Source organism: Microcoleus sp. AT8-B5, assembly GCF_036705565.1.
In the GTDB taxonomy this organism is placed as follows: domain Bacteria; phylum Cyanobacteriota; class Cyanobacteriia; order Cyanobacteriales; family Microcoleaceae; genus Microcoleus.
Window position 1 is genome coordinate 1 of the sequence record NZ_JAUBUY010000019.1, and the last position, 57,671, is coordinate 57,671.

39 protein-coding genes (1 of these 39 running past the window's edge) are annotated in these 57,671 nt (G+C 46.4%); 24 read left to right on the top strand and 15 right to left on the bottom strand.

Going from position 1 to position 57,671, the window contains the following annotated elements:
• Positions 1-545: 545 nt before the first annotated feature.
• A complete protein-coding gene (locus tag QUB39_RS14825; protein ID WP_333209394.1) occupies positions 546-671 on the bottom strand; it encodes a hypothetical protein in 126 nt (41 codons plus the stop codon).
• A 233-nt stretch (positions 672-904) separates the two neighbouring features.
• Between QUB39_RS14825 and QUB39_RS14830 the strand changes: the two genes are divergently transcribed.
• The 5 genes from QUB39_RS14830 to QUB39_RS14850 all read left to right on the top strand — a co-directional run bounded on the left by QUB39_RS14830 (position 905) and on the right by QUB39_RS14850 (position 6,543).
• Positions 905-2,092: a HEAT repeat domain-containing protein gene (locus QUB39_RS14830; protein ID WP_333058402.1), complete on the top strand. Its 1,188-nt coding sequence runs from the start codon at positions 905-907 to the stop codon at positions 2,090-2,092.
• 403 nt (positions 2,093-2,495) lie between these two features.
• Complete coding sequence (locus QUB39_RS14835) at positions 2,496-3,572, top strand: glycosyltransferase family 4 protein (protein WP_333209396.1); 1,077 nt, start codon at positions 2,496-2,498, stop codon at positions 3,570-3,572.
• Positions 3,573-3,615: 43 nt separating this feature from the next.
• Positions 3,616-4,377, top strand: coding sequence for a type I methionyl aminopeptidase (map, locus tag QUB39_RS14840; RefSeq protein ID WP_190659689.1), 762 nt, complete (start codon positions 3,616-3,618; stop codon positions 4,375-4,377).
• 288 nt (positions 4,378-4,665) lie between these two features.
• Positions 4,666-5,595 (top strand): LD-carboxypeptidase, encoded by a 930-nt coding sequence (locus tag QUB39_RS14845; RefSeq protein ID WP_333058410.1) that lies wholly within the window; start codon positions 4,666-4,668, stop codon positions 5,593-5,595.
• Positions 5,596-5,760: 165 nt separating this feature from the next.
• On the top strand, positions 5,761-6,543 hold the full coding sequence (locus QUB39_RS14850) for a hypothetical protein (protein WP_333209398.1): 783 nt from the start codon (positions 5,761-5,763) through the stop codon (positions 6,541-6,543).
• A gap of 111 nt (positions 6,544-6,654) precedes the next feature.
• Here QUB39_RS14850 and QUB39_RS14855 read toward each other — a convergent pair whose 3' ends face one another.
• Positions 6,655-7,158 (bottom strand): YetF domain-containing protein, encoded by a 504-nt coding sequence (locus QUB39_RS14855; RefSeq protein WP_333209400.1) that lies wholly within the window; start codon positions 7,156-7,158, stop codon positions 6,655-6,657.
• Between the two features lie 315 nt (positions 7,159-7,473).
• Here QUB39_RS14855 and hemE point away from each other — a divergent pair, with 315 nt between their 5' ends.
• From hemE to QUB39_RS14870, 3 genes are all read left to right on the top strand, one after another.
• A complete protein-coding gene (hemE, locus tag QUB39_RS14860) occupies positions 7,474-8,538 on the top strand; it encodes a uroporphyrinogen decarboxylase (RefSeq protein ID WP_333058417.1) in 1,065 nt (354 codons plus the stop codon).
• A gap of 607 nt (positions 8,539-9,145) precedes the next feature.
• Entirely contained in the window at positions 9,146-10,111 is a 966-nt protein-coding gene (locus tag QUB39_RS14865) for an NAD(P)-dependent oxidoreductase (RefSeq protein WP_333058418.1), read from the top strand.
• An 820-nt stretch (positions 10,112-10,931) separates the two neighbouring features.
• On the top strand, positions 10,932-12,524 hold the full coding sequence (locus tag QUB39_RS14870) for a B12-binding domain-containing radical SAM protein (protein WP_333053968.1): 1,593 nt from the start codon (positions 10,932-10,934) through the stop codon (positions 12,522-12,524).
• Between the two features lie 110 nt (positions 12,525-12,634).
• On the opposite strand, the gene QUB39_RS14875 is transcribed toward QUB39_RS14870, so the two are convergent.
• Together QUB39_RS14875 and vapB are read right to left on the bottom strand one after the other, a co-directional pair.
• Positions 12,635-13,015 (bottom strand): type II toxin-antitoxin system VapC family toxin, encoded by a 381-nt coding sequence (locus QUB39_RS14875; RefSeq protein ID WP_333053969.1) that lies wholly within the window; start codon positions 13,013-13,015, stop codon positions 12,635-12,637.
• 1 nt (position 13,016) lies between these two features.
• The gene (vapB, locus tag QUB39_RS14880) at positions 13,017-13,238 is read right to left on the bottom strand and encodes a type II toxin-antitoxin system VapB family antitoxin (protein WP_333144142.1); all 222 of its coding nucleotides are present in this window, start codon (positions 13,236-13,238) and stop codon (positions 13,017-13,019) included.
• A 314-nt stretch (positions 13,239-13,552) separates the two neighbouring features.
• Between vapB and QUB39_RS14885 the strand changes: the two genes are divergently transcribed.
• Positions 13,553-14,449, top strand: a complete 897-nt coding sequence (locus QUB39_RS14885) for a M48 family metalloprotease (protein ID WP_333209402.1) — start codon at positions 13,553-13,555, stop codon at positions 14,447-14,449.
• 163 nt (positions 14,450-14,612) lie between these two features.
• Here the strand turns inward: QUB39_RS14885 and QUB39_RS14890 are convergent, their stop codons facing one another.
• Both QUB39_RS14890 and QUB39_RS14895 read right to left on the bottom strand, forming a co-directional pair.
• Positions 14,613-16,043 (bottom strand): DUF7017 domain-containing protein, encoded by a 1,431-nt coding sequence (locus QUB39_RS14890; RefSeq protein WP_333271175.1) that lies wholly within the window; start codon positions 16,041-16,043, stop codon positions 14,613-14,615.
• Positions 16,044-16,045: 2 nt separating this feature from the next.
• Positions 16,046-18,712: an NERD domain-containing protein gene (locus QUB39_RS14895; protein ID WP_333271172.1), complete on the bottom strand. Its 2,667-nt coding sequence runs from the start codon at positions 18,710-18,712 to the stop codon at positions 16,046-16,048.
• Between the two features lie 139 nt (positions 18,713-18,851).
• Between QUB39_RS14895 and QUB39_RS14900 the strand changes: the two genes are divergently transcribed.
• A complete protein-coding gene (locus QUB39_RS14900) occupies positions 18,852-19,013 on the top strand; it encodes a hypothetical protein (protein ID WP_333271169.1) in 162 nt (53 codons plus the stop codon).
• A gap of 198 nt (positions 19,014-19,211) precedes the next feature.
• On the opposite strand, the gene ftsH4 is transcribed toward QUB39_RS14900, so the two are convergent.
• The 4 genes from ftsH4 to QUB39_RS14920 all read right to left on the bottom strand — a co-directional run bounded on the left by ftsH4 (position 19,212) and on the right by QUB39_RS14920 (position 24,012).
• Entirely contained in the window at positions 19,212-21,080 is a 1,869-nt protein-coding gene (gene ftsH4 / locus QUB39_RS14905; RefSeq protein ID WP_333392436.1) for an ATP-dependent zinc metalloprotease FtsH4, read from the bottom strand.
• Between the two features lie 226 nt (positions 21,081-21,306).
• The gene (locus tag QUB39_RS14910; protein ID WP_333209409.1) at positions 21,307-21,780 is read right to left on the bottom strand and encodes a tryptophan-rich sensory protein; all 474 of its coding nucleotides are present in this window, start codon (positions 21,778-21,780) and stop codon (positions 21,307-21,309) included.
• Between the two features lie 32 nt (positions 21,781-21,812).
• Positions 21,813-23,036, bottom strand: coding sequence for a transposase (locus QUB39_RS14915; RefSeq protein WP_333053985.1), 1,224 nt, complete (start codon positions 23,034-23,036; stop codon positions 21,813-21,815).
• Positions 23,037-23,166: 130 nt separating this feature from the next.
• The gene (locus QUB39_RS14920; protein ID WP_333053986.1) at positions 23,167-24,012 is read right to left on the bottom strand and encodes a M48 family metallopeptidase; all 846 of its coding nucleotides are present in this window, start codon (positions 24,010-24,012) and stop codon (positions 23,167-23,169) included.
• Between the two features lie 371 nt (positions 24,013-24,383).
• Between QUB39_RS14920 and QUB39_RS14925 the strand changes: the two genes are divergently transcribed.
• Positions 24,384-25,748 carry an ATP-binding protein gene (locus tag QUB39_RS14925; RefSeq protein ID WP_333054089.1) on the top strand — a complete coding sequence of 455 codons (1,365 nt, stop codon included), beginning with the start codon at positions 24,384-24,386 and terminating at the stop codon, positions 25,746-25,748.
• Between the two features lie 172 nt (positions 25,749-25,920).
• Complete coding sequence (locus QUB39_RS14930; protein ID WP_333053987.1) at positions 25,921-26,487, top strand: hypothetical protein; 567 nt, start codon at positions 25,921-25,923, stop codon at positions 26,485-26,487.
• Positions 26,488-26,820: 333 nt separating this feature from the next.
• On the opposite strand, the gene QUB39_RS14935 is transcribed toward QUB39_RS14930, so the two are convergent.
• Positions 26,821-28,017 carry a GNAT family N-acetyltransferase gene (locus tag QUB39_RS14935; protein WP_333209412.1) on the bottom strand — a complete coding sequence of 399 codons (1,197 nt, stop codon included), beginning with the start codon at positions 28,015-28,017 and terminating at the stop codon, positions 26,821-26,823.
• A 162-nt stretch (positions 28,018-28,179) separates the two neighbouring features.
• Complete coding sequence (locus QUB39_RS14940; protein WP_333209414.1) at positions 28,180-29,094, bottom strand: dihydrofolate reductase family protein; 915 nt, start codon at positions 29,092-29,094, stop codon at positions 28,180-28,182.
• A gap of 218 nt (positions 29,095-29,312) precedes the next feature.
• On the opposite strand from QUB39_RS14940, the gene QUB39_RS14945 reads away from it, so the two are divergent.
• The 8 genes from QUB39_RS14945 (at position 29,313) to QUB39_RS14980 (ending at position 47,046) form a co-directional block, all read left to right on the top strand.
• Complete coding sequence (locus QUB39_RS14945; RefSeq protein WP_333053990.1) at positions 29,313-31,337, top strand: hypothetical protein; 2,025 nt, start codon at positions 29,313-29,315, stop codon at positions 31,335-31,337.
• Positions 31,330-32,328 carry a hypothetical protein gene (locus QUB39_RS14950; protein WP_333053991.1) on the top strand — a complete coding sequence of 333 codons (999 nt, stop codon included), beginning with the start codon at positions 31,330-31,332 and terminating at the stop codon, positions 32,326-32,328. The genes QUB39_RS14945 and QUB39_RS14950 overlap by 8 nt, the downstream gene beginning before the upstream one ends.
• A gap of 11 nt (positions 32,329-32,339) precedes the next feature.
• On the top strand, positions 32,340-38,039 hold the full coding sequence (locus QUB39_RS14955) for a DEAD/DEAH box helicase (RefSeq protein ID WP_333053992.1): 5,700 nt from the start codon (positions 32,340-32,342) through the stop codon (positions 38,037-38,039).
• Between the two features lie 427 nt (positions 38,040-38,466).
• On the top strand, positions 38,467-38,847 hold the full coding sequence (locus QUB39_RS14960) for a photosystem I reaction center subunit IV (RefSeq protein WP_333053993.1): 381 nt from the start codon (positions 38,467-38,469) through the stop codon (positions 38,845-38,847).
• A gap of 2 nt (positions 38,848-38,849) precedes the next feature.
• Positions 38,850-39,743 carry a DNA-formamidopyrimidine glycosylase gene (locus QUB39_RS14965; RefSeq protein ID WP_333209417.1) on the top strand — a complete coding sequence of 298 codons (894 nt, stop codon included), beginning with the start codon at positions 38,850-38,852 and terminating at the stop codon, positions 39,741-39,743.
• Positions 39,744-39,930: 187 nt separating this feature from the next.
• The gene (locus QUB39_RS14970; RefSeq protein WP_333053996.1) at positions 39,931-40,146 is read left to right on the top strand and encodes an NAD(P)H-quinone oxidoreductase subunit O; all 216 of its coding nucleotides are present in this window, start codon (positions 39,931-39,933) and stop codon (positions 40,144-40,146) included.
• 115 nt (positions 40,147-40,261) lie between these two features.
• Positions 40,262-41,215: a malate dehydrogenase gene (gene mdh / locus QUB39_RS14975; protein WP_333053997.1), complete on the top strand. Its 954-nt coding sequence runs from the start codon at positions 40,262-40,264 to the stop codon at positions 41,213-41,215.
• Between the two features lie 1,271 nt (positions 41,216-42,486).
• The gene (locus QUB39_RS14980; RefSeq protein ID WP_333209418.1) at positions 42,487-47,046 is read left to right on the top strand and encodes a PAS domain S-box protein; all 4,560 of its coding nucleotides are present in this window, start codon (positions 42,487-42,489) and stop codon (positions 47,044-47,046) included.
• Positions 47,047-47,780: 734 nt separating this feature from the next.
• Here QUB39_RS14980 and QUB39_RS14985 read toward each other — a convergent pair.
• The gene (locus QUB39_RS14985; RefSeq protein WP_333209419.1) at positions 47,781-51,911 is read right to left on the bottom strand and encodes an EAL domain-containing protein; all 4,131 of its coding nucleotides are present in this window, start codon (positions 51,909-51,911) and stop codon (positions 47,781-47,783) included.
• Positions 51,912-52,374: 463 nt separating this feature from the next.
• Between QUB39_RS14985 and acnB the strand changes: the two genes are divergently transcribed.
• The 4 genes from acnB (at position 52,375) to QUB39_RS15005 (ending at position 56,481) form a co-directional block, all read left to right on the top strand.
• Complete coding sequence (gene acnB, locus QUB39_RS14990) at positions 52,375-54,990, top strand: bifunctional aconitate hydratase 2/2-methylisocitrate dehydratase (protein WP_333054001.1); 2,616 nt, start codon at positions 52,375-52,377, stop codon at positions 54,988-54,990.
• A 159-nt stretch (positions 54,991-55,149) separates the two neighbouring features.
• The gene (locus QUB39_RS14995) at positions 55,150-55,563 is read left to right on the top strand and encodes a hypothetical protein (protein ID WP_333054002.1); all 414 of its coding nucleotides are present in this window, start codon (positions 55,150-55,152) and stop codon (positions 55,561-55,563) included.
• Positions 55,560-56,015: a nucleic acid-binding protein gene (locus QUB39_RS15000; RefSeq protein ID WP_333209422.1), complete on the top strand. Its 456-nt coding sequence runs from the start codon at positions 55,560-55,562 to the stop codon at positions 56,013-56,015. The genes QUB39_RS14995 and QUB39_RS15000 overlap by 4 nt, the downstream gene beginning before the upstream one ends.
• Positions 56,016-56,100: 85 nt before the next feature.
• Complete coding sequence (locus QUB39_RS15005; RefSeq protein ID WP_445242800.1) at positions 56,101-56,481, top strand: cupin domain-containing protein; 381 nt, start codon at positions 56,101-56,103, stop codon at positions 56,479-56,481.
• Between the two features lie 196 nt (positions 56,482-56,677).
• Here the strand turns inward: QUB39_RS15005 and QUB39_RS15010 are convergent, their stop codons facing one another.
• Positions 56,678-57,337: a pentapeptide repeat-containing protein gene (locus QUB39_RS15010; RefSeq protein WP_333054004.1), complete on the bottom strand. Its 660-nt coding sequence runs from the start codon at positions 57,335-57,337 to the stop codon at positions 56,678-56,680.
• A 161-nt stretch (positions 57,338-57,498) separates the two neighbouring features.
• On the bottom strand, positions 57,499-57,671 hold the 3' portion of the coding sequence (locus tag QUB39_RS15015) for an ABC transporter substrate-binding protein (protein WP_333054005.1). 1,477 nt of this gene lie beyond the right edge of the window; only the last 173 of its 1,650 coding nucleotides appear in the window; the start codon falls outside the window, past its right edge; it ends in the stop codon at positions 57,499-57,501.

Genomic DNA, 57,671 nt, shown 5'->3' on the forward strand with positions numbered 1-57,671 from the left:
CCCGTCCAAAAAGGACGGGCGGGACGCCCATCCCACAATAACAATTAAAATTGTAAGTTATTTAATTCGCGCTCCTAATTGGGTACAAATAAACAGAACGTTGACAGAGGACGCCTGCGTGAAAGGGTCTACTCGCTCTCACTATAAATCCTAACTAAATCCGACCCTACTTTTACAAGATAGTATGATTTTTGGCGATTGCTAGCTAAATACAATATTTCCTAACGGTTATCTTAGTCGATCGCCCAAACACTTCTATCCGCCATAATTGCCCGCTGCAAATTAACATCTGTCAAATCAGCGCTCTCTTTGTTACAGCATTTTTCGTAAAAAAACCCGGTTTCTTCGATCGAGAGTGCGTCCTGGAATGTACGGAAAATATGCGGTTTAGCAGCGAAGAATTAACGAAAAAACCCTGTTTCACGTTTGCAGTGCCAATGCCCCTGTCCCACTTCCGCCCAAATTCACACAAAAACGATCGACCTGCAGGCTCGGAAGCTTGTTAAACTTTTGGTCATGCCACGCTATTGGTGAGAAATCGACGGCTAGCCACAATCGTCTGCTAACGCCCCCGCAGTGCTGGGCTGCGCGGCCTGCACTGCACACTGCACGTAGGTGAGATTAGCTGCAATCAACTTTCGGGATGCCGCTGCTAAAGTCGCGGCCGCCAATGTAGTTGTTCGTTTTAAACTAATTAAACTAATTATTTAAAGGAGTTGCACGTCAATGACACAATTGTGCTTATAAGAAATATCTGGCTCGGTGCCCTCTCAAACCAGGGTTTTTCGCTAGTCTGGTGCTATTTGTGAGTTAGTTAAGCCCATAGCAGCTAGGATCGAGCTAACTCACGGTTAAACTAAAGCTCGTCATGCGGCGTTGCCTCTCAAAACCCGGATTGAGTCTTATGGCGCATTACCGCTCCTCTGTATGTTTGTTCACCTGCATTGCCTGTCTGGGCGTTGCGTTCAGTCCAAGTGCCGACGGAGGGCAACAGGTACTCAATGCCTCTGCGCGTGCTGTTTCCCAAGAAATTGCTCAGGCGAACTCTCCCCCGGACGATCGCCAGAATTCCAAGCCTCTAAAACCGTCTCCAGCGCCCGATAAAAGCAAATCTCAGCCGTCCAAAACGTCCAAATCTAATTCTAAGATCCCGAAATCGGTATCCAATTTGCTCGTCATTTTGTCTCGTCAGCGGGGGTTCTTAATGTTGGGTTTGGCAGCAGTTGTCGTCACGGCAGCGGCAGTATTTATCATGCTCAAATTAGTTAGCAGTGACGAGTCAAATTATCCTAAGCGAAGACGGGGAAGATTTGAGCGCCACAACCCAAAAAACTCTCCATTCACTAATCCCGATTCTCCTACAAACTCGCACCAAATTAGGCCACAAGAGACTTCTTCTGGGGGACAATCGCTGTCAGCCTTGCCCTACCCTTTTGGTTTGCCAAAAAGCCACAGTATTGAGAGCAGCGCTCAACCTTTTATCATGGAATCCCGGCAACCAGAACCCGATGATGCAGCCGTCGAGGGCGATCGAATTAATTCCGACACCTCGCCCTTGGAAACTCACAGCAACGGATACAGCAACACAGGTTTCAACATTCCCGAAACAACTAATCAAACCGATTCCCTAGCGAAGAAGAAAAATATTACCCTTCCCGAAACGGATCGTAGACATCAAGTTGATATTATTGAAGCACTGATTGAAGATTTGCAGCAGCTAAATCCGGCAAAGAGATGCAAAGCAATTTGGGAACTAGGTCAGCGGGGAGATTCCAGAGCAGTTGAGCCGTTGCTCGATTTGCTAGCAAATTCCGACTCCAAGCAGTACAGTTTAATTTTGGCAAGTCTCTCGGAAATTGGCATTCGCACGCTCAAACCCATGAATAATGCGTGGTCAATCTCGCTGCAAAATGAAAATCCCGAAGTGCGTAAAAATGCAATTCGCGACTTGACGCGGATTTACGAATTGGTGAATCAAATCAGTTACTTGTTGCACCGTGCGACGGACGATCCAGATCCAGAAGTTCAGGAAACTGCTCGCTGGGCAATCAATCAGTTAAACCGCCTCCGTCCGCGTTCTGGGATGGATTAATAAATGTAGCAATTTTTAAATAATTTGAAAATAGAGATTTGAGATGGGAGAATTTATAATTTAGATTATGTTAGAATTAGTGACGGCTGACTAAGCTGTGGAGCATTTAAACCAGTAACGAGGCTAGTAAGGTGCGTCATTCGCGAACCCTTACGCTGAAACGGAAAACCTTAGATGCTGACGCACCTTACGCAAGCCCTTTAAATGCCGAACAGCTTAATGACTACTGATATCATGTCCGATCGATCGCCCACAATACATAGGTCGGGGCGGGTTTGTGAGATTGTCCGTTTTTGGCAAATATTATTGGTGAACCCGCCCCTACTGGAATCAGGATAATCGACCGGACATGATATGACTAATGACTAATAACTAATGACTAATAACTAATGACTAATAACTAATGACTAATAACACTTTAAAACTATTGTTTCTGTCAACTTCTGTCGGTCAACTCGGTTCGGGGTTGGGCGGCGGAGTCGAACTTACACTCCTTAACCTAGCTAAAGAATTGCAGAGTCGGGGTCATAAAATAGGAGTTGTAGCGCCGATAGGTTCAGTCTTAGAATCAATTTCTGTAATCGAAATAACGGGTGAGTTGCAAGTAACCGCCCAAACACAAGATTACCATGCTCCTATTGTGATGCCCGCGGACTCGGTGCTGGCGAATATGTGGGAATATGCTCGCCAAGTTCAGGATGAATGGGATGTCATTGTTAATTTTGCCTACGATTGGCTGCCGTTTTATTTGACACCATTTTTTAGGACTCCGATCGCACATTTGATCAGCATGGGATCCCTTTCTGCAGCCCTCGATCGCATTGCCGAACAAACCGCCGCCCAGTTTCCTGGTACGATCGGAGTTCACACCGCTTCTCAAGCCAAAACATTCACCTTTGCCGAGGAATGTCAGTTGTTGGGAAGCGGCATTGATTTATCGCTGTACCAATTTTGCAACAAATCCCAGTCTAAATTAGCTTGGCTAGGCCGCATCGCCCCGGAAAAAGGCTTAGAAGATGCAGTAGCAGCAGCGAAAATTACAGGCATTCCCCTGAAAATTATGGGCAAAATGCAAGATGAGGATTATTGGCAAAAAATTTGTGCAGATTACCCGGATGCTCCGGTAGAATATTTAGGGTTTTTGACAACAACCCAAATGCAAGAGCAAACCCGTCAGTGCCAAGCATTGTTGATGACACCACGTTGGGTGGAAGCTTTCGGAAATGTCGCGATCGAGGCTTTAGCGTGCGGTGTACCCGTGATTGCTTACGAGCGCGGGGGGCCGGCGGAAATTGTTAGAGACGGACTGACGGGCTTTTTAGTGCAGCCTGATAGCGTAAATGGCTTGGTAGGTGCGATCGCCCGTTTAGACAAAATTGACCGCAGCGCTTGCCGGCGACAAGCAGAGGTAGAATATTCTTTAGCAGCTTTGGGCGATCGTTGCGAACACTGGTTCAAATCTATTCTCAAATTGAGTTAAATAAACTCTTAATTGACCACAAAAAAGAAAACAGAAAAAAACTATGGCAACCGAACGTTTAGTGCTTTTATCCAGTAGAGAAATCGAAAAAATGCGCCAAGCCGGCCGTTTAGCGGCCGAACTTCTGCTGCATCTCGAACCGATGGTAAAACCGGGTGTCAGCACTTTAGAAATTAACGACGAAGCCGAACGCTGGACTTTGGCACACGGAGCAAAAAGCGCTCCCCTAGGCTATAAAGGATTTCCCAAATCTCTGTGTGCAAGCGTCAATGAAGTAGTCTGTCACGGCATCCCCAATGCGAAACAAATTCTTAAAGAAGGTGACATTATTAATATTGATGTAACCCCTTTAGTTGATGGTTATCATGGCGATACTTCCAAAACTTTTTTTGTCGGTAAACCTTCACCGGTAGCGAAAAAATTAGTTGAAGTAACCGAGGAATGTTTAAGAAGAGGAATTGCCGAAGTCAAACCGGGTGCTCGTACCGGCGACATCGGTGCAGCGATTCAAGAATATGCTGAAGCACAGGGTTTTTCGGTAGTGCGAAATTTTGCGGGGCACGGGATTCACCGAGTCTTTCACACGGAACCGGAAATTCTGCACTATGGCAAGCGAGGCACGGGAAAAAAGCTCAGACAAGGCATGGTTTTTACGATCGAGCCGATGATTAATGAGGGTACTTGGGAAGTGGAAATTCTCGCCGATGGTTGGACATCTATCACCAAGGATGGAAAGCTTTCGGCTCAATTCGAGCACACTCTGGCTGTGACTGATTCTGGGGTGGAAATTCTAACTTTACCTTAGTAATGATTAACAAATAATCTGAAAAACTCACTCCTAAATCAATAATCAACCCTATCCCGTAGGGGCGGGTTCACAGAAAATTTCCGCATGAAACAGACAATCTCGAAAACCCGCCCCACCCAACGAAATATGTAAATGTGGGTAAGGTTGATGTCGATAGTCCCTGGGTTTGGGGCGGGTTTTGGAGATGGTTTGTTTTAATAGTTGATGGTTGGTAAAACCCGCCCCTACAGAATTACCGTTAATTCACAAAACACGATATAACAAATAACTAATAACTAATAACAAATGACTGACATAAAATTTCTGCAACCAGGAGATTTGCTCAAAGTAATTGCCCCTAGTGGCACTTTGCGAGAATCAACCAACTTTGAAAAGGGTGTAGAAATTTGGAAATCTCGCGGCTATCGAATTGAATTAACACCGGGTTTTGACGATCGCTGGGGCTATTTGGCAGGTTCCGACGAAAACCGCGTCCGACAGCTAGCAGATGCCCTCAATGACCCGGATTGTCGCGGTATTCTCTGTGTTCGAGGCGGTTTCGGCAGCACTCGACTTTTGGAAAAAGGAAATGTGGGAAAGGCGGAAAATTCCCAATTTCCAACTCCCGATTCCCATTCGCCGAAATGGTTAATCGGCTTTTCAGATATTACTGCTTTGCTGTGGAATCACGACAAATTGGGGATTTGGGGCGTTCACGGCCCGATGCTGACAACTTTGGCGGATGAACCGGATTGGTCTGTCGATCGACTTTTTGACTGCATCGAAGGTCGTCCCTTACAATCTTTGCAAGGTAAAGGATGGGGCAGCGGACAAGCCACGGGGCCGCTGTTTCCGGCGAATCTGACGGTGGCTTCTCACTTGCTCGGAACCCCGTATCAACCGGATTTGACGGGGGTTATTCTCGCATTTGAGGATGTTTCCGAGGCTCCTTACAGGGTCGATCGAATGTTGACTTTGTGGCGGATGGCGGGGGCTTTCACTGGGGTGCGGGGCATTGCTTTGGGACGCTTCAGCCGCTGCGAGATTGAGCCGAGTATTCCCAGTTTTAGCATTGAAGAGGTTTTGCGAGATCGGCTGGGGGACTTGAATATTCCGATTGTCTCGGATTTGCCTTTCGGGCACGAGGGAGTTAACGCTGCTTTACCGATGGGAATTATGGCGAGTCTCGACGCTGAATCGGGATTGCTGATTTGTGGCGATCGATCGCAACTTTAGATTAGGGCTCAACGTCTATAACTTTAACATGAGATTTTGCACCCGCTAAATATTCCCGTTAGGTGAGGTTGACACGGTTGGCAGAAATTACATTTAAAATGGATTGTGTATGCAAATGTCTGCGCCAAGAAAGCAAAAAAAATTTTAAATTTTCCAGAGGTTGATATGAAAGCACACAACTTGTTAAACAGTATTGCTGCCGCATTCCTAGTTACAGGATTGGCACTTACGAGCATTTCGTCTAGTGCTGTTGGCGAACAGATACGGAATAACGATCGCGTTGCCGGAGTAATTCGCCGCACTTCCCCGATTTACCGTTTTCGGAATATGTGGGTTCCGGGTTCTCCAACGGAAGAATTGCGCGGCCAAGAATACACATTCAGCGCCAGGGAAGGCGACAACATTGAAGTGTTTTTAGATACAGATAGAAGCCGCGGTTTTACTCCCGTCATGGTGCTATTTTACGGGAACAACAAACAAGTCGCTTTTACGCAAGACCGTTCTTTTAATTATCAAATTCCCCGTAGTGGCGATTACAAACTGTTAGTGTTAGCAAAAGATGCTGCCAGGGGCGGTAACTACACGCTGGAAGTTGCGGGAATTGATGGGGGCGACAGACGATCTCGCAATTCGCGGGACGATTGGTACACGAGGCGAGATGACGATCGATATGACGGTCAATATGACAGATCACAGCTTCTGCAAGATGATTTTGGCTTGCGGTCTGTTGATTGTCGCGAGAGACGTTCTATGGTGAGAGTAAGGTTTGACGAGGGTAATCAAGATTCAACTTACTGCGCTGTCCCGAATAGAAGGTTTCCGGCGGGAGATTATTACTACAATTCGCGGACTAGAAATTTAGATTCGGCGAGGCGGAATGATAGTAGATTCGATGCGAGCCCAGATCAATGTCGGGTAGTTGTGGGCGGAGTGTGCGTGACGAGATAGTTTCGATTTAATTAACCGTAGGGTGCGTCGCCCAGTAAAATCTACTATTAAGCTTGAAAATGGAGCAGCGACGCACCATATAAGATGAGTCTCTACAGATTTAACGATCGACTAAGCTACATCTTTGAGAGCCGATCGCGAATTGTTCGGAGATTTTTTGATAACGCTCATGCTGCCGTCGGTTTCCAGCACGACTGCTTCGATTTCTTCGATCGACGCGCAGCCCGTCCCCCGAATCGCCGCCCGAATTTCCGATTCACCCACGCGCTGCTGCCGCATCGCCACAGGCAGAAATTGGCCTTGGCTGAGCAGCATAGTAGGTTCGGCTTTGATGAGATTTTTTACCCACTTTACCCGCACCGCAAGCCACGTGACGATGAATTGCAGCCCGATGAGTAAGCCGAGGGCGAAAACGCCCTCGACGAAGGAAACGTCTTTTGACATGATGACAGTCGCCAGCGTCGAACCGAGGGCGATGGTAACGATGAAATCGAAGGCATTCCACTTCGACAGAGTTCGCTTGCCGGAAACTAGCAGCAAAAAAATCAGCGCGGCGTAAGCGGAAACGCCGAGCGTCAAAATCCGAATTATTTCAAACCAATTGTCAAAAAACATATTTTTATTTCGCGGTTGTGATTTTCTGCGCTTTGCCGCTGCACCAGTGCTAGAGGCTTCGTCTGCTTGAGGTCGCGGTCGCGGATTCTGTTAGTTTGCATGGTCATTGTAGCAAAAGGGTGGATGTGAAAATTCCCTATTAGCAAGAGTTTCACCTATTAAGAATTCCTTGACCGTGCCAGAAGGTTGCTATCGAACTCAGCCACTTTCCTCATCTCCCTCCCCGCTGACAGATGAATTTTTTGTCAAAAAGGACGATCGCACAGTGGTAAGCTACCAAAGGCATTGAAATATCTAAGGTAGAGAAAAGTTAAAATGTCGGCATTAAATGAAGTTCCCTTGTTGTTGCGGGCAGCCCGCGGCGAAACTCTAGACCGCCCGCCCGTGTGGATGATGCGTCAAGCCGGGCGCTACATGAAGGCTTATCGAGATTTGCGAGAAAAGTATCCCTCGTTTCGCGAACGTTCCGAAATTCCCGAAGTGGCGATCGAAGTTTCCCTTCAGCCGTGGCGCGCGTTTCAACCCGACGGCGTAATTCTGTTTTCCGATATTGTCACCCCCATGCCCGGTTTGGGCATCGACATGGACATCGCCGAAGGTAAAGGCCCGATTATCCACTCACCCATCCGCACTCAGCAGCAAATCGACGCGCTGCAACCGCTGAACCCGGAAGAAAGCTTGCCGTTTATCAAAACTATCCTGAAATCCCTGCGCGAAGAAGTCGGCAACAAATCCACCGTGCTCGGTTTTGTGGGCGCGCCGTGGACGCTGGCGGCCTATGCGGTTGAGGGCAAAGGTTCTAAGGATTATGCCGTCATCAAAAACATGGCATTTTCCGATCCAACTTTACTGCATCAGTTGCTGTCGAAATTTGCAGATGCGATCGCCGTTTACGTGCGCTATCAAATCGACTGCGGCGCGCAAGTCGTGCAAATGTTCGACTCCTGGGCCGGCCAACTCTCCCCGCAGGACTACGACACCTTCGCTCTACCTTACCAGAAACAAGTATTCGAGCAAGTCAAAAAAACCCATCCTGACACCCCGCTAATTCTGTTAGTCACCGGTAGCGCCGGCCTCCTCGAACGCATGACAACATCCGGCGCGGATATCATCAGCGTCGATTGGACGGTTGACATGGCCGACGCGCGCCGACGTTTGGGCCCGAATATGAACGTTCAGGGAAATCTCGATCCGGGCGTGTTGTTTGGTTCTCAAGCGTTTATTCGCGATCGAATTCTTGATACAATTCGCAAAGCCGGCCCGCGCGGACACATCCTCAACTTGGGACACGGTGTATTACCGGGTACTCCCGAAGACAACGTGCGTTTCTTCTTTGAAACGGCAAAACAAGCCGACAAATTGCTTGCAGTTGCTGCTTGAGTCCGACAATCCGACAGGGGTTGAAACCCCTGTCTCATAGCTAAAGTCCTCGCTATGAGGACTAAAGATTAATATTTCAGTCGGTTTTAACTGAGATATTGCAGCAATATCAATAAGAGGATTTTTCGTGGGGTCGGGCGGGTTTATAGAACCTATTTGCAAGCTTTAAAACTGTTGGCGAACCCGCCCCTACGGCTAATTGAGAATGGTGCAAGATATCGGTTTTAACTCACCGAAGAGCACCCTTGCCAATAAAACATCCCGTAGGGGCGGGTTCACCAATAGCTTTAAAGAGTGCAGACAGGTTAAATAAACCCGCCCCCAGCCACAAAAAAGCCCTTTATTAACAATGGTACTCTTCAGTCGGTTTCAACTCACATCTTGCACCCTTCTCAAGAACAGGCTTTTCGGCCTGTTCCACAAGAAAATTCACTCTTTGTGGAACAGGCCGAAAAGCCTGTTCCTAAACAAGTAATTGAGAATGGCGCAACATCTCAGTTTCAACCGACTTTTGCCCGACGCCAGGGGTTTCAACCCCTGGCGGATTGCAGGAGAATGAAACAGCCCTATTCTCCCCCTTGCCGTCCCCCCCTTCCCCTTCTGCAAAATGAACGCCAAAAAAATTTTCATAACGGGTGCAAGTGGCTGTATCGGTCACTACATGGCCGAAACTTTGATTCAAGAAACAAACCACGAACTTTACCTCTTAGTTCGCAACCCCGAAAAATTAAAATTTGACTGGAAAGCCCGCCCCGGCATCAATATCATACAAGGCGATATGCGAGATATCGAGCAACACGCCGAACTTTTGCAAACAATTAATGTAGCAATTTTAGCTGCCACTGCTTGGGGAGGAACTCAAGAAGTGTTTGACGTTAACGTAACGAAAACTCTCCAGCTAATTCAACTACTTTCGCCACAGACTTGCCAACAAGTAATTTATTTTTCAACGGCCAGCATTCTCGGTAGAGACAACAATTTGCTTAAAGAAGCCGGGGAACTGGGGACAGATTATATTAGCTCAAAATACAACTGCATGGTGCATTTGTCAGCCTTGACAAATGTGCCTCCGATTACGGCACTTTACCCGACATTAGTATTGGGAGGAGACGCCGAAAAACCAGTCTCTCACTTGTCATCTGGCCTGCCACTTGTCGCAAAATGGATTGGTTTGATTCGCTGGTTTAAGGCAGATGGCAGTTTTCACTTCATCCACGGCGCAGATATTGCTAAAGTAGTTAATTATTTAGTTGAACATCCGCCGGCTTCCGATGAACCGCGACATTTTGTGCTAGGAAATCCGGCGATTACAGCTAACGAAGTGGTAGAACAAGCTTGCGAGTATTTGAATAAAAAGATATTTTTTCGGATAACTCTGTCACCTTGGCTGGCCGATTTCTTTATTTGGCTGTTCCGAATTCAAGTGGCTGCTTGGGATAGATTTTGCATCAGCTACCGCCATTTTACCTATCAAAATCTTGTGAATCCCGAAACCATAGGAATGCCGAGTTACTGCGGCACAGTTGCTGATATGTTAAAAACTAGCGGGATTCCCGATAAAAATAAAAAGTAGTCCGTACACTCCGCACCAATAATCGGACGGGCTAGAAGCCCATCCCACAAGAAAGATTGTGGGATGGGCTTCTAGCCCGTCCCTAATTATTTTGGCGCTTCTCAAATCCCATCCCACAAAAAACAATTTGTGGGATGGGCTTCTAGCCCATCCCTAATTCTTTATGCTATTGAAGTCTACTGTTTCAATTTCTTTTTTGCCTTAGTCCCATGCTTTTTAAATGCGATTATCGTCAATTAAGGGTCAAATACGATAAGATATCAGCATTTGCACACTTTAACAGGGAACTGCAAGCTAAAAATTGCGCTCAATTTGTTTGTCTTAGGGGGTGTCACCCCTCGCCAGATATTCGATCGAGTGCAAGATCGTAATTTTAGCCTTAACATTAAGTCTTGAGAGTCGATCGAACTCTCAAACACGCCAGCCCGATCGCAAGTTGTTTACTGATGTCAGAAACCTCAGCCTAAAGGCGTGAGGCTTGAAAGAGAAATCTAACAGGCCATTCTGACCAGACTAAGCTTTAAATAGCTACGTTATTTAGGTCACGACACCCGCTTGATGCGAAGCTAGTCCCTTGCTCTGTCGCTAGTGGTTAAACAGTCTTAAGGTCACGCTCGACAGTGCTGCTAGCCGGCGCAAGCCTTTATAACTTTGTCGAAGCTAACTTTCAGAAATGGGAGTTTGGGGCAACCATTCCCCAAAAATCGGAGAGGTTGCATAAAATTCCCTCTCCGACCCCGAAAGGGGATTTAATTCAATGTAAAGCCGTCCTATAAGGACGGGGCTTCAGACCCAGTTTTTTGGTGAGGTTTAACATATAATGCGAGTTCTTTTAGTTTACCCGCTGTTTCCGAAAACATTTTGGTCTTACGAGAAAATCCTAGAATTAGTCGATCGTAAAGTGCTGCTGCCACCGCTGGGTTTGGTAACAGTAGCAGCTATTTTACCCCAAGAATGGGAATTTAAGTTAGTCGATCGCAATATCAGACAAATCACCGAAGCAGAATGGGAATGGGCAGAGCTCGTTATTCTCTCCGCAATGATTGTCCAAAAAGAAGATTTGCTAGACATCATTCGCGAAGCAAAACGGCGCGGTAAATCCGTAGCTTGCGGCGGCCCTTACCCCACCTCTGTACCCGAAGAACCTCAAGCAGCGGGCATAGATTACCTGATTCTCGACGAAGGCGAAATCACCTTGCCGATGTTCGTCGAAGCAATCGGGCGGGGCGAAAAAAGCGGAATTTATCGATCGGACGGCGTAAAACCCGATGTTACCACAACCCCAGTCCCCCGCTTCGACTTGCTGGAATTAGACGCCTACGATTCCATGTCGATTCAATTTTCCAGAGGCTGCCCTTTCCAGTGCGAATTCTGCGATATCATCGTCCTCTACGGCCGCAAACCTCGCACGAAAAACCCCCAACAATTGATAGCAGAATTAGACTATCTCTACAACTTGGGCTGGCGGCGCGGCGTGTTCATGGTAGACGACAACTTTATCGGCAACAAACGCAGCGTCAAACTGTTGCTAAAAGACTTAAAAGTCTGGCAAGAAGAACACAAATTTCCCTTTACTTTCAACACAGAAGCATCCATCGATTTAGCCCAAGATCAAGAATTGATGGACATGATGGTTGCTTGCAATTTCAATGCAGTGTTTTTAGGGATTGAAACTCCCGACGAAGAAAGCCTGCAAATGACGAAAAAATTCCAAAATACCCGCAATTCCCTGATCGAATCCGTAGAGTTAATTGCCAAATCCGGTTTGCGAGTAATGGCCGGATTTATCATCGGATTTGACGGCGAAAAACCCGGTGCCGGTCAGCGGATTGTCAAGTTTGCCGAAGCAGCAGCCATTCCTAGCACAACCTTTGGAATGCTGCAAGCTTTGCCGCACACTGCATTGTCCCACAGACTAGCAAAAGAAGGGCGGTTGCGCGACAAATCTGGCAACCTCAACCAGACTACCTTGATGAACTTCATTCCCACGCGGCCTCTCGAAGATATTGCCCGCGAATATGTCGAGGCATTCTGCGAAGTGTACGATGCTGAGAAATATTTAGACCGGACTTATCGCCATTTCTTAATGTTAGGTGCACCCACAGCAAAGATACCTGCAAGAGTTCCCAGTTGGATCGATTTGCGAGCACTGTTAACTGTGGTTTGGCGGCAGGGAGTCAAGCGCAAAACTCGGTGGAAGTTCTGGCATCATTTGTTCAGCATTCTCAAGCGCAATCCTGCTGTTTGGGATCACTATTTAACCGTATGTGCTCACAACGAGCATTTCCTCGAATACCGCCAGATTGTGCGGGATGAAATTGAAGCTCAATTGGCTGAGTTTTTGGCGTCGGAGTCTCAAACTGTATATCAAGAACCTGTTGCTGTTGAGGAAAAGCAAGTGCAAGCGGTTTAGGGTTCGAGAATTCTACCTAATAGCCAGATACCCGACTTCTTAAACAAGTCGGGTATCTGGCTATTCTCTTTTGTTATCTGGGCTTACTGATAAAATTTTTGCCTTCTTCATCACCACACCCGCTGAATTGGATAAGCATCAAAAGCCTCATCACGACTAATCAAAACCAGCGAATGATTCATCGTCTGTCCTACCAGAATGCGATCGAAGGGATCTCGATGATGCAGAGGAAGACCTGCGTAAATCTCAGTGTCTTCAAATGTAATTGGTAGAATTTGAGCGTTAATGTATTGCAATTCCTTCGGCAGGTCTTCAAATGGCCGATTCAGTTGAAGCTTACCGACATTGATTTTAATAGAGATTTCCCAAAGGCTGGCAATACTAAAATACAAACCTGTTTTAGTATCGATCGCTTCTTTTGCCTTACTACCTAGATTGGACTCGCCAAGCAAATACCACAGAAAGGCATGAGTATCTAAAAGGGAGTTCATGTTACATATATTCCTTTAAATCTTCCAGCGGTTCATCGAAATCATCAGACATAACGATCTGACCGGCCCAACTACCATAACCATGAGGTTGTTCAAGTTGTTCTTGAGATGATTCAGTTTTTGCGTGTTTTTCAAGTAAATATTTTGCATAATGCAATATCTCTTGTTTGAGAGATTCTGGCATCTTGACGAGAGTTTGAAAAATCTCTATATCGATAGTCATGATTTATGTGGAATTTTTACTATGTCATATTCACTAATTATACCGTAATTGCAGTCAAAGGGTATTTAGAATGGTTATCTCGTTTAATCTTGTTTCCAAGCAGAGCCTGGAAATGTCATATCCTGCGGCTGTGTCGCCTCTTGAGAGCAGCCTGAGAGAGCATCCCGAGGTATTCCCAGTCTCTCACTGAACAGGTAAAATACTACTATTGGCGGTAGCAGTTATTTCGGCAGATAGAGGCGCGATCGCCCGCAAATATGAAAATCTAATTACAAGCTCAAAAATATCAAAATAGCGATCGCCCTCAACCCGCCATGTTAGGAACAAATCAACTCAGAACAGCCGCTCTCTTAGGACTCCTAAGCGGCCTTCTCGTTTTAGGAAGTTATTATTTAATCGGCAACGAGCAAGGACTTTACATCGGTTTAGCGCTAGCCGCCTTCTCAAGTTTTAGCTCTTGGTACTATTCCGACACGGCCGCGTTAATGGCTTACCGCGCTCGCCCCATCGCCCGCAGCGAAGCACCAGAAATCTACGATATGGTAGCATCGCTGAGTAAAAAAGCCCAAATTCCAGTACCGAAAATCTTTGTAGTTCCCACTCAATCTCCCAACGCATTCGCCACAGGAAGAGACCCGGAACACGCCACAATAGCAGTTACTGAAGGCATCATGAATTTGCTTTCCCGCGACGAATTGGAAGGCGTTATAGCGCACGAATTGACGCACATCCGCAACCGCGACACTTTGACTCAAGCAGTTGCAGGAACAATTGCGGGTGCAATTACATTTGTCGGGCGAATTCTGACTTTTGGAGCGCTTTACGGCCCGGTAACGCGGGATAGCAGACAAGGCCCGAATCCGTTTGGTTTGCTGTTTTTAATCATTTTAGCACCGCTATCAGCAACCCTAATTCAAATGGCGATTTCTCGGACGAGGGAATTTGCAGCCGACAGCGGTGCGGTGGAAATTACCAATAACCCGATCGGCTTAGCAAACGCCCTGCAAAAATTGGAGAAAATGGGTCATGAAATTCCGATGCACGGCAATCCTGCGATGTCGCCGCTGCTGATTGTGAATCCTTTTTCGACTAAAGGTTTGCAGTCACTTTTCCGAACTCACCCGCCGACAGAGGAGCGCATTCAGCGCCTTTTGGAAATCGCGCAGCAGCAGCAAGGTACTCCAGTTATGGCTTACATAAACGGAGTTTGATCGATCGAAAATGCAGCAAGAATATGGAGAAACCCGGTGTTTTGAAGCAGCCGGGTTTTTGTATGTTTGTAACTAATTAAGGATCGCGAATTAAATAACTTACAATTTTAATTGTTATTGTGGGATGGGCGTCCCGCCCGTCCCACAAACTTGTGGAAGTTATTTAATTCTCATTCCTAAGTATGGCGCTGGCTGTCAAACCCCATGTGTTTTTCTTTTTATCAAACCTTTTGACAACAGCAACATTAACTGTTTGCTCGTTTTGCAACTGACCAGCTAATTCATGAGGAACATACACATTTTCTACAAACCCAAAACCACTTTGATGCAAGCGAAAACGACCAGTTTTACAAGACATACTATCAAAGAGTTTGCCCGATTCGCGTTTCTCCACCGCAAGCACCGTTAGCCGCTCGCCGTTTTTATCAACAGTCAGCGTCACTGGCGCGCCCATTGGCAGATTTAAATTCTTCAGCATTCCCTGATCGGGAGTAACAACTTCTTCAGATCCACTATGAGAATGCAATCCAAATTTGAGCATAATCTTGCCAGTTTTTGCTGCAAAGGTGCCGAGGTAATTAGCATGGAATCGCGGGCAACTTTGCCAAATCACCTTTTCGGCACTAGCAGCTATATTTTCTAACACTTCCTCCGGGTTAGAGAGATTTCCTGCACGATCGTACCAACTAGCCGTCAAGAGATTGCGAAGCGATTGGGGGATTTTCCATCCGTTATTGTTACGAACAGCAAAAGCTCGATAGGCAGCCCATTTAGCCACTTCCCCTTGGCCTCTATTTGCTGCGAGTCGGCTGAGATCCTCAAAAACGCTAACACCAAAATTTTCATCCCTGCAAGTTAAACACGCTTTTGCACAAAGTGCTAACGCTAGTTGAGAATCGGAAGTTTCCACGACTTTAGCTAATGCGTGCCACGCCCAGTAATCGCTACGCTTCTGCTTGACAAAGGAAACCAAAAGTTTTTGAGCTTCTGGCGCTCGCCCCAAACGATTTAGCAATAAAGCCTTGCGATAATTCAGCCATTCCGGTTTTTGAACTTTGGCGCGATCGAGTGCAACATCGATCAATTTAACGGCAAAATTTTGTAATTCTTGTACATCCGGGTAATCTTGAACAGTCAATTCACAAGCAATCTTCCCCACTTCCCTTGCTGTTTTCTCAACCAATGACTCGTAAACTTTACCGTCATTAGCAGTAGAAACCTGAAAATCTTCCGATCCAAAACTGTCAATACCCGCCCATTTTACGAACTTGGGTAAAAACTTGATTTCCTTTTTTAATCGAACAATTTGGGATAGCAAACGACTAAACAGCAAATCTGGTCGAGTCAGCTTGAGTTTGTAATATTCTGCCAATATTTCCCTGAGTTGGCTGACAGATGTCTCTGAATCTATGGATTGAGATTGATTAGCCGTATCTATTAGTTTTTTTACTTTGTCATAGAGAACCCAACCTAAACTGCTAGCCAGGAATTTGTCATTTGGATGTTGTTTTAGCAGTTCGTGCCCTCTCGAATAAGCTTCATCTATGCGTCCAGCTTTTCTCAAATTTTTGATTTCTTCCGTTAAATTTGACATTTTTATAATTCCAGTGCGAGGCGAACTAATTCTGAGATTTGTAAATTTGTGTAGCCGAGCGGCACAACTTGCGTCACAAAAGCATCTCCATCGTAGACAACTTTCAGTTTGAGAGTGTCATGTTCTGATTTGAGATAGTAAAATTGATGGTAGTAGTGGTGTTCAATTCCCCAGATGGCTATTTTGTGTGAGTCTAGTTTTGCTTTTATGATAGCTTGAACTGTTTGCTGAAATTCATTTCCTAATCGCACTTTTGATGTAATAACATCGCGCACTAAAGCGGCAAATTCAATCGGCTCAGATTTTACAGTTTCAATTCGCGTGACCTCAAATTGCCCATTGTAATGCAAGCGAAGACAGCAGGAACATCGACCCTCTTCCGAGGCAAACTCGTAAACTTCCTGATAACTATTATGCTTGTATGAAATTACCTGGATTTGATGGAATCTCAGAATTGCCGCGATATGTAAGTAAAGATTTTTCAAAGGTTTTTCGTGGATAGGGAAAGCCGAAATATTTGCATTCCCTGCTGCTGAATCCGGATCAAATGCAATTAAATCCTTAAATACCACTGAATCGAGCTTGCTTTGACTGTTCTTCCAAGTTGTTTTAAAAAATGGTGTAATTGAGGGAAAATTTAAGAGAAAAAGTTGATTTTGGGAGACAGAAAACAAGGTATAAACCCATCGAAAATAAGCGGCATTTGTTTGTCCCTGGCCGGTATCCATATTTGCGATCGCAGTCTTAAACCGCTGTCCCTGGGCGCGATGTAGAGTCAGCGCGTAGCCAAACCTCAGATGGGCTGCGTTTAAATACGGATCGCTGCGTAGAAACTTTGCTAATTCGCTAGAGTTATCCGATTCGTCTGATTCTATTACCTGTTTCTGCTGTTGTCTAAATCTGCTTTCTGCTGAAACCCGCAGAGCTACAAGTGTGTCCTTGTCAAATTCTGGCTTTTCTGCATACAAATAATCACTAAAGCAGTAAAATTGAACCTCTTTACTGCTCTCAAGTAGCCGTACTCGAAGACGCAGAAAATTTATCTTAAGTGGCTGTTCGCGCCCTTTCAAAGGTTGGATTAAAGGTGAAATATTGGGATAAACTTCTATGACTTCAGCAAAAGAGTTATTTGATATATAAGTTGGATCGGGCTGTTGTCTATCTACTGCGACAGGGCTGTTGTGGATATGTACAATATCACCTGCAACAATCTGTTTACCTAGACCCAAAAACTCTTGTCTAACCTGATTGTTGATGCGGTTAACCGATTCGTTGCTGAAAACTATAAACTTGGTGGATCGGTAATCTTCCTGGAATACGGTTCTCGATACCTCTTCTTCATTTGAGCGATCGACTATTTGGATGCAATTCGAGTCATCGGCGATCGCTGCGAGCTGATTAAATCTGCCACAATGTATACTTTGAGCGATTTGTTGACAATTTTTGACAAACAAATTTTGCTCTTGTCCTGGAAGTATAAAATCAAGATTGATGCGATCGATCTCACCGCCTATCGCAGCCTCCAAGCGCTCGTAACACAGGGCCGATTCCTCCACTTTACCTCTTGTTAGCTGAAACGGATCGCCCAGAAAAATCACCTGTCTTTGAGTTTTATCAATTTCGGTATATTCCAAGAAATCTGTAAGCAGTTGTCCGCTACCGTAACGAAAAACATCATTTTCAAACTGTGAATCCGATATCAAGTGGGCATCACCGACAATGTAAACTTCTTGCTCTGTATCCTGATTTTTGTCCAATCCATAGACAAGCTGATCCTTCTCTACTTTGTAATTTTTTGTGAAGAGATGCGAGTAAATACTCTTTGATTCAACTGGATAAACAGATGCAATCTTACTGTTAGGCGCAAGCACCGAGCAATTTCGCTTTAAGGCTCTAGATGTATCTGAAATCGCTTTTTGCAGAAGATGCAAACCTGTTCCCATCATCCCAGTCACGATTAAAACCTTCTTTGAGGAAGCTAAAAATTGCTCAACGCGATTAACTACAAATTCAAGAGACTTAGGTAACTCAACTTTAGCAGTATCAACTGCTGATAAAGAGTCAGGAATTGCTTTAGTACCCAATCCTGGAGGAATATAATCAGCAATAGAAAAATGTTGAACAATGTCTGCTAAATCTTGCTTAGAAAAATTGATTTCTCGGCTAGTGATTTGAGATAACCGCTGTATTGTACCGGCGAAGTCAACAACATGAAACCACCTTTCAATATTAGGCGATAGCTGTCTTTCGTCAAAGGTAATGGGTTTGTGAAAAAGCACTAACCCAGATATATATCCTAAATTTGGTTTTCTATCTGACGGGAATCTAATTCTTTTTAAACTGTTGAGTAGCGCAAATTTGTTATCTCTGACTTGAATAAATGGATTTGGCTTGCTTCCCCCTTTTACCTCCACGTCACCAGCCAGCCACGGCCCATTTTCTGAAAAAGTAATATTTCCCCCGTAGTCTTTGAAGTCGATGACAGTAATACTGTTTCTTTTCAGAATTGCTGCATCAATTTCGCTTCCTTCACAGTAGAAGTTTCCTAACAGAATTATCAAATCATCCGAATCACCCCACGCCCGTTCCAATTCGTTTAGCAAGCCATCGAATATACGGTTCTCATGGGTTGTCTCGTAAGCGTGCGTTCTATATACCCGAACAGTCATAGCTCGATCGCGTTTAATTTTATTAGCCGAATCTTCTCACAGGTTGAGCACCGTGAGCAATAGTTTTCAGGGAGAAACAGTTTTTCTCAGTGATCCAGTAGCAGAATCAGTTTGTGTGTAGCCTATACGACAAAGTAGCATGGATTGTTGGCTGCTGTCAAAACAGCCTGAATCCCGGCGCGTGCGGGAGGCGCAAACCTATGGTGCGAAGCCAATTTGGCATTCTGATTGTCATGACGGCCGCAAGTCGATCGGCATAAAAGTTATCTCACCGGGTGTAGTGTCCGTTGATACTGGCTAACGGCTGAACTCACCCGGACACTAAAAAACGCAGATGATTTGGACTCATCTGCGTTTGTCCGGTTTAATTAAACAGTCCTGGACGCACTCCGAATAAAGAAACCGGGTTTTTTCCGAATTTGTCGCCTACAGCGCGTCTTCTCAATAAAAACCCGGTTTCTGGACTCTCATGGGTAAGTCCGATTAAACCCTATTAAACTCAAGCCGCCACCTTATCTAAAGGCCGCACTTGACGGAGGAATTCGCGAAGTGCGTCACCTTCCACCACCTCAGTTTCCAACAGTTTCTGCGTAATTGTTTCCAACAATTCCCGATTTGCTTTCAGAATATCCAAAGCTTGCTGATGTGCAGTTTCGACAATTTCCTTCACTTCTTGGTCGATCGCCTCAGCAGTTTGAGCACTCACCGCACGGCGGGCATTTCCCATACCGTCATTGAGGAACATTGATTGTTGACCTCGATCGTAAGCTAGAGGCCCCAAAACCTTACTCATCCCGTAAGTTGTCACCATCCGTTCAGCTAAATCAGTCGCCCTTTGCAAGTCATTTGAAGCGCCAGTAGTAATGCTACCAAACACGACTTCCTCAGCCGATCGCCCGCCCAACAAAGTCGCAATTTGACCCCGCAATTCCGACTCATCTAACAAGAAACGGTCTTCAGTCGGTAACTGCAAAGTATAACCCAAAGCAGCCATACCGCGAGGGACGATCGAGATTTTGGCAACTTCGCCATTACCAGTCATCGCAGCACCCACCATCGCGTGCCCGACTTCGTGGTAAGCCACAATCTTTTTCTCTTTTTCATTGAGCACCCGGCTTTTCTTTTCCAAGCCGGCCACAACGCGCTCAAACGCCTCAAAAAAGTCTTCCTGCGCTACAGTTAGTCGTTTGTTGCGGGCCGCCAACAAAGCAGCTTCATTGACCAAATTTGCCAAATCTGCGCCCGAAAAACCGGGGGTGCGAGCGGCCACGGCCTTCAAGTCAATATCCGGGCCCAACTTCACTTTTTGAGAGTGAATGTTCAAAATTTCTTCGCGACCAGATAAATCGGGGCGATCGACTAAAACTTGGCGATCGAAACGGCCAGGGCGCAACAAAGCAGCATCCAAACTTTCCGGGCGGTTAGTTGCAGCCAGCACAATTACCGTAGTATTGCCCGCCGCAAAACCATCCATTTCAGTTAACAATTGATTGAGAGTTTGTTCGCGTTCATCATTCCCCCCAAAGCTAGCGTTACTGCTACGAGATTTGCCGATCGCGTCCAATTCATCAATGAAAATAATACAAGGAGCCTGTTTCTTAGCCTGCTCAAATAAATCTCTAACTCTGGCAGAACCAACACCTACAAACAGTTCCACAAACTCCGAACCGGAGATGCTAAAAAACGGTACGCCAGCTTCACCAGCCACTGCTTTTGCTAACAGCGTTTTGCCAGTTCCCGGAGGCCCGACTAACAGCACGCCTTTCGGAATTCTCGCACCGATTGCCGTAAATCTGTCGGGAGTTTTCAGGAATTCAACAACTTCGACTAATTCAGTTTTAGCCTCTTCTACTCCAGCCACATCAGCAAAAGTAATTTTCGCCGATTCGCCTTCTACATAGACCTTAGCTTTGCTTTTGCCCAGCGACAGCGCACCCTGTGGCCCACCGCCCTGTCTGTTCATGAAAAATTGAAAAATCGCCACAAAAATCAGCGGCGGAACTACCCAGCTTAAAACACTGCCGATCCAGCCATTTTTGGAAGGGGGAGTTGCCGCAAATTCAACGCCTTTTTCTTGTAAAAGTTTAGGCAATTCCAGGTCAAAAATCGGCGTAGTTGACAGCACTTGACCGGGTTTATCACCTTCGCCTTTGAGTTGGTAGCGAATTTCATTTTGACCTACCGAAGCTCTGACTACATCTTGTTCTTGAACCTGATGGACGAACAAGCTGTAAGGCACTTGTGGAATTTGGGGGCCGAACAAATTGGGTAAAAAGATGTTTGCCAGCAAAAACAAACTTGAGAGCAATAACAAAATATTGCTAATTTGGCGAAAACGAGGTGCTTGGGGCTGGTCTTTAATAGCCATTGATAACTGTCATCCTTTGATTTAAAGCAGTTTTATTCATCTATTTTCTCATCAAATACCCACACACTGTTAAGCGGATTTCCTCACTTTATCGGGTGGGTTAACCCGCTAGCACGGATTTGCTATTATTAACAATGCTTTTTTTAACGAACCGCGAAGACCCTAATGACACGAAGCAAGAGCCGAGGGTTATAGTATGTAGGGTGCGCCGAATAACACCGAAGATTTATGCAGCTTCTGGGTTTAAATTAATCATTTCCCAAGTGGTATAAGTGCCGATCGCACCCCAAATCACGTAAGGCAAAAGTAACAAAGCCGCGGTTTGAGAAATCGGCAAAACAGCCAACGTCAATACAGCCCCTAAAATCTCGCCAGCCCCTCCCAAAATTGTCCCTACTTTCAGACTTTTGGCTCTGAGAGTAGCAGGAATATAAGCAACTGTGACAATTTCTAAAAGCAAGTACAAAGCCATCAGCAGCAAAGTTTTAAGGCTCCCTGGCTCCTGTTCCCACACGAAAGTAGCGCTGCCGGCCCCGCAAGCAAAAATCACCGTCCAAATTAACGGAATAGCAGGCTCAAAAAACATCCAATCCGGTCTTTCAAGTTTGACGGCCCAATTAATATCGCGGAGTTTAAAAAACAGAGTTCCGAAGGCGACTGAGAAAGTCACGCCCCCGATAATCATCCAAGATTCAATCATGGTTTTCAACTTTCCAATTGCTCGATCGCTCATTAAGTCGATCGTGCCAACTTAAAGCCGAACTTAGATCCGCCTTTAGTAATAACTTTTTTGACATACTCCCCGGCCATCAGGCACGGGGATTCTAAGGTCAAACAGCAATTGCAGGCTCTCGCCCGTCTGACATCGCCTAACTTAGCGGTTGATGCCCCAACCGCACAAATATTTTTGGCGGCATTTTCATCCCGCCCATTTAGTAATTGGCAGGACGGACAACGCCATTCTCTCACTGATAAATCTAGTTTTTCCAGAACATGACTGCAATGAAAGCAAGTCTTGCTCGATGGATACCAACGGTCGATAAAAATGATTTGTTTACCTTTCTTCGTCGCCACCCATCCCAGAATTTGCAGGAATTCCCCAAATGCTAAATCTAAAATTTTCCGTCCCCAGAGGCGTTGCATTCCCTTCAGGTTCAACGTCTCAAAGCACAGCACGTCAAACTGATCTGTTAGTTTATGTGCCAGCTTCCAGAACCAGTCAGAGCGCCGATTCACCACATCCTCATGCTGGCGAACAAGATGCTTTCTAGCGCGTTCCCGATTGGCTGAACCTTTCTGTTTATGAGAGTGCTGGCGACTCGCTTTCTGGATGGCATTAAGCGACTGTTTGAGGAATTGAGGCGATTCGATTTTGGCAGCATCCGAGACGGTGAGGAACGTTTTTAAACCAAAGTCAAATCCAGCGATTCTACTCGTCTCGAATTTGCTTTCTGACTCCGAAACGCTATCAACAACCACAACCATAAACAACTCACCTAATGTCGTGCGTTTAATGGTTAAAGTTTTGACTGTTCCCTCAATTTCTCTCGATTTCCAATATTGATACACTTTCTGCCCAATCTTGAGCCGATTGCCACCTAAAAACTTGTATCCAGCCTGTTTTAAGGTGAAAGACTTATATTTCTTTACTTTCTTGAATCCCGGCGCCCTCACTCCTTTTTGATGATGTTTGAAAAACAACTGGTAGGCTTTCTCAATGCGCTGGCAGATATCCTGCACAGCTTGAGCTCCAACCAACTGCCAGAACGGATTGCGCTTCCGCAGTTTGGCAATATGAGCCTGAAGTTTGGCGCAGTTCAAATGCTTAGCCCACATCCGGTAGTACCGTTTATGGAGTGCTATACAATGGTTATAAATTACCCCGGCAGCATTGATGGTTCGCTTGAGGTATTTATTTCGCTTATGATTGTATAGTTTGAACTTCAGAGTCTTCATACTATTATTGTATAGTCAAAATGTTCTCATGGGGGACTCAGAGAAAATAAAATACAATAAAATAAAAAGCCGTCCTAGAAGGACGGGGCTTTAGACCCATTAATTTCGGTAAAGCCCGATGCAATTATTGCTAACCGCCCGACACATTTTTAGCAAACTCATCGCGTCCAGACTCCAAATTAGCTGGAACGCCGTTAGGGTAATTTTGCGCGATTAAAGCTTGCAATTTTTGCACTCGGTTTTCAGGGTTGGGGTGAGAACTCAAAAACTCCGGCGGCGCTTCGCCCTTCCTAGCGGCACCGAGGATTTGCATCACCTCAACAATACCTCTAGGATCGTAACCAGCTTCAGTCATAAACCGAAAACCGAGCCGATCGCTCTCAAGTTCATCCGATCTACCGTACCGCAAACCGACAACTTGATTGACAGCTTGAGCAATTAATGCTGCCTGCTGCCCGCCCCCGCGATCGTCGCTAGTAGCCACCCCAACCGCCGTTACCAAAGCCCTGCCCAACTGCTGTTTTGCCAAGTGTTCCGCACCGTGGCGGGCGACAACGTGACCGGCTTCGTGCCCGAGTATAGCGGCCAACTGAGCCTCCGAATTCAGCCGCCCCAGCAGCCCCGCAGTAATGAAAACTTGTCCCCCCGGTAAAGCAAAAGCATTCACAGTTTGGGCGTCTCGCAGCAGGTGGAATTCAAACGGATAACCCGCTTGTTTCGCCACAGAACCGTTGATAACTCGTGCTCCTACTCGATCGAGATACTGCTGAATACTTTGGCTGGGATAAAGCCCCCCGTGCTTGGCGGCCATTTGATCTCGCGCCTGCAATCCCAAAACTATCTCTTGGCGGGGAGAAAGCTGCACCCGCTGTCTCTCTCCTGTTACCGGATTTTCTACGTCGTTTGTAAAATAGGTGATTGCCCCAAAAAATGCCATTAACAGCCCGATCGCGGCTCGAAATAAAAATTTATTCACAAGCTTTTACCTAAAAAGTTTCGCGATTAGAATACTATGGTGACAGCTTTCTCGACATCTGTCTGAAGTATCAAGAATGGAAAGTTGTTAGAGTTTTTTGAGATAATTTGCGAACAAGGCTTTTTTTTAACGAACCGCGAAGGCGCGAAGGACACGAAGGAAGGGAAGAAGGTTATAGTTATTAAATTGGTTAAACTGAGATGTTGCACCATTGTCAGCAACAGGCTTTCCGGCCTGTTCCACAAAGAATAGATTTTCTTGTGGAACAGGCCGGAAAGCCTGTTCCGAAAAGGCTAATTGAGAATGGTGCAACATATGAGTTAAATCTCTTGAATCCACTACAAAATCAGTTGCCGAACTTCCTTCGCAATATGTTCCAAGCTACCCGCCGCCGCCTCGCTATTTGGTACACTGCCGTTACTGCCGTATTATTACTTGTATTCGCCACAGGTTTCTATTTCTACGTCCGCACTACTTTGATCGATCGCATTGATGACACCCTCAATCATGTTGTCGAAGTAATAGAGCGAACTCTCGTTATCGAACCGCTCAAAATCCCTAATACCACAGATAAAAATAAATTGCAAGTTAATATTCAAGCCAGTTTTCGAGATAGCACCGATGCAGTAGAAGACGACCACATAGATTTAGAATGGTTCAGTCCTACGGGCGAATTGCTGTGGTCTACATTATCGGAACCGCTGAATATTCCCATTCACGCTAACCGCACCGGCGAAACAGTTTGGATAATTAATAATGAGTTGCAGTCAGCTCAAAACTATTCTCTCAGACAAGTAACCCAGCGAGTACAAATCGGCAGGCAAGTTCTGGGATATTTGCGAGTCAGTCATCCTTGGTTTGAAGTGACAAAACCCATCCGCCAATTAATTCTTGATTTGATTTTGGGCGCGAGTTTAACTCTAATTTGCGTGGCGGCGATTGGCTGGCTGCTGTCGGGATTGGCAATGGCACCGGTGCGAGAGTCTTACGGGCGTCTCAAACAGTTTACCGCCGACGCTTCTCACGAACTCAGAAATCCGATCGCCACTATTCAAACTAACGTCCAAGTAGCTTTGGCGGAACCGGATATCGAACCGCAGCAACACCAACAGCTACAAGTTATCGAACGCCTCACCCGCCGTTTGGGGCGCTTGGTTGACGATTTGCTGTTTTTAGCCAGACAAGACAGCGGTATCGTGCAACAGCAGTGGATTGAAGTTCCCCTCGATGCTTTGCTGATGGAGGTAATTGAAGAACAACAGGCGATCGCCACAACCCAAAACCTCTCTCTTTCTTTGGAAATTGTCGATCAGCCCAACGCTGAGGACAACTTTACACTGTTGGGCGACTGGGATCAACTAGCCCGACTCTTTACCAATATAGTCAGCAACGCCGTGCAGTACACACCCTCTGGCGGAGAAATAGAAGTAGAATTGCAACTTGCAGCCAAAAACAAAAGAAATTCGCCGATCTTAAATCCAGCCCTGCAAATAAAAGTAACAGACACCGGCATCGGAATTTCCCCAGAAGCCCTGCCACATTTATTCGATCGATTCTACCGCGCAGATCCCGCCCGCACCCATCGCAGCGCCGCCGGTTCCGGCTTAGGATTAGCAATCGCCAAAGCAATTGTCGAAAATCACCGGGGCCAAATCCGCATAGACAGCCAAGTCGATCGAGGTACAGCCGTTACCGTCACCCTCCCCGCCCACAAATCAGAAGCATCCCACCTCTAAAACTTCCCCTCCTCCTCTGCGCCCTCTGCGCCCTCTGCGGTAAAAAAAAATCTCCCCCTCAAGCCTGATTCTTCTTACCTCTGGCCCAAACCAAGCTATTAAAATTCAATTCCCGCATAGATTAACATGAACTTTGTTAGACAACCTCGATCGAACTTGTGAGGAGTTATTTATGTTTCGCCACAATCTACCGTTTAAAAAAATCAGCTTGCTAGCAGCCACCGGCGTCGGTTTACTCGTTAGTCTCGCAACAATTTCCCACGCCGGCGGCCCCCCGCCCCAACAAGGAAAACCCGTTTCCCAACCCGCAGAGACTCCCGCAGCCACTGAAGAACCCGTCAGCGAACCAACTCCGGCTGCGAGTCCGGGCCCCAGCGGGATGCCCTCTACACCAACAGACGCGCCTGCCCGCTTCCCCATGCCCAGTGCGCGAGTTACGCCTGCCGAAGGCATGATAGTAATTAAACTGGTGAATACCACCAATGCCGTCATCAATTATCAAATCGTAGGCGTCACCCAGCCGCGCACTCTGGGCGAACAATCGGAAATTTTGCTTCAAGCCATCCAAGTGCCCATCACCATCACTTATCAGCGCCCAGACGGCGGATTGCTGCTGGTTCGCCCCCAAGCAACCGCGATGCCGGGAATGTTGCAAGTCAGTTTCGGCGCGACAACTGAGTTGGAGGCTGATACAAAATCGCTGCAAATTCAGGAAGATGGCAAGGTAATTTTGAATTAGTTTAACTGTTGACTGTTGACTGTTGACTGTTGACTGTTGACTGTTACCATTCGTGTCAACTTAAGACTCAAATCCATAATCAATATCGTTTATAGTTGAGTTTAGAGCCCCCTAACCTCCCTTAATAAGGGGGGAAAAGAGTATTCTTACCTCCCCTCTAACTCCCATTAATAAAGGGGAAAGAGCATTCAAAGTCAACCCCTACTCCCCACCGATCGGGGGGATTTAGGGGGATCGAAACTTCGATACAAACGAGATATACACAGGGTTTTAGTATTAGGTTGACACCGATGGGCTGTTACTAATTTACAATTCCCAATTCCCAGTCAACCGTCACTCGCCGAGTAACAACGGAGGTAACTTAGTAAAAGGTAAATCCTCGTTGATTGCATCAATTTCTTCCTGTTCTCTTTCGTTGATTTGACCGATATAAGACTTGAGAATTTGGGCAAGACGGTTGTTATAAAATCGGTGCAAACTATAATTGGGCGTAGCTGGAAAGCCACGCCGTTTTTTGTGCCGCCCGCCGGCACCGGGATCGAAGCTTTGGATGCCCCGATCGATCGCCCATTCGATCGGCGTATAGTAACAAGCATCGAAGTGCAAGCAGTCGATTTCCTGCAAACTTCCCCAATAACGGCCGTACAGTCGATCGCCCTTATACAAACAAAAAGACATACCCATCGGCTGTCTCTCATCTTCCTTGTCGTAGGCGGCTACAAATAAAACTCGATCGCGGTAATTGTGGTGCAACTGTTCAAAAAATCGCTTAGTCAGATACTTGCTTCCCCACCAACCAAATTTGTCGCAAGTATTCTCATAAAAAGCATACATTTGAGCAAACATGGCTTGGGGAATTTCATCGCCAGTCAGCGTTTTTACCAACAAACCAGCTTGATCGACTGCTTTGCGTTCGCGCTTGATATTGCGGCGCTGGTTGGCATTAAATGCGCCTAAATAATTGTCAAAATTTTGATAGCCTTGATTTTGCCAAATATAGCTGTGGTGCAACCAAGCGCTGAAACCGTGGCGTTCCATGCGCTGCCGCCATTCTGGATCGACATAAAGGAAATTGCAGCCGGAGATATTGTGCCGATCGCAAAAATGGTCGATCGCGCTTACCATTACTCCGGTTAACTCGTCTTCATCTTCCCCCTCGGCAATCAAAAACCGATAGCCTTCAGCCGGAGTAAACGGCGTCATTCCCATCAATTTGGGATAATATTGAATACCCAAACGTTGAGCTAAATCCGCCCACTGATTATCGAATACAAATTCGCCGTAGCTGTGGCTTTTGACATAAAGTGGCGCGCAAGCAATCAACTGTTTGTCTCGCCACACAGTCAAGTGATGCGGTAGCCAACCGGTTTTACCTGTCGCAGAGCCCGATACTTCGAGATTGTTCAGCCAATCCCATTCGAGAAATGGAGTTTTTAGTGGCATCGCCAGGGCATCCCACGACGCTTGCGGGATTTCGCCTATTTTGCTAATCCAGGCTACAGAATATTGAGGTTTTGGCTGTTTCAGCATAGGGAGACTTGTGCGTAGAGCGAACTTCATCGAGACTTACGCAGAGATCCCCCTAAATCCCCCTTAAAAAGGGGGACTTTGAGAATACTCTTGTCCCCCCCTTCTTAAGGGGGGTTAGGGGGGATCGAGCTTTGAGACTCTCAATGCGTAAGTCTTGTTCATTTAACTTAATACAACTCCCCTATTTATGGGTATTTTGACTCTGCGATCGATCCGATAATGCAAAAATACCTCTTGTCCCACCTGTTTAACCGCCAAAAGCTCCAATTTCGGAGCTAAATCCGCCAAAAAACCCTTTCCCTCCACAGGTGTCGGTGCATCCGCCCCGCCCAAAATTAACGGACACACCGTCAGCCAAAGTTCGTCTACCAAGCCTGCAGCCAGCACAGACGCTACCAGTTTTCCCCCACCCAGAATCGCCAAGCGTTTGATACCGAAGTTTGCTAACTGTTGAAACGCATCAATCCAATCAATCTCTCCACCTGCGGTTTTCGCATAGATAATTCGATCGAATTGAGATGTTGCACCATTCTCAATAAGCTTTTTATGAATAGGCAAGATGCCTGTTCCACAAGAAAATTCCTCTGTTGTGGAACGGGCATCTTCCCCGTTGTTGAGAATGGTGCCAGATGTGCGATCGAACTTACTGTCTTTTGTCGGGTACGGAGACGGCAATGCCGTTTCCCCATCTTTCGTCGGGTACGGAGACGGCAATGCCGTTTCCCTACTGTCTTGCCCCGTCAGCAGCCACCGAGGCACCGGTTGCTGGAAAAATCGCAAGTTTGGGTCAAATTGCGACGATCGCGAACAGACAATTTGCACCGGTTGTGGGGGCTTCCCTTGCAGTTCCCTCTGTTTGACCAATTCCGGCGAAATCACTCTCATCGTCGTCCCATAGGCCTGTAAAGTGCCGTTGCCGAACAAAACGGCGTCGCTTGCTGCTACTTGCTGTTCGAGGTGGGCTTTGTCGTTGGCAGAACCGAATCTCGCGGGCGATCGTACTGCATCGGCAATTTTACCGTCGGCACTGATTGCGAGTATTACTGTTGCTAATGGTCGATCGATTTTATCTGTCATTAATTTATTAAATTTTCGCACGACATCATATTTAACTAAGTAACTTCACGGATATAAACCCTATTATTGTTCGCTATACGGACGCCATCACCAAGTCTTATAATCGATATCGGCTGGCGATTTCGACATAATTAAGTTTCTCTATACTCACCTGCTTAGCAACTAGAGTTATAATACTTAAAATTACCAATTTACGTCAAATTATATAAAACATAAAAATGGATTATTTAACCTGGAATAATTCAATCGCATCTCATTTCTTTAAACCGGAAATGGCGGACAGTACCGTTCACCTGTATGTCACAGAGAAACTAATAACGGATATTGGTCAAGAAAGGGGTGTTGATTTGTCAGATTTTATTGCAGCTATCAAAACGGGGCCTCCTGGGGTGACAAGGCAGGGTTTGTGCGTGAAAGCCTTACAAAGCCGGGATAATTGGCAGCAGCGAGAATTAGACTATCCGCCTTATATCGCTTATTTAGCGCTCTTTGTCTTAGCAGCCGGTATTGAAGGAACTTTTGCCGCCCATTCTTACTATCCGCGCTTGCGAACATTACTAGGCGAAGAACCTACCACAGGGCAGTATCCTTCATTTAACCGGATGTCGGAACTCTGGGAAGATTTAGAAAAATGGTCTAATCAAGATAAATCTGGCGAATTGGGTATCTTCAACAGCACCAGCATTGGCAAGAGAAATCACATTGGATTGCCGCTTGCACAAACTCTTCTGACTGAGGAAGAACGGCGCGCACTCCCGGCTATTTTTGCCGCTGCTGACTTAGATCCTATTTCATATCCCGCTGAGGGGGCGATCGCACTTTTGTTAGTCAAGCACGGGCGCAAACAACTGCGAGAACGGACTTTAAGCTTATTAAAAGAAACCAGAGACAGCGACGAACTTCGCCAAGCATTGCTCGAATGGATTATTGATGAATTGCGCGATTGGGATGGAACTGCTGAAGATTCAGGTAAGACGCAGATTTACGGAATCTTGAGATTGTGCTGCAAACTCGATTCAATTGCCAAACGCGCTAGCCTAAGCTTGCGTTGCAGTACCAAACACGAATTTCCTGAAGAGGATTTGCTGTTATTTTTAGAAGACAATTCTCAAGCTTTTTCCTGTTACGAAGATAGTGGGGGTTTGTCTTCACCTCTAATATGTGAGTCAGACGGAAAACCGCTGGTTGGTTGTGAGTTTGATTGGTTGAAAGGTTTGCAAGTGCGATCGGCTGACTCTAAATGGTGTTTTAAGCTGCCAGCATCGCCCATTCGAGTATTCGTTAATGGAGACAGTCAGGGATTGCCAGGTATTGTGGAAGTGCGGCAGTTGCCCACTCAAAAGCCATTTTATTTAGCTGCTCATCAAGAGTGTTTGGAATTGCTGACAAGATGGGGAGAATCGAGCTGTCAAGGCTTTGAAAAATTGCAAATAATAGATGGTTTGCCCAGTGGGTGGCACTTTTTCAAAGCGCAGGCTGCTTGCAGTGACGAGCTGATTAAACAAAAATACCCAATCTTAGCTTTACCGACTAATGTACGGCTAGAGTTAGCTGGGGGAATCCGCCTGGAAAGAGGCAATAAATTCTTTAAGTTTGCCCCGCCGAAATTGGTTCTGCAAGGTGCCAATGAATCAATAAAAGTATTTGGCAATAATAAGCTGTTAGATTGCACGGAAGCAGCAGGTATTTATGAACTGCCAGCCGATACAGCGGAAACGAAGTTGCTAATTGAAGCACGCAGTGGAGATGATATTATCAAACGCTGTTCTCTGTTATTGGTAGAAAACTATTCTTTGCCATCCCAAAGCAACGCGCCACAGTTCGATCGCTTCGGGAAGATCCACACCGGGGAAAATGAGAGCGCGGGCGTTTCTGGTGCATGGGTGCAGGGCGTTGATTTCCCAGACTTTAACTTTAACACTTTTTTACCAATACAAGGAAAGCAGCGGATTTTCTATGTAGGTAAAGAACCAGGGCAAATAGCAATCTGCCCTGCGGAATCACTACCTACAGATTGGGAGCCTGTTTGGGCGATTTCCAAAGGTCGCCATCGCGGTCAAGCAATGTTTTGTGGCACCAATTTGGCAGAGTCACAACCGTCGATGTCAAAGTGCAAAGACCGCAAGAAGATGCGGGCTTGGAAAGAAATATTGTGGCACGATCGCAAGATAATTTCCCCGCCAGATCGATCCAACTTGAAACCATTGTGGAAACAGTTTCAGAAGGAGGCAGAACGTGTCTGAAACTAGCGAAAAGCTGCTCTACGTTATTTCTGCAAAAAAGGAAGTTGCTTGGCTATCCTTTAAGGAAACCTTTGATTATTTGTATAATCTTGAGACGGGTGTGATGGAGGAAAATACCGGAATTAAGAATAAAAGACTTCAAACAATTCGCGCCCTCGATTCCCTAGGTCATTGCGACTTTAATTTTAGCGATCGCAGCAAGAGTAAGGTTTATGCTGCTCCCCCTGTATTGGTGCGGTTGCCTTGTGCTGGCTTTCCTCAAGCAATTTTAGCAGGAGCACGATCGCCTGCTACGATCGCACAATTATCAGAGGCTTGTCAGTCGGTGGGACATCACATTAACCTGGAAGTCACAGAACAATCCAATGAATTAGGGTTGATACCGAAGCGAGTCGCCGTGCAAGCGGAGGATGTAGGAGAATTGAGGGCGATCGGCAATTTGCTTAAAATACCTTTTATCGAAACGCCTTCAGCCTGGTCTTTGCTGCATTTTGCCGCTTGTATTTACGATTACTTAGCTACCATCGAATGGTCTAAAGAACCAGAACTAAACTGGCAAAGCAAAACCTTTGACCCGATTTCTTTACAATTTCAATCCATAAAAGAAACCGATGGCGCCATTCGCCTTAGTGAATACAGTCACCCATCCCGAAACACCAAAGTTTATTATCTGTGGCAAGATGGAATGTGTGCGGAAATAGACCTCGATTGGGGGAGGTACGCTGTTCTAAAAGCACTGCGGCGGAATGTTCTTATCTACGACAAACGCACATTCCATATGGCAGTACCCGCCAGCGCTAAGCTGCCACGACTTCTAGAAAGATCCTTAACTCTTTGTTCTGGTTATGCAGCAAAATATGAAAAAATGCCGCGTGTTCGGCCGCAAATTCAGGGATTCAATTTATTCTCCGCTATTCCCCCTCAAATAGCAGAAAGGATCGCAACTAAATTAGGGCAGACACTGTTGCAGCAATCTTTAGATATAACATAGTGAGGTAACTTATGCACAATCCAATTAACGCATTTAACACAATTCGCGACAACTTTCTACTTTATGTAAAAACCGCTTTCGGAACTCAATTTCCCGAAATTGAACGAGAACGGGAAAGACTGCTGCGCCAACCCGGTGCATTCCATCAAGAACCATGGATTGAACCGATGCCAAGCTATCAAAAATCAGGTAAAACCATCAATGATTTAGATATTTCAAATGTACCGGGATTAGATCAAACTGCCCTTCAAGACTTTAAACAACTTGCCGAGTGCGAACTTGTAGGCAATTACGAACTCTACGAGCACCAAATCGAAATGCTACGGCAAGCATTAGCAGGTAACAATGCTGTAGTAACTGCCGGTACAGGTTCGGGAAAAACCGAATCTTTTCTGTTACCTTTGTTTGCTTACCTCGCGCAAGAATCAATAAATTGGAAGCCGCCTAAAGCCGAACCAGAACACCTTAACGATTGGTGGAAAAATGAACAATGGCAGAACCAATGCAATCCGTTAGTAAATAAAAAACGCAGCTTTAAGAAATCTTATCGGGTTCCTCAGAGAAGTCACGAACAGCGGGATGCAGCAGTTCGCGCCTTGATTTTATATCCCATGAATGCTTTAGTTGAAGACCAGCTTACCAGGCTGCGCCGCGCTTTAGATTCTCAAGCAGCGCGAGATTGGTTTCAAGATAATAGAAAAGGCAATCGAGTCTATTTTGGCAGGTACAACGGCGTTACTCCCGTACCGGGGCATGAATACAAAGAAAATCGTAAACCTAATGGAAAAAAAATAGAAGAACTTCTGGAAGCAATGCAGCAGATGCAGTTATCAGCCGATCGCGCTAGCGAACACGCCGATCGCACTGGCGATCGAGATGTGAGGTTCTTTTTCCCGCGCTTAGATGGGGCAGAAATGCGCTGCCGCTGGGATATGAAAGATGCCCCGCCAGATATCTTAATCACCAACTATTCTATGCTCAGTATCATGCTGATGCGCGATCTCGAACGAGATATTTTTGAAAAAACAAAGGAATGGTTAAACAAAGATGGCAGCGTCTTTCATTTAATTGTTGACGAATTGCACTTATATCGCGGTACTTCTGGGACAGAAGTTGCTTATTTGCTGCGACTTTTGCTGCAACGTTTGGGGCTGCATCCCGGTCATCCAAAATTGCGGGTTCTTGCTTCTAGTGCATCTTTAGAACCAGACGATCCAAAAAGCTTAGAATTTTTGAATCAATTCTTTGGTTCTCAATGGAATTCCCAACAGATTATACCGGGTCATTTAGAACAAATTCCACCAATTGAAGGTCAAGAGTTTCTGGAGAGCGAACCGTTTATCGCTTTGGCAGCAGCACCAGAAATCAACAATGCAGAAACGTTGCAGTCAGCGGCTGCATACAGTGCTTGCCGTCAAATTGTGGAATCTGAAACCGCGCAAGTTGGTGCTAGAATGGTCAATGCTTGTAAAGTTGACGGCAAAATTCGCGCCGTAGCGATCGCTAATTTTGCTAAACAGATTTTCGGCAATGACTTACCCGATGAAAACCTCGAACTCGCAGTAACAGGACTTCTAGCGGCTCGCGGTTTATCGAACCAAACATCTTTGCCATCTTTCCGGCTGCACTGGTTTTTCAGGAATATTGAGGGGCTGTGGGCTTGCACTAAACCGAATCACGGGTGCGAAGAAAATGAAATCAGCAAAAATCGATTGGTTGGCAAACTATTTGTCGAAAATCCTCCCATACTTTACGACGAATACCGAGTTTTAGAACTGCTTTATTGCGAACAGTGCAGAACTGTATTTCTTGGGGGAAACAGGCTGACAAGACAGGATAATGACGGAGACGGATGGGAACTTTTGCCTACAGAACCAGATATTGAAGGGATACCCGACCGCAAGACAGCCATAGCTTTGGATCGCCGCAAGTATTCTGAATTTGCCGTGTTTTGGCCTTTTAGAAATATTAATGAAGATGTTTGCAAAGGTTGGAAGCAGCCATCGAGACAAGGTGAAGGCGGCGAGAAAGCCTCCTGGGATAAAGCATCGTTAGATACCCGCAGCGGTCGTGTTATTCTAGGAGATCCAGATTCCCCGGACGAACAGTGGGTGAAAGGCTATCTGTTTCACTTGCGATCGCTCTCTGTAGAGAAGCAAGAATTTATTGGAGCATTACCCTCCATTTGTCCCTGCTGTGCTGCTAACTACAGCCATCCTAAGAAAAAAAATAAATCGCCTGTTCGTTGGTTCCGCACAGGTTTTTCTAAGGTGAGTCAATTACTTTCCAAAGAACTGTTTTATCAGTTACCGGAAGATGCAGAATCCCGCAAATTAGTTGTGTTTTCTGACAGCCGCGAAGATGCCGCTTCAATATCCAACGGCATTGAGCGATCGCACTACGACGACTTGGTACGAGAAGCACTTTTTGATGAACTCGGACAGTTGGCTGTAGGCGAATTACGTTTATTAGAAGATATTCAACAATATGGTCAGCCTACTCGTCCTGAAGCCCAGTTATTTGCTCAACGCAACCCCAATATTGTCAGCGAGTTACAGGAAAAGCTTGAATCAGCTAACTTGACCTGGCAACCAGAACTTTCTCCTGTAGCAGTAAAAATTTTGCAGAAAGATCGAGATAATGCTCAGAAGCTACTCAACGAAATTCAGCAAAGAGGCAATACCCGCACAGTTCCTCTCAGAGCACTATTTGAAGGCATTGAGAATTCCCAAGACCCGGGACTCCTGATCCAGCGATTAGTAAACTTAGGCGTTAACCCTGCAGGTAACGATGTTCTTTACCAAGAATTTTCCTATGATGGAAAGTACCATCATTGGACAAAAATATTTGACTTTGCAACCGCCGGGTGGAAACTAGACTTGCCTCCTGAAGCAGAAACAAGGCGAGACAGCACACTTCGAGAAAAAGTTAAATCTGAGGTCTGCGACACACTTTTTAGTCGCCTGTACTTTGGGATTGAAGCATCTGGATTGGGTTATATTCGCCTGAATTTACTCCCAAATCAATTAGAACAGCTAGCCATTCAATGCGGAGTTTCAAGCTCAGTATTTGAGAGTATTTGCGATGGCGTATTGCGAATTTTAGGTGAATTGTACAGATATCCAAGAAAACCTCAAGATTATCCGCTGGATGACTGGAAAGACTGGGGTGATGCGCGCTCCAACTTCCGGAATTATATTAAAGAGTGTGCAAAAGCTTGCGGAATTTCCGAACAGGAATTGAAGCCCGCATTGAAATCTGCTATTTGCGAATACGGTCAACACCACCACTTTAAACTTAATCCCCGGTATTTATCTGTACGAGTTGCTGTGTCCGATGACCCCGTGTGGCAGTGCGAGTCTTGCCAGCGCCATCACCTGCACCGCGCCGGAGGTGTTTGTACTAATTGTTTGGCACATTTACCAGCGAAATCTAATAGAAAATGCGGGGATTTGTACGATCGCAATTATTTCGCCACCCAAGCTGTAAATAAGCGTCAACCGTTGCGGTTGCACTGCGAAGAGTTGACCGGGCAAACCGACGATCAGGCCGAAAGACAGCGGCATTTCCGCAACATCATCGTGAATTTTGGCGAACAAGACAGAGATTTTATCCCAGTAGTAGATACCATCGATATCTTGAGCGTCACAACCACAATGGAAGTGGGAATTGATATTGGCAGTTTAATGGCTGTTGTGATGGCAAATATGCCGCCGATGCGCTTTAATTACCAGCAGCGTGCGGGTCGCGGAGGGCGCCGGGGTCAGGCTTTTGCTATTGTACTTACTCTCTGTCGCGGTCGATCGCACGATGAGTTTTATTACCGGCATCCTGAAAAAATTACGGGCGATCCGCCGCCGGTTCCTTTTCTTGCTATGTCACAGGTTGAGATGGCCCAGCGCCTCCTCACCAAAGAATGTTTGAGACTAGCATTTATTGCTGCTGGTGTCAACTGCTGGGAGGTGGAAAAAAAGCCGGACAGTCACGGTGAATTTGGCACAGTTCAAAATTGGAAGGAAACGGAAGAACGGCGCGAACAAGTTCGGCGCTGGTTGGGAACTTCTTGTGAAGTAACTGAGGTAATAAATTCTCTGCTAGTCGGCGTTGAAGGTATCGAGCGCGATAACTTAGAAAACTATGCACGTCAGCAGTTGTTTGATAAAATTAATGAGTGCGCCAATAACTTAGAATTGACTGGTGATGGATTGGCAGAACGCCTCGCTGAGGGCGGGATTTTGCCGATGTACGGGATGCCTTCAAGAGTGCGCGATTTGTACCATCACGAACCGTCTAGAAAACAGAAAGTTTCTACTATCGATCGAGATTTAGATTTAGCAGTCGCGGAATTTGCACCAGGTTCCGAAAAAACTAAAGACAAGCGAATTTATACCGCGATCGGGTTTACAGCACCGTTAATTTCAGACGGTAAACACGGGTTAGTTCCTGCGGGCGAACCTGTGAGCGATCGCAAATGGATGTTGAGGTGTCAGCGCTGCCAACATACGGCAACCTCTAATACAATATTTGAAGATATAATCTGTCCGAAATGCGAGGCAACTGAGGAACATGGATTTCGAGTTTTTCAGTGGGCTGTCCCTTTAGCTTTCCGTACCAGCATCAATCCTGGAGCTGACGCTAAAGAGGAATACGATGCGTTAATTACAGGTGCAGGCAGCGTCGCCGAGGCCCAACCTCAAGATTTTAACTTAGTAAATAACACGAATACTCAGATAGCTTTCTCTAAGTCCGGCCGCGTTTTCCGCGTCAATGACAATAGAGGACAGCTATTTAAGGGAGCAATAGGAACTGCCACATTTGGACGCGGTGACAAACTATTACCCGATCAGTGGATTGATGAGCGATTCCAGAATAAGCCTGACGGGGTGAGGTTTAAACCCCAGGGCGAGTCAGAGGCGATCGCTATAATTGCCCCAAAAACTACTGGCGTACTGCGAATTAAGCCCGTTACTGTACCTGATGGATTGTGCCTCGATCCTATTGCACCCGGTTCTGCTGTCAAAGCTGCTTTCTACTCAGCCGCTTTCACGGTTCGTGCTGTAGCAGCACAGGAGTTAGACATCGATCCGGAAGAATTAGACATCAGCGGTTTGCGACAGGTTGAATTAGAGGATAAAAAAGTAGGAGAAATTGTAATTAGCGATCGCCTTGCTAACGGTTCTGGCTTCACCTATTGGCTAGCTAATCACTGGGAAGACATCCTTTTAGACAAAATTCTGAATTCTCAAAATAGCTTTGCTGAGGCAATTATGTCACCACAACACCGCCAAAAATGCGACTCTTCTTGTTACGATTGCTTGCAGCAGTACCGCAATATGAACTATCACGGTCTGCTGGATTGGCGTTTGGGACTTTCCTTGCTGAGGGCATTGGCTAGCAGCAATTTTCAATGCGGACTCGATGGGGATTTTTCTACTCCTGACTTAGAAAATTGGCTGCTGAATGCAACTGCTTTGCGCGATATATTTTGTGCTTCGTTTAGTTGTTCCGGGGAACAGTTCGGCGCTTTACCGGGTTTTGCAGTGGGAGATAAAAGCGTTATTATCGTTCATCCTTTGTGGGACGTAGATAACCCTCAAGGCTTATTGCATGAAGCGATTGCTACAGTAGAAGCGCCCGATCGAGTTCGATACCTAGATACCTTCAATCTCCTGCGCCGTCCGAGTTGGTGCTATCAATCGCTAGATGATTAGATGCAGGATTCAAACATTAACACACTAGATGGTGGATAACTTGACTGAATGAGGATTTACGCAACCTTCTCGTGCAGAGCCGTGGCAATTCCCAGAGCGCTTGGGGCTACGCGGCCTGCTGGGGGATTGCCACGGCTCTGCCTAAATCCTATTAATGCACTATGTAGGCGCTCCGGCCTGCTCTCCTATTTGTAAAGTTTTTTATAGATCCGATCGCACAGCTTGTATTTAACGGATAATGTCTGTTTATTTATTTTTGTCCCCCAGCGATCGCCCTAGCAAAGTATTTACTTTTCTTTACAAAAAGCAGATCAAAAAACGGCGCGACAGGTAAAAATTTCCTTGCAGACTTCAAATGCGTCGCGCGATCGACTAGAGTAAAAAAAATGGCTTTATCCGTTTATTCATCGCAAAGGAAACAAAGCTCATGGTTCAACGCGGTTCTACAGTTCGGATTCTCCGCAAAGAATCCTTCTGGTATCAAGAAGTGGGCACCGTTGCTACGGTAGACCAAAGCGGCATTAAATACCCAGTTATCGTTCGCTTTAACAGCGTAAATTATGCAGGCGTCAACACCAACAACTTCGCCCAAAGCGAATTAGTGGAAGTGTCAGCACCCAAAGCAAAAGCGAAAACAGGGACTCCAGTAGCTTCCGGCGGCAAACAAACCACGCTGGACGAGAAAACCCGGAAAACCGGCAGCGGAGGAGCCCCCCAGCAGCCGAAAACTTCGACCGACAGCAAACCCGGTGCCGAAGTGACCGGCAGCGTCGAAGGTTCGCCAAATCAAGGAACAGAACAACGCTAATTGTGCCAGAACTGCCAGAAGTTGAAACTATTTGCCGGGGATTGAATCAAGCAACCCTCGATCGAGAAATTTTGGACGGGGACGTGTTGTTAAACAGCACGATCGCCCGCTCAATCTCTGCGACCGATTTTTTGACAAAAGTCAAAGGAAAGTCGATCGCCCGCTGGTACAGACGCGGCAAATATCTACTGGCAGAACTATCTCAATGTAGGGGCGGTGCCCCCGTGCCCGCCCTCCCCGCGCCCGCCTTCTTCCCTCCTTCAAAAGCCGGCTGGCTGGGCGTTCACCTGCGGATGACAGGACAACTGCTGTGGGTGAACAGATCCGAGCCCCTGCAAAAACACGCGCGAGTCCGGCTGTTTTTTGAGGGAAACCAAGAATTGCGCTTTGTAGACCAGCGCACCTTCGGGCAAATGTGGTACGTGCCCGCAGAAACCGAGGTTTCGAGCACTGTCATCGGTCTGAAACTCTTAGGCCCCGAACCGTTTTCAGAGGAATTTACAACAGAATATTTGACCCGCAAGCTGCACCGGCGGGCGCGACCCATTAAAACAGCTTTGCTAGACCAGTCACTGATAGCTGGTTTGGGCAATATTTACGCAGACGAAACTTTGTTTTTGTCGGGAGTGATGCCCACAACTCTGTGCGCGGATTTGACAGCAGAGCAAATTGGGCGCATCCATACAGCTATTATTCAAGTTTTACAGAAGGCGATCGCATCCGGTGGCACCACTTTTAGCAATTTTCTCAACGTCCAAGGTGTCAACGGCAACTACGGCGGCGTCGCTTGGGTGTACAATCGCGCCGGCCAACCCTGCCGCACTTGCTCCACAACCATCCAACGTATAAAATTAGCAGGGCGATCGACTCATTTTTGCCCCCTTTGTCAGACATAGGAAGCAGTCAAGGGATTTTAGGCTTGAGATTTTAGATTTTAGATATACCCCACGAATCGCACTCCTTTATTCCTTAGTCAGCTTGGAGTGACTTCGTTTGTTTAGTAGCGATTTCAATCGCCGAGTGACTTTGCAGCCAAATCTAGATTAAAATTTGTATAGTTTTTTAAACTAAACCAAGCAAGTTATGGCAATCAAGAAAGGCAGCATAGTTCGCGCTGTACGCGAAAAATTGGAAAACAGTCTAGAAGCCAAAGCCAGCGACCAGCGCTTTTCCTCCTATATATTTGAAACAAAGGGCGAAGTGATGGATGTTCGCGGCGACTATGCCTTCGTCAAATTTGGCAAAGTTCCCACCCCGAATATTTGGCTGCGGGTAGACCAACTCGAAGATTTTCAGTAACTCACCAAAACTAAACACACTGTTCTTAATGTAGCGAAGGGTGCACACCGCGCACCTTTCCCCAATTAAGCTGATTGCTAAAATCTAAAATCTAAAATCTAAAACCTAAAACCCAATGAATTCTCCATCAAACCGCGTATCAATTATTGGTGCAGGCAAAGTCGGCAGTACCTTAGCCCAGCGAATTGCTGAGAAAAATCTGGCAGATGTAGTATTGTTAGATATTGTGGAGGGTTGGCCACAGGGCGTTGCTTTGGATTTGATGGAAGCTAGGGGAGTGGAACGTCACGATCGCCAAATTGTCGGTACAAATGATTATACAGATACGGCCAACTCAAATATCATAGTAATTGCAGCCGGAGTGCCGCGCAAACCCGGTATCAATCGCGAAGATTTAATTAAAATCAATGCTCGAATTGTCACCGAAGCCACAAAACAAGCGATCGAGCATTCTCCCGAAGCAATCTTAATCACAGTCACAAATCCCCTAGATATCATGACTTATTTAGCTTGGGAAGCGGCAGATTTGCCCAAACACCGAGTCATGGGGATGGGGGGAGTTCTCGACTCCGCCCGCTTTCAAACTTTTATTGCAATGGAATTGGGCGTTTCAAATGCTCAAGTCAATGCAACTGTCATCGGTTCTCATGGCGATTTGATGGTTCCTTTGCCCCGCTATTCCACTGTCAACGGTATTCCCATCAATCAACTTATGGATGCTGCGACTATTGATCGACTCGTACAGCGGACTCGCCACGGCGGCGCAGAAATTGTAAAATTGATGAAGACTGGTAGTGCTTATTTTGCACCCGCATCTTCTGTCTGTTTGATGGTAGAATCTATTTTATTTAATCAGTCGCGACTCTTGCCTTGCTGCGTTTATTTGCACGGCGAATACGGCGTGCAAGATATCTTTTTAGGAGTGCCCTGCCGCTTGGGATATCAGGGAGTTGAACAAATAGTGGAACTCGAACTCAGCGATACCGAAAGAGCAGCCTTTATCGAGTCGGGGAAATTGGTTGCCCAAAATATTGAGGAAGCCAGGGCTATACTGAAAACGGCTTCTTAAGCTTGTAGGAGTTCGTTGAGAAAAGCAGCCTGCTCGTCGCTTCAATATAATAACTTATACTGAGTATGATAGTGCGATCGCTCTGTCGGAAGTTGGGTTCTCGGATTTCAACAGTCCTTTGATAAATATTATCGATCATCTTTGTTAGGCTGTATTGCACCAGCTACAAAATGGCAGCAAGGAACCGATTGATAAATATAATACTAATTATCAAAAATCATGCAACAGTAGCGCTCCGGGTGCGTCGCCCTAGAAAAGTTATCAAAAAAAGCGACTCTCTCACAGATCCGCACCGGTGCATAAGCTGTTGCGCGTTTAAATTGCATATTCGGGACGGGCTCGCGTGCCCATCCCACAATAATTTGAGTTATTTTTGACACACAATTTAAATGGAGAACAGCTTACAGTGTTTCAGGAAACACACCAAAAACTCATAACTGTTGCAAGATTTTGGATAATTGGTATAAAATTTACTATCAAAAACTTGCTGACAACGCAAAAAACTGGCAAAAGCAGTTGAACTTGGTTTGCGCGACAATACCCTCACAGTTTCTGTAGAAATTCAAGCAAAAATCTGCCATTTTTTAACTGGTTCCCAAGCTCTGCCTGGGAACCGATGTAAGCGAGGCTCTGCCTCGGCCCAGACTATGGAGGCTCTTCCTCCGGATCTGCGTTACCACGCTCTTCCTGGTAACGAGTATAATCATTTAGGATTGCTATAAATCGAGCATTACTTAAAACTCTAGAAAAGGCGATCGCCGAAATTCAAACAAATTTTAAAAGACGTGTTCCCAACAGGATATTCAATCGCCAAAACAAGGAAACCATTAATCGAGTTTGCGGTAATAATAAAAAGGTGACAATAGAAACCGAAGGCGAGCAAAAAAAATGTCAAAATTAGTCAGAGACGCTCCTCCCGATCGCGAAATGGAACCGGGTTTCTTGTTTCCACTTTCGGAGATTCCCTGACTTGATTACGTTAATAAACCGGGTTTATGTGTAAGTTTTGTTAGCATTATTCTCAATAATTGATACTTAATGAAGTAGCAAATTATGCCACTTTTTCAGTAAATATACGGGAGCTAAGATGGTCGATAGACCTCCAAATCTCGAAAAAATACGGAAATGCAGTGTGAGTAGCTGCTAAGTGCTAGCAGAAGGAGGAGAATAGGTTCTTTGCCTTTTTGACTTACCAGACTCAACTTGCAGAGCGCTATTGAGATGCCATCAACCTCGATACCAAACCGCAAAATAACTAAAGAAAAAGCATTATGTTTCATGAATACCTGTATTACGAAGTTTGCAACCTGCGCGAGAAACTAGCTCACCTAGAAAGAGAAACGCAGTCTCAAACCTGGTTCAAAAAGCTGCAAGCGCTGATGGGAGTGATTGGCAAAATTCGTGAATCCCTAGACTTAGAAACAATATTCAAAATCACAGCCACCGAAGTTCGGCAACTCCTAAATGCCGATCGAGTCGCCGTCTACCGATTCTTTCCCGAATCCGAATGGAATGAGGGCGAAGTAGTGTCCGAAGACGTACTGCCCCAATACAGCCCATCTTTGGGAGCAAGAGTCCGCGACTACTGTTTCGGCGAACAATTTGCCGCCAAGTATGCCAAAGGTTACGTTCAAGCTGTCACGGACATCTACAAAGCCCGGTTGAGCCCTTGTCACCTCAAAATCCTCAAGCGATTTCAAATTCGAGCCAACTTAGTCGTACCCCTGCTGCAAGGGAAACATTTGTGGGGATTGCTGTGCATTCACTCCTGCGGCAATCCCCGCGATTGGCAAGAAGACGAAATCGAATTTGCCAGACAAGTAGGCGATCATTTAGCAGTTGCCATCCACCAAGCCGAACTGCACTTACAAACTCAGAGGCAAATAGCACAAATCGAAGCAGCACAGCAGAAACTCCGCGACAGCGAGCAAAAATATCACCAAATTCTCGATTCGATCGCCGATATGGTATTAGTCAAAGGCCCCAAATCCAAAATTGTTTGGGCAAATCAAGCATTCCGCGACTATTACGGCATGACTCAAGAGGAACTTCAAGACATCCTAGACGCACCTTTCGCCGATCCCGACAATACCCTCCAGTACGTCAGAGATGACGCCTTCGTATTTGAAACCGGACAGACTCTGCAAATTTCCGAAGAACCAGTGACGCGCTACGACTCAGAAGTGCGGCTGTTCAGCACCGTCAAAACACCGATCCGCAACGCAGACGGCCAAATCGTCATGACTGTCGGCGTCTCCCGCGACATGACGGAACGCAAACAAGCAGAAGAAGCCGTCAAAGCCAGCGAAAGCAAATACCGCAGCCTGGTAGAAACCTCCCAAGACATGATTTGGTCGGTAGATGCTTCAGGACGCTACACCTTCGTCAACCCAGCAGTTAAGTACATCTACGGTTACGAACCAGAAGAAATGATCGGTAGGCCCTTCTCCGACTTTGTGACACCAGAACAATGCCAGAAAGATTTAGAAGTTTTCGCCCGCCTGTTTGCCGGAGAATCAATTTTCCAGTACGAAACCACCCAAATCGCCAAAGACGGCAGCATGAAACATTTGATGTTTAACGCGATCGCCCTGTACGACGAAACCGGAAACTTCCTCTGCACCACAGGTACAGCCGCCGACATTACCGATCGCAAGCGAGCAGAAGCAGCCTTACAACACGCCAACGCAGAACTAGAGCGCAGAGTAGAAGCGCGCACAGCCGAACTGCGACAGACTTTTGCCGCACTCAGTGCCAGCGAAACCAAGTTTCGGACGATCGCAGCCACCATGCCCGGAGCTCTGTTCCAGTTTTGCAACCGTGACGGAATTTGGCGCATTGACTACATGAGCGATCGCATCTTCGATATCAGTGGCGTTACCGCAGCAGAAATGATGCAAGACATCAATACATTCATTTCCCGCGTCCATCCCGAAGACTTGGAAGGCTACATCGCTTCGGTGAACCAGGCCATAGAAAACCTCTCCCTGTGGCACTACGAAGGGCAGTTAGTCAAGCCCGACGGCGAGATTCGCTGGTGGCAGGGCGACTCCATGCCCACCCGCAGCGAGAACGGCGAAATCGTATTTTGCGGCGTATTGTTCGACATTACCGATCGCAAAGTTGCCGAAACCGCCATCCGCAACAGCCAGCGACAGCTACAAGAAGCCCAGAGACTCGCCCACGTCGGAAATTGGGAACTCGACGCAGCCACCGGAACCATCACTTGGTCGGAAGAACTTTTCCGCATCTTCGGACTCGAACCAGCCCCCATCGCGCCCAACCTAGCCGAACAGGTCGCTCAGATTCATCCAGAAGATTTGGCATTGTGGCAAACTCAAGTGCAGCGGGGACTCGAAGCGGGCATCCCCTTTGATTTTGACTTTCGCCTTTACCGTCCCGACAGCATCTTGCGACACGTGAACGCCGTGGGTCAAGCCGAAACCGATGTCAACGGCAAGGTGGTAAAAATGTTCGGTACGGTGATCGACATTACCGATCGCAAAGCCGCCGAAGCAGCCCTGCGGCAAGCAGCAGTCGAGTTAGAAGACAGAGTGAGCGATCGCACGGCCGAACTTTCCCAAGCAGTCACCCAATTAGAACAAGAAATTGGCGATCGAAAACTTGCAGAAGCAGCGCTGCAAGTTTCCGAGCAAAACCTGCGAACCATATTTAACAATGTCTACGATGCTATCTTCATTCACGATTTAGAAGGAAACATTCTCGATGTCAATAATCGAATGTTAGAAATGTACGGAGTGAGCCCCGAACAAGCAAAAAAATTATCAATTAAAAATGACTATTCAAGCGCCGACAATCCCATTGAACAAATGGAAGAACTTTGGGAAAGAGTATTAGCAGGCGAAACTGGTCGCGTGGAATGGAAAGCGAGGCGTCCCAAGGACGGTTCAACTTTTGATGCAGAAATTGCCCTGTCCAAAATTAATCTCAACGGCAATCTCAGCATCATTGCCAACGTCCGAGATATTAGCGATCGCAAACAGGCAGAAGCAGAACTGCAACACGCTCAAAATTTTATGGAGTCAGTGCTCAAAACCATACCCGTAGGAGTGGTTGCCAAGGATGCCCAAGAACTGCGGTTTGTTCTGTGGAACCCAGTAGCTGAACAGTTACTCGGTTTCAGTGCAGCAGAAGTAATCGGCAAAAATGATTACGACTTTTTCCCAACAGAACAAGCTGATTTTTTCACCGCCAAAGACCGGGAAGTGATCGATAGCGGGCAAATTTTAGAAATCGCCGAAGAAGAAATTGAAACTAGCCAAGGAGAAACGCGGATATTTCATAGCAAGAAAACAGCAATACTCGATGCTGATGGCAAACCGCAATATCTATTAGCTGTCACCGAAGACATTACCGATCGCAAGCGGGGAGAAATTGCCTTAAGGCAATCGTCAGCCAGACTCAGACAGCAAGCCGAGCGAGAAAAACTGCTCAACAACCTCACTACTCAAATCCGCAATTCCCTCGATTTCGACAGCATTATTGCTGTCGCCGTCCAAGAAATTCGGGCTTTCATGCAGATCGATCGTTGCAACTTTAGCTGGTATCGTTGCGACGGAGACGAACCATACTGGGAAATTATTCAAGAATCTCGCACAAGAGAACTTCCAGATTTAATAGGTTGCTATAAAGCTTCTGATTTCGGAACTATAGGAGAACAGATGTTGCGTCTAGAAACGCTGCAAATCGATGATGTCGGAGCGATCGCAGACCCTATTTGGAGAAGCTCTCTTAACTCTCTGGGCTACCAATCTGTCTTGGCAATTCCCATGCAGGCACTTTCGGGAGTAGTGAGCGTTGTTACCTGCGCCCACTCCGCTGCTGTGCGACTCTGGAGTGACGACGAAGTAGAATTATTGCAAGCGGTTACAGTTCAATTGGCGATCGCCCTCAACCAAGCCGATCTTTACGCCCAAACTCGGAATAAAGCTCTCGAATTAGAAAAAACATTGAAGAAATTAACCAGCACTCAATCGCAGTTAATTCAAAATGAAAAAATGTCGAGTCTCGGTCAACTTGTGGCAGGAGTCGCCCACGAAATAAACAACCCAGTTAACTTTATTTACGGCAATCTCAGTCACGCCAACGACTATACCCAAGACTTGCTACACCTGATCGAACTTTACCAAAACCACTATCCCGATCCCGTCCCGGAAATTCAAGAAGAAGTAGACAATATTGAACTCGACTTTCTGATGAAAGACTTGCCAAAGTTGCTTTCTTCAATGAAAGTCGGTGCAGACAGAATTCAACAAATTGTTGCTTCTCTCCGCACATTTTCCCGCATGGACGAAGCGGAAATGAAAGCCGTCAACATCCACGAGGGCATAGATAGCACCCTGATGATTTTGCAGCACCGGCTCAAAGCTAAACACAACCATCCAGAAATTCAGGTAATTAAAGAATACGCTCAACTGCCCTTGGTAGAATGTTATGCCGGACAATTAAATCAAGTATTTATGAACATCTTGAGCAATGCTTTGGATGCTTTAGAAGAACGGGATATGCGCCGTTCTGCTGAGGAAAAGCGGCAAAAGCCCAGCAACATCCGCATCCGCACTGAACTATCGCCAGCCGGCAAAGTAATCATTCGGATTGCTGACAACGGGCCGGGAATACCGGAGACTGTCGGCACTCGGCTTTTTGACCCGTTTTTTACTACTAAACCTGTGGGTAAAGGCACCGGGATGGGCTTGTCAATTAGCTATCAAATTGTTACAGACAGACACAACGGGTCGCTGAAATGCACTTCTTCGCCGGGCCAGGGTACAGAATTGGCGATCGAGATTCCCCTCAAAGCTAATTGTTAATAGGGAATTGGTAAGTTGTAATTGGCAATTGCGAAAGCGTTACTGTGCGTCATTCGATTTTAGATTTTAGATTTTAGATTTTGGATTGACTTGCGCGAGATAAATGCTCTTTCTTGAGGATTTTCGATTTCCGATGTTGGATTGATTCCACGGATAAACCACGTGGCGGGTACCACATGAAGAAATTCGTGGTCAGTTTGGTAATTTTCAACCATATCAAATCCGGTAGCATCGTCCTGATATAGCAACCGCCAAGACAGTTAGGACGTTGTTAATGGCTGAAACGATTGATTATATTGCTTCTTCCTGCTTCCTTCTGCAATAAAATCCAGTCATATCAAATCCGGTAGCATCGGAATTATTCCTCTCTGTATTCTCTCCCTCTGCGTTCTCTGCGCCCTCTGCGGTTAAATCATTCCGATGCAACCGGAAACGATATCAATACTCAACAATCACGGACGGTACAACCGGAATTGAACTCATTTATCTGCGTGAATATCTGTTAATCTGCCCTCATCTGCGGTTAAAAAAAGAGAATGTATTAACCGCAGATGACAATGGATGGACGCGGATTCACGCAGATGAATAATTCCGATCCTAACAGATTTGATATCATCACCTAAAATCTAATTTTGATGCACCATTTATTCCCTGGTGCATCAGTTTTGAGATTAGGAGTTTGTAGCAAAAATGTCTTCACAGGGTGAGGCACTATTTACCAATCTGTAGCTCAATCAGTCCCTAATTTCTATATTACCGAGATTTATCAGGATTTCGGTCACGGCAGAACTGTCCAAAGGTTTAGAAAACCAATATCCCTGAGCTAATTCGCAGTCTAATTCTCGAAGCTGTGCTAACTGTTCGCCTGTCTCTACACCTTCGGCGATCGCATTCAATCCCAAATTGTGAGCCAAAGTTACGATCGCCCGCACAATCTGCAAAGGCTGACCCCCGTCGTCACCATTTTCGACAGCCCCCAAGCGGCTCACAAAAGATCGATCGATCTTCAGTGTATCCAGCGGAAAACGGTGCAAGTAACTTAAAGACGAATAGCCAGTACCGAAATCGTCTATCGACAATCGAATATTCCTACCTTTTAATTCGGCTAGCACAATATTGGCTTTTTTCACATTTTCTACGATCGCACTTTCAGTAATCTCCAATTTTAAACAGCTCGGATCGCAGCCAGTTTCTGCTAAAATTTCATCGATTTCCTCGATTAAATTCGGCATACCTAACTGTTTAGGAGAGAGATTGACGCTCATTGTTAATTGCGAAGGATCAATAATGGGTAATTTAAAATTCGCAATTGGTAGCTGGGAAGTTGTACTGAACGTAGCCGAAGAGTTGGTAATTGGGAATTGGGAATTGGTAATAGAGGAGTGGAAATCGGTAATCGGGAATTGGTAACTGGGAATTGGTAATTTTTTACCGATTCTTTCTTCCCTGTGACCAATACTGGGGCTACGCTCAGTAAAAGTTCCGTGTTCCTCATGCCCTGTATCTGTTACATCAGTTAAATCCCCTAAATTGCCCGTTGCCCTCTCCTCTGTTGTTACCCTGAGCGAAGTCGAAGCGCCTTCTTCCTTCTGGTTACGCTGAGCGACTTGCCCTGAGTGCAGCCGAAGCGAGTCAAAGGGCCTTGTTCCGACTTCCATTGGACTTCTTCCCTGTTGCTCGGTTAACATTTCTTGCCAAATCCGCAATTGCTGACAAGCTTCCCGCAACACCCAGGCTCCCAGAGGCACGATCAAACCTGTTTCTTCAGCTACAGGGATAAAAGTAGACGGCGGAACTAGACCCCGAACCGGGTGGTGCCAGCGCACCAAGGCCTCAAAACCTTCGAGCGCACCGCTGGCGATCGAAACAATCGGTTGGTAGTGCACAATAAAGTGCGAACATTGATTCTTGCTCTCTCCTAATTCCTCCTTGCCCAAAATAGCCAACCGCAGGTCAGTTTCTAACTGCAACAGCGACATAGTTTGGTCGTGCATCGCCAAATTAAACACTTCGTGGCGGGCCTTACCCAAAGCTTTAGCGCGGTACATAGCGATGTCAGCATCGCGTAGGAATTCTTCCGGGTGAGTGTACGAATTTAATTCGCCACTGGGGGTGGCTTCGCCTCGACTGAAAACAATGCCAATGCTAGCGGTGGTAAATACTTCGTGCCCTTCGAGATGAAACGGCTTCGTCAGTTCTTTTTGTATCTTTTTAGCTGCGAGGGTGGCGTCGCTGAGGCTCTGAATGTGGTCTAGCAGGATCGTGAATTCGTCTCCCCCCAGTCTGGCGACGGTATCCGAAACCCGGACGCAGGTTTGCAGTCGCTGGGCGAGGGCGATTAGCAGTTTGTCTCCTAAAACGTGTCCTAAAGAATCATTAACTACTTTGAAGCGGTCTAAATCTAGGAAAAGTAAACCAAATTTGTAATCGGGGGACTGATTGGATCTGCGGATGGCTTGTCCTAGCCTGTCGATGAACAAAACCCGGTTGGGCAAACCCGTCAGCGCATCGTGAAAAGCGCCGTGCAGCAGTTCCCGTTCTACTCGCTTGCGCTCGGTGACATCTCGGATAATAATCTGGCCGGCCGTCGAGCCTTGATAAATAGCGGGGATACCGGCCATTTCAACGTCTATTATTTGTCCGTCGAGCCGCATTAGTTTTTGTTCGGCAAGGTCGAGTGGCTGATTTTCTGTCTCGACTAGCCGAATGCGCTCTGTGGCTATTTCCACATAGTTTGGATGGACGAAATGCAATATGGGAAAGCCAATCAGCGCTTCGGGAGAACTCGCACCGAGGAGTTTCGCGCCGGCAGCATTGATGTAGGCGATTTTCCCTTGACTGTGAACGGCGATCGCTTCGGGAGATAGTTCTACTAAACGGCGATAGCGTTCTTCACTTTCTTTGAGAGATACTATCAACTCGCATCGCTCTTTTTCAGCTTGCTGGCGTTCGATTTCCATTTGGTGAACCGCCAGAATTTTCCCAATACTTTGAGCCATCAATTCTATAATTTCTATTTCCTCGTACTTGAACTTTCTTTTCTTTATTTCTGGCGAACTAAAACTTAACGTACCGTAAGTTTTATTGTTGACAAATATCGGCGTTCCGATGTAAGATTCTGATTTGCAGCTTAGATAAGCAGGATGTTCGCGCATCTCAATATTTGCTCCTATATGAGAATACGCAACTGTTTTGTTGAGCTTAATTACTGCGGCGCAGTAAGTATCGCTGAGGTTCAATTCTAAGCCTCGCACGAAGTATCCTAAATCAGTTTTCGCTGCCTGGACAATAAAAGTTTCGCTGTCAACTTCAGCCATGATGCCCATAGAAAGTCCAAACATCAAACAGCCGGCTGTTAGATAATCGTCAACCAGTTCTTCAAAGTTTTGATAATGATAAGTTGTAATCCGGTGCAAGTGTTTGAGATTAGCGCTAAAAGCTGCTAAAGCTTGAGATTTTAAAAATAACTCTTCTTCCGAACGCTGGCGGTCGGTAATGTCTGTTTGTACTCCAATAAAGTGGGTTAAGTGTCGCCGCGAGTTGTAAACCGGAGCGATCGACAATTCGTGCCAAAAAGGCGTGCCGTCTTTCCGAAAGTTGCGTAATATAACTTGAGCTTCTCTGCCTTCTTCAATCGCAATTCGCAATTCTTTGGCAGCGGGGCTGTCAGTGTCTGTGCCTTGCAAAAATCGGCAATTTTTGCCCATTAACTCGTCTCTGCTATAACCCGTAATCCGCTCAAAACTGGGATTGACATAAATAATCGGATTATCTGCAACGGTTGCGTCGGTGATTGCAATGCCGTTGCTGCAACTTTCGATCGCCCGTTCCATCATTTGTAAGCGCTCTTGCGATATAATCCGCTCGATCGCCGCAGCTAACACGTTGGCGATCGCTTCTACAAAATAAACGTCATCTTGACTGAAAACCCGCCCTTGGCTGGTATGAACCCCCAAAATGCCCCAGGCCTGCGAGGATGAACTGTCCGCTGGTTCTACTTGTCCCCAGTTCCTCCCCAGTCCCCGATTGCCGGGAATGATCACAGTAACGCCGCTGACAGCCCGGTGGTTGTGCAGTAGCGGCAACTCGCTAAAGCGCGTTTCCACCCGCAAATCTTCGACGATCGTCGGTTCGCCCACTAGCAATGTGTAACCTGCTTGGGATCGAGCAGAAGCGGCAACAGTAGCGCTGCCGACGAGGCCCGGCTGCCAGCCAACCCCCGCTCGCAGCATAAAAGCATGACCAGAGGGCAACAGTTCTAACACCTGGCAATAATCAACGTCCAGGGTTTGAGCAATTAAAACCGCAGCTTTGTCCATCAGTGCGGACAAATCAGTTTCGGCCAGGGCCTGCTGCCCCAAGTAAGCGACGGCCGCTTGCTGGCGGGCTCGCGAGTGGATTGACGTGAGCAATTCCTGCTCCTTGGCGGCCGCTCGCTTCCGATCCGTAATGTCGGTGAACACCGACAGAACAGCTTTCCCCGACACCAATGTCAGATACCGCATCGATACACTTGCCCAAAACAGCGTGCCGTCAGCTTTTTTAAACCGGATTTCTGTCTCGCGGACGTGTCCGTTGCGGGCGAGCCGCAACAGCAATTCCTGGCGCTCTGCTGGTTTGTGGTAGAGCGTTTCGGCTTTTTGGCGGTCGATCGACTTAAATCCTGTGAACCCGAAAGCCTGACGACATAAATCGTTACTATAAATAATTGTGCCGTCCCCCAGACTGCTCACGATCAGGGGTATTGGCATCGAGTTGGCGATCGTCAGCAGTAATTCTTTGGCTCCTTGCAGCTCTTTGTACAAGTCTGGCTTGGAGGCCCAGCCGTGACAGTCTTCAGACTTTTCAGGGATAAAACTTTCCATTGTTTAATCGATCCATTAGCAGGACAACTTTTTTAAACTTGTGGTCAATCAATACTGCGGACTGTTTTTAATTAGCATTCGTAGAATAAAAGTTTCAAGGCGATTCGCCAATGGAGCTACCAACGGAAAATCAAGGGTTTCACACTACGAACTACAAACAGTCCAGACTATTGGTAAATGACGATTTCAGATGCAGAGGAGGATCTACAGTAGCCCACAACACATTAATCTTAACCAGAACTATGCAACTGAAGGCCCTAAACTGCTCGACTGAAGTTTGATACGCTGCTCTCTCGTTAAAGACCACATCTGTCTTTGGTATGAAAATCTACTGTTTTTAAAGTTGCGTTAAGTTTTGATGTATGGCGAGGTACTTTACCCAATGTGCAGCGGAAGCTCCTAATCTAAAAAGTAAAGCCACCTACTTGCCAACCACCGAATACTATCCGAGGAGAGAGGAGAAATGCTTGAATCTTACCGCCGTACCGCGGCCGAACGTGCCCATGAGGGAATTCCACCGCTGCCGCTAGACGCCCAGCAAACGTCGGAACTGTGCGAACTGCTGAAAAATCCGCCGGCAGGAGAAGAAGAAACCTTAATAGAATTATTGCGCGATCGCGTCCCCCCAGGCGTAGACAGCGCCGCCTACGTCAAAGCTGGTTTTTTAACTGGCATTGCTAAAGGCGAAATCCACAGCCCCCTAATTGCTCCCAAATGGGCAGTTTACCTGCTGGGGACAATGATGGGCGGTTACAACGTCCAATCTTTAATCGATTTGCTCAACCCCACTGCCGAAATCGCCATTCCCGCCACCGCCGCCCGGGCACTGAGCAAAACGTTGTTAGTATTCGACGCTTTCCACGACGTTATAGCTTTGTCTGATACAAATCCCTACGCCAAGCAGGTAGTCGATTCTTGGGCGGATGCCGAATGGTTTACAGGCCGTCCTGTATTGCCAGAAGCGATTACCGTTACAGTCTTCAAAGTTCCTGGAGAAACCAATACTGACGACTTGTCGCCTGCACCTCATGCTACCACGCGGCCGGACATTCCCCTACACGCTTTGGCGATGCTCGAAAGTAAGATGCCTGGGGCTTTGCAAACCATTGCAGAATTGAAGCAAAAAGGTCATCCCGTAGCCTATGTTGGTGATGTTGTCGGTACTGGTTCGTCGCGGAAATCGGCGATTAATTCCGTGCTCTGGCACATTGGCAATGATATTCCGTTTGTGCCCAACAAGCGCAGTGGCGGTTATATTTTAGGAGGTGCGATCGCCCCGATCTTCTTCAATACCGCTGAAGATTCCGGCGCATTGCCGATCGAATGTGATGTCTCCCAAATGGAAACAGGAATGGTAATTACCATCCATCCATACAAAGGCGAAATCACCAACGAAGCCGGAGAAATTATCTCCACATTCACCCTCAAACCTGACACAATTCTAGACGAAGTTCGCGCCGGCGGCCGAATTCCCCTATTAATTGGACGAACTTTAACCGACAAAACCCGCGCAGCTTTAGGACTAGAACCTAGCACTATTTTTACCCGTCCTACAATTCCAGTAGATACGGGAAAAGGCTTTACTTTAGCCCAAAAAATGGTAGGCAAAGCTTGCGGTTTGTCCGGCGTTCGCCCCGGTACATCTTGCGAACCAGTCATGACAACAGTCGGCTCGCAAGATACCACAGGGCCAATGACTCGCGACGAATTGAAAGAACTTGCTTGTTTGGGATTTAGCGCCGATTTGGTTATTCAAAGTTTCTGCCACACCGCCGCTTATCCAAAACCAGTTGATGTCAAAACTCACCATGAATTGCCCGATTTCATGGCAGAGCGCGCCGGCATAGCTTTGCGCCCCGGAGACGGCATTATTCACTCTTGGCTGAACCGGATGTTATTGCCAGATACAGTGGGAACGGGCGGCGATTCTCACACTCGTTTTCCTTTGGGAATTTCCTTTCCTGCGGGTTCGGGATTGGTGGCATTTGCTGCGGCATTGGGCGTCATGCCTTTGGATATGCCGGAATCAGTTTTAGTGCGGTTTAAAGGTGAATTGCAGCCGGGAGTAACGCTGCGGGATGTTGTGAATGCCATTCCCTATGTAGCAATTCAAAAAGGTTTGCTAACCGTCGCGAAACAGAACAAGAAAAACATCTTTTCTGGGCGGATTATGGAGATTGAAGGTTTGCCCGATTTGAAGGTTGAGCAGGCTTTTGAATTGACCGATGCGACTGCAGAGCGTTCTTGCGCTGGATGCACGATTAAATTGAGCGTGGAGACTGTTTCTGAGTACATTCGTTCCAATGTCGCGCTGCTGAAAAACATGGTGGCGCGGGGCTATCAAGATGCGCGGACGATGATGCGCCGGGTGGCTAAGATGGAGGCATGGCTGGCAAATCCGGTGCTGATGGAGGCGGATGCTGATGCGGAATACGTTGAAATCATCGAAATCGATCTGAACGAGATTAAAGAGCCAATTGTGGCTGCTCCCAATGACCCGGATAATGTTAAGTTGTTGAGTGAGGTTGCGGGCGATCGGGTTGACGAAGTATTTGTCGGTTCCTGCATGACAAATATCGGTCACTACCGCGCCACAGCGAAGGTGTTGGAAGGTGCAGGGGAAGTGAAAACTCGCCTGTGGATTTGTCCGCCAACTCGCATGGACGAACAGCAACTCAAAGAAGAAGGTTATTACAGCATTTTTGGAGCCGCTGGAGCGCGTACAGAAATGCCCGGATGCAGTCTTTGTATGGGCAATCAAGCGCGGGTTAAAGATGCGACAACGGTTTTTTCAACTTCTACTCGTAACTTTAACAACCGCATGGGCAAAGATGCACAAGTTTATCTCGGTTCGGCGGAATTGGCGGCCGTTTGTTCGCTGTTAGGTCGCATTCCTACAGTCCAAGAATACAATGACATTGTGTCAAAGAGAATCGATCCTTTTGCTGGTGATTTGTATCGCTATTTGAATTTCGATCAAATTGCTGGTTTTGAGGATGAAGGACGAGTGATTGCTTTGGAAGATATGCCTCGCATTGAGGATATTTTGGGGATTCCCGATGGTGTGCTGAGCAAGTAAAAAGTGGGGCGGGCAAATGCCCGCCCTTTGTTTATAATATGAGTAGGGGTTCACCCCTGCATCTCTAATTCACATCCAGGATATTGATCGACCCGCCCCGCTCCCCTTTTCGTAAGTCGATCGAACTTGATATAAATCTGAGAAAGGAGAAAAGTGATTATGCCTGAGCAAGTTTTAAGCAGTGAAAGCCAAGGGACAGTAAAGTCCGCGCCCGAAACTCCTATGGTTGAAGACAAAGAAAGCGATCGCCCCTTAAGCCAGCCCATCGCGGCATTTCTCCGCGTAATTCAGCAAACTCCCAGAGAATATTGGCCGAATTTACTTCAGATGATGCGCTTATTTATGGAAACGGTGACAGTAACGCCCATATTGTCCGAGCCTCCCCAGACATCTGAGAAAATAGACATTACTAAACTGTCGCTGGAGGAACGGATACAAAGAAATAAAGGTGCAATTGAATTAATCAATTCATGGATTGAGGAGGGAGATGAACAAGAACAAACAGAAACCGCTGAATATCTCCGTAAAGCTTTAGATGAAGACCGCCTTTCTAATCGGCCATTATTCCCATGAGTAGAGTAATTATTCTCGACTCTGGCCCATTAGGAATGGTGACAAACCCTAAAGCATCCTCTGCTGAAATTCAAGAGTGCCAAGTTTGGCTAAACTCTTTAATGCGGAGGGGCGAAATAATAATTCTGCCTGAAATTGCTGACTACGAAGTGCGACGGGAGTTGATCCGCGCAGGTAAATTAGCAGGTATTCAACGGCTTGATGAACTGAAATTACAACTTACATATCGTCCTTTGACTACAGAAGTCATGCTTTTTGCCGCTCAGTTGTGGGCGCAAGCGAGAATGAGAGGAAGACCAACCGCAGAAGCCAATGCACTTGACGGGGATGTGATTTTGGCTGCTCAAGCAATATTGGAGGCAAGTGAAGGCAATGATGTGGTAATTGCTACAACAAATGTGGGGCATTTGTCGCAATTTGTTGATGCTCGCGAGTGGCGGCTAATTGAGTAATGTTTAAATCCATCGCACTTACCCTATCCCTGCTATACTTTCAACTACAGATATTTTTACAGACACCGTTAGCGAGATAAACAGCATGGTGGAAACAGTGGAGACAAGCGAAAAAATTGACGATCGCACACAAACCCGCTACTGGGGTCAAGTTACAGTCATAGACGCGGGCGATCGTTATAAGATCAATCGCATTGAAGTCAAGCCGGGGCATCACATCAGCACCCAAATGCACTATCACCGCAGCGAGCACTGGGTTGTCGTCTCCGGTACCGCTAAAGTTATCTGCGACGACAAAGAGACGATTCTCATGCAGAAACAGTCAACCTACGTTCCCATGAATACTGCTCACCGCGTAGAAAATCCAGGAGTTATTCCCTTGGTGATGATTGAAATCCAAAATGGTGAATACCTCGGCGATGATGACATTATCCGCTTCGCCCAAGATGCTCACGAGGCAGATTGATCCTAGATCCAAATATGAAGCAATCGCAGACGCCAAGAAAAAGCTTCGCACACCGAACAATCATCTACGCTACGCAGCGACGGGAAACAAGATAAATCCTACAATTAAAAATTTAGGGGCAATTTCAGAATTGCCCCTACCTTATTATATTAAGCTTGTTAAGCACCAGAATTTGATATAGCAAGTGGCGATCGTCCTAGGGCAAAGAAGCGTTTTTCAAATCTACATTTGCCATATTGGCATTCTTTAAATTGGCACCTGTCAAGTCCGAACCGTTCAAATTTGCACCGTTCAAATTTGCATTGGTCAAATTTGCATCCCGCAAGTTGACTCCCTGTACGTCGATTCCCGACAAACTGCCACCTCTGAGGCTGACATTCGCTAAATTGGCTACAGACTGGCGAGCATTTCTCAGATTTGCACCCGCCAAATTGGCGCTTTCTAAATTAGCACCGATTAAATTAGCGCTGGTGAGGTTGGTATTTTTCAAACTCGCAATCACTAAACCCGCCAAACTCAGATTAGCGCGGCTCAAATCAGCACCCTCCAAATTAGCCCCGTGCATTTTAGCAGCAATTAAACTCGCACCTTGCAATTTAGCTTGTTTCAGATTTGCTTCGTTCAGTTTGGCTTCGTTCAAATTTGCACCGTTCAAATTTGCACCGCTCAGATTCGCACCGCTCAAATCTGCCCCGCTCAGATTGATACCAGCAAGCTGCGCTCCTGTCAAGTCACATTGGCTACATTTTTTAGTTTCTAATAATTGCTTGACGTGGGATACGTTTTCTGCCTTTACTCCCGATGCCAAACCGATCGCAATTAGCACCCCTGTTGTTGTTAAAATCCCAAATTTCATATACCACCCTCAGCAATATCTCTCTGTTAATAATATCGCACATTATTAAAGAGGGTTGGGTGATCGGTCTCTTTGATAAACTGTGACAATCATCACCCTGTTGTGCACAAAATATGCAATAATTATTGACGTTTCAACTCCCCCAAAATTATTGTAAATAATTATTGCTTTTTCAGGAACCAAAAAGGAAAAGATTGCGTCGGTTCGAGACGGACTCCGGTGATGCTGTTCTGAGCAAAGGTATAGTCCTTATCCTGCCAAAGAGGGATGAAAGGTACATCTTGACCTAGTATGTCTTGAATTTCCGCAAACAGAGCTTTGCGGGTTTCAGGAT

Bases quoted from the DNA above. Each gene is read 5' to 3' on its own strand.
- QUB39_RS14830 (WP_333058402.1), top strand. From the start codon at position 905: ATGGCGCATTACCGCTCCTCTGTATGTTTGTTCACCTGCATTGCCTGT.
- QUB39_RS14835 (WP_333209396.1), top strand. From the start codon at position 2,496: ATGACTAATAACACTTTAAAACTATTGTTTCTGTCAACTTCTGTCGGT.
- map (WP_190659689.1), top strand. From the start codon at position 3,616: ATGGCAACCGAACGTTTAGTGCTTTTATCCAGTAGAGAAATCGAAAAA.
- QUB39_RS14845 (WP_333058410.1), top strand. From the start codon at position 4,666: ATGACTGACATAAAATTTCTGCAACCAGGAGATTTGCTCAAAGTAATT.
- QUB39_RS14850 (WP_333209398.1), top strand. From the start codon at position 5,761: ATGAAAGCACACAACTTGTTAAACAGTATTGCTGCCGCATTCCTAGTT.
- QUB39_RS14855 (WP_333209400.1), bottom strand. From the start codon at position 7,158: ATGTTTTTTGACAATTGGTTTGAAATAATTCGGATTTTGACGCTCGGC.
- hemE (WP_333058417.1), top strand. From the start codon at position 7,474: ATGTCGGCATTAAATGAAGTTCCCTTGTTGTTGCGGGCAGCCCGCGGC.
- QUB39_RS14865 (WP_333058418.1), top strand. From the start codon at position 9,146: ATGAACGCCAAAAAAATTTTCATAACGGGTGCAAGTGGCTGTATCGGT.
- QUB39_RS14870 (WP_333053968.1), top strand. From the start codon at position 10,932: ATGCGAGTTCTTTTAGTTTACCCGCTGTTTCCGAAAACATTTTGGTCT.
- QUB39_RS14875 (WP_333053969.1), bottom strand. From the start codon at position 13,015: ATGAACTCCCTTTTAGATACTCATGCCTTTCTGTGGTATTTGCTTGGC.
- vapB (WP_333144142.1), bottom strand. From the start codon at position 13,238: ATGACTATCGATATAGAGATTTTTCAAACTCTCGTCAAGATGCCAGAA.
- QUB39_RS14885 (WP_333209402.1), top strand. From the start codon at position 13,553: ATGTTAGGAACAAATCAACTCAGAACAGCCGCTCTCTTAGGACTCCTA.
- QUB39_RS14890 (WP_333271175.1), bottom strand. From the start codon at position 16,043: ATGTCAAATTTAACGGAAGAAATCAAAAATTTGAGAAAAGCTGGACGC.
- QUB39_RS14895 (WP_333271172.1), bottom strand. From the start codon at position 18,712: ATGACTGTTCGGGTATATAGAACGCACGCTTACGAGACAACCCATGAG.
- QUB39_RS14900 (WP_333271169.1), top strand. From the start codon at position 18,852: ATGGATTGTTGGCTGCTGTCAAAACAGCCTGAATCCCGGCGCGTGCGG.
- ftsH4 (WP_333392436.1), bottom strand. From the start codon at position 21,080: ATGGCTATTAAAGACCAGCCCCAAGCACCTCGTTTTCGCCAAATTAGC.
- QUB39_RS14910 (WP_333209409.1), bottom strand. From the start codon at position 21,780: ATGATTGAATCTTGGATGATTATCGGGGGCGTGACTTTCTCAGTCGCC.
- QUB39_RS14915 (WP_333053985.1), bottom strand. From the start codon at position 23,036: ATGAAGACTCTGAAGTTCAAACTATACAATCATAAGCGAAATAAATAC.
- QUB39_RS14925 (WP_333054089.1), top strand. From the start codon at position 24,384: ATGTTCCAAGCTACCCGCCGCCGCCTCGCTATTTGGTACACTGCCGTT.
- QUB39_RS14930 (WP_333053987.1), top strand. From the start codon at position 25,921: ATGTTTCGCCACAATCTACCGTTTAAAAAAATCAGCTTGCTAGCAGCC.
- QUB39_RS14935 (WP_333209412.1), bottom strand. From the start codon at position 28,017: ATGCTGAAACAGCCAAAACCTCAATATTCTGTAGCCTGGATTAGCAAA.
- QUB39_RS14940 (WP_333209414.1), bottom strand. From the start codon at position 29,094: ATGACAGATAAAATCGATCGACCATTAGCAACAGTAATACTCGCAATC.
- QUB39_RS14945 (WP_333053990.1), top strand. From the start codon at position 29,313: ATGGATTATTTAACCTGGAATAATTCAATCGCATCTCATTTCTTTAAA.
- QUB39_RS14955 (WP_333053992.1), top strand. From the start codon at position 32,340: ATGCACAATCCAATTAACGCATTTAACACAATTCGCGACAACTTTCTA.
- QUB39_RS14960 (WP_333053993.1), top strand. From the start codon at position 38,467: ATGGTTCAACGCGGTTCTACAGTTCGGATTCTCCGCAAAGAATCCTTC.
- QUB39_RS14970 (WP_333053996.1), top strand. From the start codon at position 39,931: ATGGCAATCAAGAAAGGCAGCATAGTTCGCGCTGTACGCGAAAAATTG.
- mdh (WP_333053997.1), top strand. From the start codon at position 40,262: ATGAATTCTCCATCAAACCGCGTATCAATTATTGGTGCAGGCAAAGTC.
- QUB39_RS14980 (WP_333209418.1), top strand. From the start codon at position 42,487: ATGTTTCATGAATACCTGTATTACGAAGTTTGCAACCTGCGCGAGAAA.
- QUB39_RS14985 (WP_333209419.1), bottom strand. From the start codon at position 51,911: ATGGAAAGTTTTATCCCTGAAAAGTCTGAAGACTGTCACGGCTGGGCC.
- acnB (WP_333054001.1), top strand. From the start codon at position 52,375: ATGCTTGAATCTTACCGCCGTACCGCGGCCGAACGTGCCCATGAGGGA.
- QUB39_RS14995 (WP_333054002.1), top strand. From the start codon at position 55,150: ATGCCTGAGCAAGTTTTAAGCAGTGAAAGCCAAGGGACAGTAAAGTCC.
- QUB39_RS15000 (WP_333209422.1), top strand. From the start codon at position 55,560: ATGAGTAGAGTAATTATTCTCGACTCTGGCCCATTAGGAATGGTGACA.
- QUB39_RS15005 (WP_445242800.1), top strand. From the start codon at position 56,101: ATGGTGGAAACAGTGGAGACAAGCGAAAAAATTGACGATCGCACACAA.
- QUB39_RS15010 (WP_333054004.1), bottom strand. From the start codon at position 57,337: ATGAAATTTGGGATTTTAACAACAACAGGGGTGCTAATTGCGATCGGT.